The 57671-nt window shown below is 68.3% G+C and carries 43 protein-coding genes and 2 pseudogenes (1 of these 45 running past the window's edge); 22 read left to right on the top strand and 23 right to left on the bottom strand.

The annotated features are described in order from the left end of the window. The 9 genes in view from AC069H_RS41670 to AC069H_RS41630 are tightly spaced (each overlapping or abutting the next) and all read right to left on the bottom strand, a layout consistent with a single transcriptional unit that may run on beyond the window. On the bottom strand, positions 1–1717 hold the 5' portion of the coding sequence (locus AC069H_RS41670) for a condensation domain-containing protein (RefSeq protein ID WP_478236008.1). It extends 251 nt beyond the left edge of the window; the window shows 1717 of its 1968 coding nt (coding positions 1–1717); the start codon lies at positions 1715–1717; its stop codon lies beyond the left edge, outside the window. After that, positions 1714–2838 (bottom strand): class I SAM-dependent methyltransferase, encoded by a 1125-nt coding sequence (locus AC069H_RS41665; protein WP_478236007.1) that lies wholly within the window; start codon positions 2836–2838, stop codon positions 1714–1716. Before AC069H_RS41665 ends, AC069H_RS41670 begins: the two co-directional genes overlap by 4 nt. Further along, entirely contained in the window at positions 2835–4202 is a 1368-nt protein-coding gene (locus tag AC069H_RS41660) for a class I SAM-dependent methyltransferase (protein WP_478236006.1), read from the bottom strand. Before AC069H_RS41660 ends, AC069H_RS41665 begins: the two co-directional genes overlap by 4 nt. Continuing rightward, a complete protein-coding gene (locus AC069H_RS41655) occupies positions 4187–5584 on the bottom strand; it encodes an ABC transporter ATP-binding protein (RefSeq protein ID WP_478236005.1) in 1398 nt (465 codons plus the stop codon). The genes AC069H_RS41660 and AC069H_RS41655 overlap by 16 nt, the downstream gene beginning before the upstream one ends. Then, positions 5581–6357: an ABC transporter permease subunit gene (locus tag AC069H_RS41650; protein WP_478236004.1), complete on the bottom strand. Its 777-nt coding sequence runs from the start codon at positions 6355–6357 to the stop codon at positions 5581–5583. Before AC069H_RS41650 ends, AC069H_RS41655 begins: the two co-directional genes overlap by 4 nt. Next, positions 6354–7313, bottom strand: coding sequence for an ABC transporter permease subunit (locus tag AC069H_RS41645; RefSeq protein ID WP_478236003.1), 960 nt, complete (start codon positions 7311–7313; stop codon positions 6354–6356). Before AC069H_RS41645 ends, AC069H_RS41650 begins: the two co-directional genes overlap by 4 nt. Continuing rightward, on the bottom strand, positions 7310–8812 hold the full coding sequence (locus tag AC069H_RS41640; protein ID WP_478236002.1) for an ABC transporter substrate-binding protein: 1503 nt from the start codon (positions 8810–8812) through the stop codon (positions 7310–7312). The genes AC069H_RS41645 and AC069H_RS41640 overlap by 4 nt, the downstream gene beginning before the upstream one ends. Next, on the bottom strand, positions 8809–15150 hold the full coding sequence (locus AC069H_RS41635) for an SDR family NAD(P)-dependent oxidoreductase (protein ID WP_478236001.1): 6342 nt from the start codon (positions 15148–15150) through the stop codon (positions 8809–8811). The genes AC069H_RS41640 and AC069H_RS41635 overlap by 4 nt, the downstream gene beginning before the upstream one ends. Beyond that, positions 15147–18950, bottom strand: a complete 3804-nt coding sequence (locus tag AC069H_RS41630; RefSeq protein WP_478236000.1) for a non-ribosomal peptide synthetase — start codon at positions 18948–18950, stop codon at positions 15147–15149. Before AC069H_RS41630 ends, AC069H_RS41635 begins: the two co-directional genes overlap by 4 nt. 147 nt (positions 18951–19097) lie before the next feature. Here AC069H_RS41630 and AC069H_RS41625 point away from each other — a divergent pair, with 147 nt between their 5' ends. From AC069H_RS41625 to AC069H_RS41615, 3 genes are all read left to right on the top strand, one after another. After that, entirely contained in the window at positions 19098–19850 is a 753-nt protein-coding gene (locus tag AC069H_RS41625) for a thioesterase II family protein (protein ID WP_478235999.1), read from the top strand. Further along, positions 19847–20575 carry a class I SAM-dependent methyltransferase gene (locus tag AC069H_RS41620; protein ID WP_478235998.1) on the top strand — a complete coding sequence of 243 codons (729 nt, stop codon included), beginning with the start codon at positions 19847–19849 and terminating at the stop codon, positions 20573–20575. Before AC069H_RS41625 ends, AC069H_RS41620 begins: the two co-directional genes overlap by 4 nt. A 64-nt stretch (positions 20576–20639) precedes the next feature. Beyond that, positions 20640–21056 carry a Fur family transcriptional regulator gene (locus AC069H_RS41615; RefSeq protein WP_478236015.1) on the top strand — a complete coding sequence of 139 codons (417 nt, stop codon included), beginning with the start codon at positions 20640–20642 and terminating at the stop codon, positions 21054–21056. 19 nt (positions 21057–21075) lie between these two features. Here the strand turns inward: AC069H_RS41615 and AC069H_RS41610 are convergent, their stop codons facing one another. From AC069H_RS41610 to AC069H_RS41600, 3 genes are all read right to left on the bottom strand, one after another. Further along, positions 21076–21900 (bottom strand): class I SAM-dependent methyltransferase, encoded by an 825-nt coding sequence (locus AC069H_RS41610; RefSeq protein WP_478235997.1) that lies wholly within the window; start codon positions 21898–21900, stop codon positions 21076–21078. Between the two features lie 109 nt (positions 21901–22009). After that, a complete protein-coding gene (locus AC069H_RS41605) occupies positions 22010–22567 on the bottom strand; it encodes a hypothetical protein (RefSeq protein ID WP_478235996.1) in 558 nt (185 codons plus the stop codon). Between the two features lie 59 nt (positions 22568–22626). After that, positions 22627–23265 carry a class I SAM-dependent methyltransferase gene (locus AC069H_RS41600; RefSeq protein WP_478235995.1) on the bottom strand — a complete coding sequence of 213 codons (639 nt, stop codon included), beginning with the start codon at positions 23263–23265 and terminating at the stop codon, positions 22627–22629. Between the two features lie 92 nt (positions 23266–23357). On the opposite strand from AC069H_RS41600, the gene AC069H_RS41595 reads away from it, so the two are divergent. From AC069H_RS41595 to AC069H_RS41575, 5 genes are all read left to right on the top strand, one after another. Further along, positions 23358–23972, top strand: coding sequence for a TetR/AcrR family transcriptional regulator (locus AC069H_RS41595; RefSeq protein WP_478235994.1), 615 nt, complete (start codon positions 23358–23360; stop codon positions 23970–23972). Between the two features lie 63 nt (positions 23973–24035). After that, positions 24036–24572, top strand: a complete 537-nt coding sequence (locus AC069H_RS41590) for a hypothetical protein (RefSeq protein ID WP_478235993.1) — start codon at positions 24036–24038, stop codon at positions 24570–24572. Between the two features lie 70 nt (positions 24573–24642). Continuing rightward, positions 24643–25395 carry a YcnI family copper-binding membrane protein gene (locus tag AC069H_RS41585; RefSeq protein ID WP_478235992.1) on the top strand — a complete coding sequence of 251 codons (753 nt, stop codon included), beginning with the start codon at positions 24643–24645 and terminating at the stop codon, positions 25393–25395. Beyond that, the gene (locus AC069H_RS41580; protein WP_478235991.1) at positions 25392–25943 is read left to right on the top strand and encodes a copper resistance CopC family protein; all 552 of its coding nucleotides are present in this window, start codon (positions 25392–25394) and stop codon (positions 25941–25943) included. The genes AC069H_RS41585 and AC069H_RS41580 overlap by 4 nt, the downstream gene beginning before the upstream one ends. Then, complete coding sequence (locus AC069H_RS41575; protein WP_478235990.1) at positions 25940–27133, top strand: tyrosine-type recombinase/integrase; 1194 nt, start codon at positions 25940–25942, stop codon at positions 27131–27133. Before AC069H_RS41580 ends, AC069H_RS41575 begins: the two co-directional genes overlap by 4 nt. A 536-nt stretch (positions 27134–27669) precedes the next feature. Here the strand turns inward: AC069H_RS41575 and AC069H_RS41570 are convergent. Continuing rightward, positions 27670–28728 (bottom strand): LLM class flavin-dependent oxidoreductase, encoded by a 1059-nt coding sequence (locus AC069H_RS41570; protein ID WP_478235989.1) that lies wholly within the window; start codon positions 28726–28728, stop codon positions 27670–27672. Between the two features lie 37 nt (positions 28729–28765). Beyond that, entirely contained in the window at positions 28766–30097 is a 1332-nt protein-coding gene (locus AC069H_RS41565) for a condensation domain-containing protein (protein WP_478235988.1), read from the bottom strand. Between the two features lie 573 nt (positions 30098–30670). On the opposite strand from AC069H_RS41565, the gene AC069H_RS41560 reads away from it, so the two are divergent. From AC069H_RS41560 to AC069H_RS41530, 7 genes are read left to right on the top strand one after another with little or no spacing between them, the layout of a single operon-like run. After that, positions 30671–31903: a hypothetical protein gene (locus AC069H_RS41560; protein ID WP_478235987.1), complete on the top strand. Its 1233-nt coding sequence runs from the start codon at positions 30671–30673 to the stop codon at positions 31901–31903. Positions 31904–31927: 24 nt separating this feature from the next. Then, positions 31928–33679 (top strand): thiamine pyrophosphate-binding protein, encoded by a 1752-nt coding sequence (locus AC069H_RS41555; RefSeq protein WP_478235986.1) that lies wholly within the window; start codon positions 31928–31930, stop codon positions 33677–33679. After that, positions 33676–34536: a phytanoyl-CoA dioxygenase family protein gene (locus tag AC069H_RS41550; RefSeq protein WP_478235985.1), complete on the top strand. Its 861-nt coding sequence runs from the start codon at positions 33676–33678 to the stop codon at positions 34534–34536. Before AC069H_RS41555 ends, AC069H_RS41550 begins: the two co-directional genes overlap by 4 nt. Positions 34537–34549: 13 nt before the next feature. After that, on the top strand, positions 34550–37882 hold the full coding sequence (locus AC069H_RS41545; RefSeq protein WP_478235984.1) for a non-ribosomal peptide synthetase: 3333 nt from the start codon (positions 34550–34552) through the stop codon (positions 37880–37882). A gap of 53 nt (positions 37883–37935) precedes the next feature. After that, entirely contained in the window at positions 37936–39375 is a 1440-nt protein-coding gene (locus AC069H_RS41540) for a condensation domain-containing protein (protein ID WP_478235983.1), read from the top strand. After that, a complete protein-coding gene (locus AC069H_RS41535; protein WP_478235982.1) occupies positions 39372–40241 on the top strand; it encodes a phytanoyl-CoA dioxygenase family protein in 870 nt (289 codons plus the stop codon). Before AC069H_RS41540 ends, AC069H_RS41535 begins: the two co-directional genes overlap by 4 nt. Then, positions 40238–40492 carry a phosphopantetheine-binding protein gene (locus tag AC069H_RS41530; RefSeq protein ID WP_478235981.1) on the top strand — a complete coding sequence of 85 codons (255 nt, stop codon included), beginning with the start codon at positions 40238–40240 and terminating at the stop codon, positions 40490–40492. The genes AC069H_RS41535 and AC069H_RS41530 overlap by 4 nt, the downstream gene beginning before the upstream one ends. A 66-nt stretch (positions 40493–40558) precedes the next feature. On the opposite strand, the gene AC069H_RS41525 is transcribed toward AC069H_RS41530, so the two are convergent. Together AC069H_RS41525 and AC069H_RS41520 are read right to left on the bottom strand one after the other, a co-directional pair. Then, positions 40559–41860, bottom strand: coding sequence for an FAD-dependent oxidoreductase (locus AC069H_RS41525; protein WP_478235980.1), 1302 nt, complete (start codon positions 41858–41860; stop codon positions 40559–40561). Continuing rightward, the gene (locus AC069H_RS41520) at positions 41857–42609 is read right to left on the bottom strand and encodes a nucleotidyltransferase domain-containing protein (protein WP_478235979.1); all 753 of its coding nucleotides are present in this window, start codon (positions 42607–42609) and stop codon (positions 41857–41859) included. Before AC069H_RS41520 ends, AC069H_RS41525 begins: the two co-directional genes overlap by 4 nt. A gap of 206 nt (positions 42610–42815) precedes the next feature. Between AC069H_RS41520 and AC069H_RS41515 the strand changes: the two genes are divergently transcribed. Both AC069H_RS41515 and AC069H_RS41510 read left to right on the top strand, forming a co-directional pair. Continuing rightward, on the top strand, positions 42816–44006 hold the full coding sequence (locus tag AC069H_RS41515) for an MFS transporter (protein ID WP_478235978.1): 1191 nt from the start codon (positions 42816–42818) through the stop codon (positions 44004–44006). A gap of 20 nt (positions 44007–44026) precedes the next feature. Continuing rightward, entirely contained in the window at positions 44027–44470 is a 444-nt protein-coding gene (locus tag AC069H_RS41510) for a 2'-5' RNA ligase family protein (RefSeq protein ID WP_478235977.1), read from the top strand. Between the two features lie 629 nt (positions 44471–45099). Here AC069H_RS41510 and AC069H_RS41505 read toward each other — a convergent pair. The 4 genes and pseudogenes from AC069H_RS41505 to AC069H_RS41490 form a co-directional block, all read right to left on the bottom strand. Beyond that, positions 45100–45507, bottom strand: a pseudogene (locus AC069H_RS41505) (IS30 family transposase); the annotation flags it as partial. A 39-nt stretch (positions 45508–45546) separates the two neighbouring features. Further along, positions 45547–45738, bottom strand: coding sequence for an integrase core domain-containing protein (locus AC069H_RS41500; protein WP_478236014.1), 192 nt, complete (start codon positions 45736–45738; stop codon positions 45547–45549). 64 nt (positions 45739–45802) lie between these two features. Further along, positions 45803–46045 (bottom strand): annotated as a pseudogene (locus AC069H_RS41495) (IS3 family transposase); the annotation flags it as partial. Positions 46046–46122: 77 nt separating this feature from the next. Continuing rightward, on the bottom strand, positions 46123–46446 hold the full coding sequence (locus AC069H_RS41490) for a transposase (RefSeq protein WP_478235976.1): 324 nt from the start codon (positions 46444–46446) through the stop codon (positions 46123–46125). A gap of 1120 nt (positions 46447–47566) precedes the next feature. On the opposite strand from AC069H_RS41490, the gene AC069H_RS41485 reads away from it, so the two are divergent. Both AC069H_RS41485 and AC069H_RS41480 read left to right on the top strand, forming a co-directional pair. Further along, positions 47567–49018, top strand: a complete 1452-nt coding sequence (locus AC069H_RS41485) for a hypothetical protein (protein WP_478235975.1) — start codon at positions 47567–47569, stop codon at positions 49016–49018. Between the two features lie 103 nt (positions 49019–49121). Further along, positions 49122–49736, top strand: coding sequence for an SMI1/KNR4 family protein (locus AC069H_RS41480; RefSeq protein ID WP_478235974.1), 615 nt, complete (start codon positions 49122–49124; stop codon positions 49734–49736). A gap of 337 nt (positions 49737–50073) precedes the next feature. Here the strand turns inward: AC069H_RS41480 and AC069H_RS41475 are convergent, their stop codons facing one another. The 3 genes from AC069H_RS41475 to AC069H_RS41465 all read right to left on the bottom strand — a co-directional run bounded on the left by AC069H_RS41475 (position 50074) and on the right by AC069H_RS41465 (position 53973). Beyond that, positions 50074–50331 carry a hypothetical protein gene (locus AC069H_RS41475; protein ID WP_478235973.1) on the bottom strand — a complete coding sequence of 86 codons (258 nt, stop codon included), beginning with the start codon at positions 50329–50331 and terminating at the stop codon, positions 50074–50076. An 80-nt stretch (positions 50332–50411) separates the two neighbouring features. Then, on the bottom strand, positions 50412–52274 hold the full coding sequence (locus tag AC069H_RS41470; protein WP_478235972.1) for a DNA/RNA helicase domain-containing protein: 1863 nt from the start codon (positions 52272–52274) through the stop codon (positions 50412–50414). Beyond that, on the bottom strand, positions 52216–53973 hold the full coding sequence (locus AC069H_RS41465) for an EVE domain-containing protein (RefSeq protein WP_478235971.1): 1758 nt from the start codon (positions 53971–53973) through the stop codon (positions 52216–52218). The genes AC069H_RS41470 and AC069H_RS41465 overlap by 59 nt, the downstream gene beginning before the upstream one ends. Here AC069H_RS41465 and AC069H_RS41460 point away from each other — a divergent pair. The 3 genes from AC069H_RS41460 (at position 53917) to AC069H_RS41450 (ending at position 57598) form a co-directional block, all read left to right on the top strand. Beyond that, complete coding sequence (locus AC069H_RS41460) at positions 53917–55761, top strand: DNA/RNA helicase domain-containing protein (protein ID WP_478235970.1); 1845 nt, start codon at positions 53917–53919, stop codon at positions 55759–55761. The two genes, AC069H_RS41465 and AC069H_RS41460, sit on opposite strands and share 57 nt — an antisense overlap. A 68-nt stretch (positions 55762–55829) precedes the next feature. Next, complete coding sequence (locus tag AC069H_RS41455) at positions 55830–57065, top strand: hypothetical protein (RefSeq protein ID WP_478235969.1); 1236 nt, start codon at positions 55830–55832, stop codon at positions 57063–57065. Positions 57066–57259: 194 nt separating this feature from the next. Beyond that, complete coding sequence (locus tag AC069H_RS41450; protein WP_478235968.1) at positions 57260–57598, top strand: hypothetical protein; 339 nt, start codon at positions 57260–57262, stop codon at positions 57596–57598. Positions 57599–57671 lie beyond the last annotated feature (73 nt).

Raw genomic sequence — 57671 nt, 5'->3', positions numbered from 1 at the left:
CCTCGGCCTCCGCCGCGTCGGACCGCGCATACCGGCCCAGTACCAGGGTGTCCGGAGCGGGATCGGGATGTTCCCGGCCGGGCAGCGGCACGGGCGAGTCCCAGGTACGCGGCTCGGCGAGCGTCCGGACGTGGTCGAGCAGCTCGGCGAACATGCCGGTGATGAGGCCGGGTTCGAAGATCTCCTCGACGTAGGAGAACACCGCGGTCATGGTGTCGTCGAGTTCGAACAGCCGGACTTCGAGCGCGACCTGCGGGGTGCGCAGCTGCTGGTGGTGGTCGTGCATGTCGATCACCCCGAGCGGCCCGGCGTCCCCGGGCAGCCGCTGGCCCATCGCCGCGTCCATGCCGAGGGTGCTTTGGAAGACCACGGGCGCCACCGGCCGGTGTGTGCCGCGGTGCCTGCCCAGCTCACGGGACACCTCGACACCGCTGACGAGGTTGTGCGCGGCGGCGTCGCCGAACTGACGCTGACAGGCCAGCGCGAGATCGGCGAAGGAAGCCGAAGCGTCCAGCTCGACGGGGATCAGCATGGTCGACGCGAACGCGCCGATGATGCGGTGCACGTCCTGATGCAGGGGCAACCGGTTGAGCTGCAAGGAGTTCAGCAGCATGACGCGATGCCCGGCGGCACGGGCGAGAACGCACGCGTAGGCGGTGAACACGGCCGCGGAGGGGGTGACGCCGTGCGCGGCGCACTGTGCTCGCACGGCGGCCCAGGTCGGCGCGTCCAGCGTCTGCTGCGTCGTGGCCATGAGATCGGGACGCGCCTCGGCGGGGTCGAGACGCAGCGGCAGCGCGGGTGGCTGCCCGAAACCGGGGAGCCGGTCGAACCACCAGTCGCGGTCGGCCTCCCACGCCGCGGTGCCGGGCAGCCGCCGAACCGACGTCACGTAGTCGCCGTAGTCGACCTCCAGCGGTGCGAGGGTGGCGTTCCAGTCGGCGACCAGTGCGAACAGGTCGCGATAGAACACATTGGACGACCAGCCGTCGATGATGAGCAGGCTCACCGCGCAGTGCAGCCGCGCGTTGCCGTCGTCGAGCAGTGTCAGCCGGATGTCGATCCCCGGGCCTTCGCCGGGATTGGGACCGTTCGTGCTCATCTCGTGCCGCAGGGAGGCCAGTGAGCGTGCGACGTCATCGGCCGGGACGCCGCGAAGGTCGGTGACGACGAGGCCGGGCACAGTGGCCGGATCGTCGGCGGGAAGGATCCGCTGCCGTCCGTCGGGCAGCACGCGGGCCCGCAGCGTCGGCTGGTGCACGACCAGGCGACGCAGCGCGTCCTGCAGCGCTTCCGGTGCGTCGTCGGGATCCACTTCGGACAGTCCGATGTCGACATAGTGGTGCGCCGACGGGTAGGACAGTTCCCAGCCGTCCTGCTGGCCGACGAAGTACCCCTGCTGCAGGGGAAGCAGGGGGAACGGCTCGTCCGGGTCGGCGCGCTTGGCGACCTCCACGGGCAGGGCCCGGCCGCCGCCGGTGGCGCGTCGGGCGATCAGCTCGGCGAGCTCGGTGAGGGTGATCTCGACGCGGATGTCGGACAGCGCGAGCACGACGCCGAGCTGCTTGCGGACCTGCGCGGACATGCGCACGGCGAGCACGGAATCGCCGCCGAGGGTGAGGAAACCCGCGTCGTGCGGGACCTCGGCGGGGTCGAGCCCGAGCAGCTTGCCCCAGATCTCGGCCAGGGGCTCCCGGTGGTCAAGGGTGGTGGTCATGAGAGTGCTCCAGGTTCCGATGGGGTGGCGACCAGCAGCGACTGGCCGAGTGTGCTGAGCGGGTGGTCGTGACGGGGCAGGTCCAGCAGTGGCCGCAGGCCCGCGTGGCGGAATTCGCCGAGCCATTCGTCGCGGGTGAGGAAGATCCGGTCGCTCCCGGCGCGCAGATCCGCCGAGCCCGCGGCGGGACGACCGGGTGCCGGGGACATCAGGAACTGCATGGAGACCGCGGCCTGGAGGAGGTCGCCACAGGATTCGACGACGAGCAGCAGCCCGCCGGGCCGCAGCCAGGACCGCACCGTGGTGAGAACGGCACGGACGTCGACGGCGTTGTGCAGGACGTTCGCCGCGATCACGGCGTCACAGGATTCCGGCTCGACCAAGTGCGTGCAGGGGTCGTTGATGTCGAGTTCGCCGAACCGCACCCGCTCGTCGTGCGCCAGGATCTTTTCGGCGCTGTCGAGGAAATAACGGGACACGTCGGTGAACAGGTAGTCGAGGTCGCCGGTCAGTCCACTCAGGACGGGGATCGCGGTGGCCCCGACACCCGCGCCGAGTTCCAGGATGCGCGGCGTCGCGGGCGATTCCGTACGGAGGACCTCCACGAGGGCCGCGTTGAGGTAGCTGTTGATCACGTTCTCGCGGTAGACACCGTCCGCGGTCGCCATGCTGTCGGTCCCGAAGAGCACGGACTGCAGGGTGACTTCGTCGCGTAGCAGCTCGGGTAGCCGCGCCGCGGCGGCGTCGAAGAACCCGCTCACCTCGGCTGGATAGCCCAGCCGTGCGCACAATTCGGCCAGCGGCGCGGGATGCGCGGGTGCGGGGGCGAGGTCACGCAGCACGGTGCCGTCTTCCGACGCGCGCAGCTTCCCGTGGCCGATCAGGGCACGCAGCCAGCCGCGGACGATCCAGCGGTGCCGTTCGGCGACCCGCAGCCGCTGGAGGATCTGCTCGGGGCGGTGGCTGACGCCAGGCCGGAACAGCCCCGCCCGGCGGAGCGTGGCCGCCATGGTGTCCGTCGCCGCGTCGTCCAGCCCGCGCATCGCCTCGGGCAGGGCCGCGAGGTCGACGCCGTCGATGGCGGCCAGACCGGTCCGGTGGCAGGGTTCCGCGGCGATCACGACGTGCTCGCCGGATGCGGAGCGGGGTCGACCTCCACGGTGACACCGTGGGCGTCGGGCAGGTCGCGCAAACAGGCGCGGGCCGTGGCACGCATCCGCTGCAGGGTGAAGCGCCGCAAGGGTTCGTGGGTGTTCCCGCCGGGCAGGGCGGCGACTTCGGCGGCCGGGCGCCAGGCAGCCGAGGCGGGGGACACCACCTCGAGCAGCCGGGGATCGTGGGCGGCCAGCGTCACGCGGGCGTCGTTCCGTGCCACCAGCGTGGCCAACCGGGCGGCGGTGATCGACGATCCCGGCGCGTCGGGGAGCGCGCCGTTGGGAATGTCCGGGATCCGGACGCCGGAGCCGTCGAGCACGGTGTCCAGCCGGTCCGCGACGTCCGACCAGCGCAATGGGCGGGGATCGGTCGACGGAAAGGCCGGATCGACCGCGAGAACGCAGTCGAAGCGGTAGCGGGTCAACTCCGAATCCGCGTCGAGGAGCTTGGGAAATGTCGCGATCCGGATCTCGCGCCCGGCGTCGGCACCGGCCTTGGTGGCGATCCGCGCCAGCGCGACGGGGTCGAACAGCAGTTCCTCGTCCCTCGCGGCCCTGGCCGCGGCACGGTCGCCGAGTTCGGGACCGGCGCCGCGCCGCTGTTCGACCCACGTGCTGAACTCGGTGTGCAGCCCCGCGTGCCGGTTGTCGCCGATCACCACATACCCGCCCGGGGCCACCGTGCGCACGGCCGCGCGCACTACCGCGTCCAGATAGCCGGTGTCGGGGAAGCACTGGGTGACGGAGTTGAGCACCACGCAGTCGGGCCCGGCGGCGGGGAAGCCGGCGGTGGTCATCGCGGAGGACACCACGGGAGCGTCCGTTTCGTGGGCGGCCGCGCGCACGGTCCTGACGGTGCCGGGTACGGAGGGGAGCGGGCGGACGGAGTCGGCGACGACGTCGGTGCCGACATAGCCCTGGACGAGGGGAGCGAGCCGGTGCAGGAGCATGCCGGTGCCGCAACCCAGCTCCAGTATCCACTTCGGCCGCAGGCCCGCGATGAGGTCGACGGTGCGCTCCACCCACTGTCGCATATGGACGGTGGGCAGCGGTTCGCCGGTGTCGGAAGCCCGCCAGCCACTGAGGTCGAGGTCCCCGGGGACATCGCGGGGAGCGGCGCCATAGGTCAGCTGGTAGACCTCGCTCCAGTGCTCGAGGTACTCGGTGACGAGCGCGCCCGGCGCCGGCGTCGTCGCGAGCAAATGCGCGGCGGGATGGATCCGTACGCCCGAGTCCGTGGGCTCGGCATGGCCGATCCACGGGTGGGCGCGCAGCTTCGCCGCCGCCGTGGCGAAGAGTGTGGTGTCGGGCCTGGTCAGCGGTTCGGGCACAGGGTGATTCCTCCTTCGTCGCGCGGGTTCACCGCGGTTTCGGCGAGCAGGCTGTCGTGCAGCCGCAGGACTCGGTCCGCGTGGCGGACGACGCGGGGGTCGTGGGTGGCGGCCAGGACGGCCATACCGTCGGCTCGGTGACGGGCCAGCAGCCCGAGCACGGTCTCGGCGGTCTCGTCGTCGAGTGCCGACGTCGGTTCGTCGGCGAGCAGCAGCCGCGGCCGGGTGGCGAGCGCGCGGGCGAGGACGACACGTTGCCGCTGGCCGCCGGACAGCGCGCCGGGACGTCGTCGTCCGGTCGCGGGGTCGAGCCCGACGGCGGTCAGGAGCTCCTCCGCCGCCGAACGGGCCTGGTGACGGGAGAATCCGCGCAGGACCCGGGCGGGGCGGGCGATCGCGGCGACCGCCCGGTGTGCGGGGTTGAGGGCGTCGAGCGGATCTTGAGCCAGGTACTGGATCGCGCGCAGCTGGTCCCTGTCTCGGGTCCGAAGCGACGGCAGCGGACGGCCGTCCAGGATGATCTGTCCGGTGTGGACATCGTGAAGTCCCGCCAGTGCCCGCAACAACGTCGTCTTCCCGCTACCCGACGCGCCGACGAGCGCGACCAGTTCGCCACCGTGCACAGTGAACGTCGCGTCACGGACCAGAGATACGGGTCGCTCGATGCCCACTGCGGACACCGTGAGGACTGCTTCGGTGGTCGGCGGTCGTGCGGGCGACGAAGGCAGGACGAGCGGCGGCGAGCCGAGATCGACCACGCGATCGGCCAGCGCGGCCACGAACTCACGGTCGTGCGAGATCATCAGGGTGGCGCCGATACCTTCGTCGCGACGTCGGCGGACCACGCCGGCCACGCGGCGGACGGCGTCCGCGTCCAGCGCGCTGGTCGGTTCGTCGAGCAGCAGAAGCGGGGGACGACCGGCGATCGCGCGGGCGAGGGCGACTCGCTGAGCCTGCCCGCCGGAGAGCTGATGCGGCCGTTTCGTCCGGACCGTGGCGGGGTCCAGTCCGGCGGTGAGCAGCGCCTCGTCGACTTGGCTCCCACCCGATTCGGACACCAGGCGCTCAACCGTCCACAGAGGATTCATGGTGCCCGCCGGGTCCTGGCCGAGAAGGCCGGTGGCCCGGCGTCGCCAAGCGGCCGACGAGCGGCCTGGCGGCACCGATGAGCTGTCCCACGTGATTTCGCCGTCCACCCTGCGCAGCCCGGGCGGCAGGACGTCGAGGATCGTCCGCAGCAGCGTCGTCTTCCCGCTGCCGGACGGGCCGGTCACGGCCACCACGGTGTTCGCGGGCACGTCCAGGCTGACGTCGTCGAGCACGGCATGGCCGAGTCCGTTGTGGACGGTCAAGCCGCGCACGGTCAGCTCCGCCGGGGTCATGCCGTCACCGGTTCCCGGCGGCGTGCCCGCAGCGCCCACGTGACCAGACAGGCCAGCGCCGCGAGCAGGAGCGCCGGCGTGGCCACGGCGGCGGGGTTGTCCGCGGCCCCTGGCAGGTTTTCGCGCAACATCAGCGCCCAGTCCGGCTCGGGCGGCTGGGCACCGAACCCGAGCAGCGTCATCGTGCAGGCCAGTTGCAGCCCGAGCACGAACCGCAACCCCGCCTCGGCCACGATCAGCCCGGCCATGGCCGGGGCCATCTCCCGCACCAGCAGCACCGTGGTGTTCTCGCCCCGGCCGCGAGCGGCGTCGGCCCAGCCCGCTGCACGGGTCCGGCGGGTGGTGTCGCGGACGATCTGCGTCGTCAGGGGTGCTCCGCCGCACACCGTGGCCACGACGACCGCGACCGGACCGGGCACGGCCACCGCGAGCACGAGCGCGACCAGCAGCAGTGGCAGCGCCACGAGGACATCGGCGAGTCCGGTGATCAGCCTCCCCGGCAGGCCGTCATTCCAGCCCGCGACCAGTCCACCGGCGACACCCGCCACGCAGGCGAGCGCCCCCGCCACGGCCGCGAGCAGCACCAGGCCCGCCCCGCCCGCCAGCGACCGCGACAGCACGTCCCGGCCCAGCACGTCGGTGCCCAGCAGGTGGCCGAGCCCAGGTGGCGTGAACGGCGCACCCGAGACGGCCGCCGGATCCCGTGGTGCCAGCAGGCCTCCGGCGAGCGTGACGACCGCGAGCGCCGCCGCGGTGAACCAGCCGGTCTTCATCGCCGTTCCCGCCGGACATCGGCGGCCGTGGCCGCGAGGTCCGCCAGTGCGGTGCCCGCGACGACGATCAGCGCGCCGATCAACCCGACCGCCGCGACGACCGGTGTGTCCCGGCCGGCGACCGCGGTGACGAGTAATTCGCCCAGCCCCTGGTAACCGAGCATGGTTTCGACGACGGCCGCCGCGGTGACGGTGCCGGCGGTCAGCGTCGCGGCCGCGCGGATCGCGGGGGACAGCACGAACGGCAGCACGTGCCGGACGTGCAGTCGCAGGCCGGTGACCCCCCGCGCCACGGCGTCACGGACGTGGGGTGCCGCGCAGGCGTCCGCGACGGCGCCACCGAGCAGTCCGCCGCCCCACGCCGCGGCGGGCAGGGCGAGCGCGAGCGACGGCAGCACCAGCAGGTCCGGCCGGTCCAGCGGCGACCCGCCGGGCAGCAGCAGTGACACCGGTGGCAGCCACCCGAGCAGTGCGCTGAGGACGAGGACGAGACCGGCGACCACGACGACCTGCGGGATCGACGAGACGGTCGTGCTCAGCGCGGCCCACCTCCGTGCCCAGCCGGGCCTGCTGCCGCCGATGGCCCAGCCGAGCGCGAACATGAGCGGCAGCGCGAGCAGCACCGCCGCCGCCGTGAGCACGGCCGTGGCTTCGAGCCGGGGCAGCAGCAAATCGGCCACCGGCCGGTCGGTGACGAGCGAACGTCCCCAATCACCGCGCAGGATCGCCGCGGCCCACTGTCCCCAGCGCTGCCACAGCGGTGCGTCCAGTCCGAGGGTTTCCCGCAGCTGCCGCAGGGTTTCCGCGTCCGCGCGGTTCCCGGTCCGGGTCTCGGCCGCGTCCGAAGGCAGGGCATTGACCGCGGCGAACACCACGGCCGAGACCACGACGGCGGTCGCGGCGGCCCGCACCAGCACGAGGCTCCCCGTACGGGCCAACGACGAACGAGCGCTCACGCGGTGATCCGGACCTGGTCGATGAACAGCCGCGCGAACCCAGGCCCGGTCGGCAAGCCGCCGACGCCGGGACGGGACAGGTCGAGCCCGTCCCCGACTCCCCAGACGAGGTAGCCGCCCTCGTCCCGAAGTTTCCCTTGCAGGACACCGAAAGACTGGGTGCGACGCTTGGTGTCGGGGTCGGCGAGCGCGGCGTCGAGGTCGCGTTCCCAGTCAGGGCGGTTCCACGCGGTCTCGTTGGTGGGCGAGGCCGCGCGCAGCGCGATGCGGGACACGTCGAGGAAGCCGATCCCGCCGAGGTAGCTGACGTAGAAGTCGGCCTGCGCGTAGGTCTTCGTCCAGAAACTCTCCGGCGGATCGACCTTCACGGTGACCTTGAGGCCGATCGGCGCGAGCTGCTGGGCGAGCAGCGTCGCGGTGGAGTCCATCCCGGGGTAGGCGGTCGTGGTGTGCAGCGTGACGTCCGCGCCGCCCGGGAACCCGGCTTCGGCCATCAGCGCGCGGGCCCGGTCGAGATCGCGAACCCGTTGGGGGAGCTGAGGACTGCTCGGATCGGCCGGGGTGAGCAGGTCGTTGCCGACCTTGCCGTAGGTGCCGAACACGGTGTCGGTGAGTTGCTGCCGGTCGGTGGCGAGCTTGACGGCTTCGCGCACCTGGGGCTTGTCGAACGGCGCCCGGTCGAGCCGCATCACCACGGGGTAAGTGATGACCGCGGGACGGCGGACCACCTGTGTCCCGGCGCGTTCGGCCTGCGTGGCCGCGGCCGGGCTGACACTGCCCGCGACGTCGGCCTGCCCCGAACGGACCGCGTCCGCGCGTGCCTGCGGGTCGGCCAGCGCGCGGATCTCGATCCGCTTCGTCGGCGGTTTCGTTCCCCACCAGCCGTCGTTGCGTTCGAGGACGGCGTTGGCGGGGTCACCACCGGTCATCCGGTACGGCCCGGACCCCGGCGCGGGCGTGCTGAAGTCCGTCGTGCCTTCGGGCACCACGAAGGTCGCCGACTGCAGTGCTTCCGGCACCGCCGCGAACGCCGTCCGCGTGCGCAGTTCCAGCGTCGACGCGTCGATCGCGCGGGAGGCGTCCAGATCGAACATCGCCATCCGGCCGTAGTTCTCGGCCGCCTTGGCCTGCATCCGGCGCAGCGAGTACAACGCGTCGGCGGCGTGCACCTTCCTGCCGTCGCTGAACGTGGCGTCCGCGCGCAGGGTGATCTTCCATCGTGTCTGCGAGGCGTCCGGTTCCCACGCAGTGGCCAACCGGGGCGCCGTGGTGCCGTCGGGGCCCGCGACGGTGAGCACGTCGTAGAGCAGGGCGAACCGCAGCGCGTCGGATTCGTTGCCGAGTCCGCCGTGCGGGTCGTTGCTCGCGGTGGCCGCCGAGCCGACCGCCGCGTAGCGCAGGAGATCCCCCGAAGCCGGGGTGGCGTTGCCCGAGGTGCAGGCGGTGGCTGTCAGGGTGGCCGCGGCCAGGAGGGCGAGGCGGCGGGAAACGCGGGTCAAGGGGTCGGCCTTTCGAGGTGGGTGAGTTCGTCGTTGATCAGCGCCGCGATCGCGACGACCGTTTCGCCGCGCAGCAGGGCGTAGTGGTGTGCGTCCACTGTGGACGTAGTGGGCGGCCGGGTGAGGAGGGGTGTCCAGCCGAGGTCGGCGGGATCGCCGGGGACGTCGTCGACGCCCATGCCGATACCGGAGTTGACCGGAGATCGCCGCCCCGCCTTGACGATCAGGGTACGGGTTCCCGGATCGCCGAGCCGCGGTGGCCGGTAGGCGGCCAGCCCTCGCAGGTGCCGCGCGAACACCTCGACGCGTGCGGCGGCGCTGGTGCCCGCGCGAAGCAATCCGTGCGCCCCCAACACAGTGTCCACTTCGGACTGAGTGGGCTCCTGGGCGGCGACGAGTTCCGTGTCGAGATAGCCCGCCAGCGACGCGAGGTAACGGCGGCGGATCTCGGCGGCGCCGCCCTGGACATCGGTGATGTGACTCGGCTCGTTGGAATCCAGCAGTACCAGCAGTTCGGTGCGCTCGCCGGTCTCGTGCAGCAGGCAGGCCACGCGCTGGGCCAGATCGCCGCCCATCGACCAGCCGCCCAGCAGATACGGGCCGTCGGGCTGGTGGCGGCGGATGACACCGAGGTATAGCGCGGCCAGTGCGTCCACGCTGTCCGGCGCGTCGCCACCGGACAGGCCGGGATCGGTCAGGGCGACGACGGTGGTCTCTCCGTCGATCAGCCGGGACAGCTCCGTGTAGCACAGCACGTCCCCGCCGGAGGGGTGCAGCAGGAACAGCGTCCGGCCGTCCGGAACGCCCTCTCGAAGCAGTAACGCGATGTCGGCGTCCTCCACCGGCGTCCCCGATCCGCCGGTCCACGACGCCGGATCGTCGGCGAGCCGCCTGACCCGTTCGACGTGGTCGGCGATCGCGGTGGCGACCTGCCCGGGCGGAACCACGGGGTCGAGGACATCCCACTGAAGCAGCAGTTCACCGCCCTCTTCGAGCACCTGGTGGTCGAGCAGGGTCTGCGGGGTCTGGCTCAGCGCGGCGACCTTCCGGCCGATCCAGCGCGGGTCGTGGTCGGCGCCGATGACCTCGGTCAGCCCGAGCGCGCTGGTGAACACGACGGGCACGGCGGCGACCTCGCCCTGGGTGCTGGACTTCTCCGCGAGCACGTCCAGCGCCGAGAACTCGCGGTGGTCGAGGTCGTCGAACAGCCGCCGCTGGGTGCGGCGGGCCCGTTCGGCGAAGGTGCCGAAGCCCGCCTCCTCGGTCGCGTGCAGGACAAGGGAGGTGAAGTCGCCGACGACGTTCGGGACGTCCGGGTGGATGTCCGGCCGGTCGAACAGCGTGAGCATCACACTGAACGTGTCCCGGCCCGACCAGGCCGCGAGCACGTCGGTGTACACGGTGAGCAGGACGGCGGTGGGGGTGACGCGGTGCTCGGCGGCGAGCCGCCGCAACCGGTCCCAGCTCGCGGCGTCGAGTGTCGCGGCGTGCCGGACGAAGCGGGCCGCGGTGGTGTCCTCGTCGACGGGGATGGGCGGTGCCTCGGGGATCGCCGTCAGCCGGGCACGCCAGTACTCGGCGGCGCGGGCACCGTCCGCTCCGTCGCGTCGCGCTTCGAGCGCCTGGACGCAGTCGGCGGGGTGGATCCCGACCGGCTCGAGCACGCGGGTGGGGTCGGTGTAGCAGGCGTGCAGGTCACGATCGACGATCCACCAGCTCGCGGCGTCGCAGATGAGCACGTCCACGCCGAGGAACAAGCGGGTCCGGCCGTCGGGCAGCAGGGCCGCTTGGACCGTGAACAGCGGCCAGCGGTCGGCGGGGCCGGGCTTGAGACTGACGCGATCGCGGATGGCCGAAAGGCGACGGTCGCGGTCCACTTCGGACAGTGAACGCAGATCATGGGTGCGGATCCGGTACCGCGGCAGGTCGCGCAGCACCCGCGCCTGGCCCTGCGAGTCCACGATGGAACGCAGCATCGGGTGCCGGGCGATCACCTTGTTCCACGCGTCCTCGTAGCGCGCCAGGTCCAGCTCGGCACAGTCGTACTCGAGGAAGAAGTGACACGGCACGTCGCCCCAGCGGTAGCCGCCGTCGCGGCCGATCCAGTACGCGTGCTGGACCCGGGTCAGCGGAAAGGATTCGGGCTCGGCCGCGGTCACGGGAACCGGAGTCCGGGGCGATGGGGGAGTGACCTCGCGTGCTCGCAGCAGGTTCGCCAGCCCGGCCACGGTCGGGGCGGCGAGCAGATCGGCCAGCCGTAGCCGGACGCCGTGGTCCTGGGTGAGGGCGGCGAGCATGCCGGTCGCCAGCAGGGAATGGCCGCCCAGGGCGAAGAAGTCCGCGTCCGACGAGGTGACCGCGACGCCGAAGAGGTCGCTCCACAGCCGTGCGATCCGCTCCTGCAGTGGGTCGGCGAACCTGCCGACGTCACCCTGCTCGCCCGGTGCGGTGTACGCCGCGGCGGCCATGCGTTCGGTGAGCTCCGTGCGGGACACCGCGACGACCGGCGGCACGGATCCGGCGAGATGCCGGTCGAGCACCAGGTCGAAGGCCCGGCCGCCGGTCGCGGCGTCGAGCGCGTCGCGCAGGGCCACTTCCCGGTCCGCGCCGCCGGGCCCGACACTCCAGCCGTCCCAGACGACGCTCGTCCAGCCGATGTTGGCGGTCGCGAGCGCGTCGAGCGCGGCGTTGGCCGCCGCGTACGGGCCGGTGCCGATCCCGCCGACCAGCGTGGCGGCCGAGGACATCAGTACCACCAGGCCGGGCCTGGACGCCTCGGGCAGCGCGTCGATGGCCGCCTGGAGTGCCCGTGCACCACCGACCTTGCCCCGCAGCTGCGCGGTGACCTGGTCCGGCGTGATGTCGCGAAGCGGAACGGCGCGGGTGGTGGCGGCCGCTCCGGCGGCGTGCACGATCACGTCGGGCTCGTGTTCGGCGAGCAGGCCGCGCCAACCGTCCACATCGGACGCGTCGAGCGTCCTGGTCCGGATGTCGAGGCCGTCGGCTTTCAGCGCGTCGAGGGTCCGGGCCGCGTCGGGCACGTCGGCGACCGGGCGCCGCGAGGTGATCACGACCGCGGCGCCACGCCGGGCGAGGCGTTCAGCGACGACGAGTCCGACGTCACCGAGACCACCGGACACGACGGCTCGCCGCGGTCCCTGGACGATCGTGGACGGCGGGGTGAGCGGCCAGGGCTCGATGTCCCGTTGCCAGCGGACGCCGGATCGCCAGGCGATCTGCCCGCCGCGTTCGTCCGGCGACCGGACGAGATCCGCGAGTTCGTCCAGTATCGCTTTCGCCGCGAGGTCCGGGTCAGTGGCAGGGGGAAGATCCACCGTGCGCCACCGGATCCCGCGATGTTCCTGGGCCAGGACGCGGCTGAGCGCACGGGCCGCGGCGGCGCCGCTCGTCACCGCGTCGAGGCTTTCGACCCGGTCCGCGCCGAACGTGACCGCCAGCAGCTTCGGCACGGTCATCCCGCTGAGCTTCCTCGCGAGCTCGGCGTGTGCCAGGACGACCTCGCTCACGTCCTGCCCGGGGGCGGTCAGCACGACGACACCGTCGATGGGTGTTCCGGGTTCGTGATCCTCCACTGTGGACATACCGGGTGTTTCGGCCACCGGTGACGGGGAATCGGCGGCCAGCAGGAAGCGGCCCGCCGGCGTCGTACCGGAGAGCGGGGGAAGCTGACGCCACCGGGGTAGCCGGAGGAGCCCGGGAGCACGGGCGGGCGTCACCGGCCCGGCAGGTGGGTCGATCCAGAGCCGGCGGGGCTGGAAGGCGTACCCGGGCGCCGCGACCCGCGCACGCTGACCGCGGCGTTGCGCACCGAGTCTGATCTCCCCGCCGTGTGCCCACAACCGGGCGACGGCGGTGCGAACGGATTCGCCTTCGAGGTCGGCACGGTCGTGGTCGAGCGTGATGGCCGAATCGAGTAGCGCCGGGTCGCCGTGTGCACGGGCCAGCGTCACCAGGCTGCTGCCGGGACCGACCTGGACCAGTACGGCCGGCGCCGGATCGAGCGCGGCCCGCAGGGCTGGGGAGAACACGACGGGGTCCCGCAGCTGCCGCGCCCAGTGTTCGGCCGTCCCGAGTTCATCGGTGATCGTGGTACCGGTGAGCGTGCTGACCATGGGGATTTCCGGGGCGGTGGCGGCGAGCTTCGCCGCCGCGGCACGGACGGCGGGGATCGCGGGGTCGACGAGCCGGGAATGCAGCGCCGTGTCCACGTGCAGCCGTCGGCACCGGATTCCCGCGGCGATCGCTTCGGCTTCCAGCGCCGTGATGGCGTCGGCCGGACCGGACACCACGGATCCGGCGGGCCCGTTCAGCGCGGCGAGGTCGACATCCGGATGTGCCGCCAGCAGACCGGAGACGTCGGCGAGGTCCAGCGACAGCATCGCCCCGCCGCCGGCGGCACGCGACACCTCGGTGCAGCGCACCGCCACCAGCCGGGCGGCGTCCGGCAGGGCGAGCCCTCCCGACACCACGGCGGCGGTGTACTCGCCGAGGCTGTGCCCCAGCACGACGTCCGGCCGGACCTCCCACGACTCCAGCAACCGCGCGGTGGCCAGCGACACCGCGAACAACGCGGGCAGCCCGACCGCCGCGTCCCGGACCTGGTGCTCACGGCCGTCGAGCACGTGTCGGATGTCGTGACCGGTCAAGGGAAGCAGCAGCTCGGCGCAGGTGTCGACCGTCCGGGCGAACACCGGTTCGCTCGCGTAGAGCGCCGATCCCATGCCCGGGTACTGGCTTCCCGCTCCCGGGAACGCGAAGATCACCCGGGGGCGGGAAGCCTGTACAGGCCGCGCTTCACGCAGGGCGGCCGCGGCGGCGTCGATCCGGGCGGGCGCGCAGACGACGGCGATGCGCCTGCTGTGCTGGGTCCGGCCCTCGTCCAGCGTGTGTGCCAGGTCCGCGAGGTCGGCGGAGTCCTTGAGGCCGGGGAGGTGCTCACTCAGATCGCGGGCCGCTTGGCGGGTGGCGGCGTCGGTCTGCCCGGACACGACGAGGATCTGCGGCCGTTCGTCCGGTGTGGACAGTGGCCGCGCCGGTGCGGGGCCGAGCACGACGTGGCAGTTGGTGCCGCCGATACCGAAGGAGCTGACGCCCGCGAACTCCGCGTCCGCGGGCCACGGCCGGGCATCACCGGAGAGCGCGAAGGCGGAACCCTCCAGTCCGAGCCGCGGGTTGACCGGCTCCGAATGCGGCGCCGGGGGAAGCACGCCGTGGGACCGCGCGAGCACGGTCTTGATCAGCGACGCGATCCCGGCGGCGGTGTTGGCGTGACCGATGTTCGCCTTGACCGAGCCGAGCCCGCACCACGGCTGGTCGCTCGGCCCGAACACGGTGCGCAGGGCCGAGACCTCGATGGGGTCGCCGAGCGCCGTCGCGGTGCCGTGGCCCTCGACGTAGCCGACCTGGCGTGGCGCGACGCCCGCGACCGTCTGCGCTTCCGCGATGACCCGGGCCTGGCCACGCGGAGACGGCGCGGTGAATCCCGCCTTGACCGCCCCGTCGTTGTTGACCGCCGAGCCGTGCAGGACCGCGAGCACGGGGTCGCCGTCGGCCAGCGCGTCGGACAGTCGCCGCAGCACGACCGCGCCGACGCCCTGGGTGTAGACGATTCCGGTGCCGTCCGCGCTGTAGGGCCGGACGACGCCGTCTTCGGCGTAGATCCCGTCCGGCACGTGGAGATAGCCGTGCCCTTGCGGCACGATGAGCGAGGCCCCGCCCGCGAGCGCGGTGTCGCATTCCTCGGCCAGCAGTGCCTGGGTCGCCATGTGCACCGCGACCAGCGAGCTCGAACAGGTGCTGGTGATCGACATCGCGGGCCCGGTCAGGTTCAGCCGGTACGCGACCTGCAGGGGCAGGTAGTCGCCGTGCGTGGCCATCGCCGTGCGCAGACTTCCGACCGGATCGGCTCCGCCGCCGGTCGGATCCCAGCGCCTGCCGAGATTGCTGGCCAGGTAGGCGCTTTGCGACGCGCCCGCGTAGACGCCGACGGTGCCCGCGCCGATGCCGCCGCCATGGCCCGCCTGCTCCAGGGCCTGCCAGGACATTTGAAGGAACAGTCGTTGCTGCGGGTCCATCAGCGCGGCTTCGGCGTCGGTGAGCCCGAACGGTTCGGGATCGAACATGTCCTGGCCGTCGATGAGCCCACCGACCGGGACGTACCCGGGCGCGGTGGCCAGGTCCTCGGCCACCCCGGCCGCGCGCAGTTCGTCCGGGCCGAACCGGGTGAGGCCGCTGCGGCCTGCCAGCAGCAGGTCCCAGAACGCGGCGGCGTCCACCGCGCCGGGGAAACGGCAGGCGAGTCCGGTGATCGCGATCATCGGGCGACCTGCTCGGCCTGCTGCCGGGCGGCGCGGCGTCCACGCGGTGCCGGAGGTGCCGACGCTTCGACGGGCGACGGGCTCTGGCGCGGTGCCAGGAACGCCGCGAGCGCGCGGACGGAGGGGTGACCGAACAGGTCGACCACGGTCAGCGTGTCGAATCCGTGCGCGACGAGCTGCCGGTGCGCCAGCACCAGTGTCAGGGAAGTGGCACCGAGCTCGAAGAACGCGGTCGTGGCGTCGACACCGGAGCCGAGCAGGGACCGGAACACCCCCAACACGGTTTCCTCCAGCTCGGGGCTGGCGGCCACCGGTGCTGCTTCTCGTCGCTCGGGTTCGGGTGGTGCCACCGCGGCGTTCGGGGTAGGCGCGGCGTCCTTTGTGGACGAGGGAAGGGCGAGGTTCAAGAGGCCGTCCGCGCTGAGCCGTTCCTCGAGGTCGATGCCGTGGGCCGCGGACGCCGCCCTGGTACGGCGGCTCCATTCCGCGGCCGAGGCCAGTGCGTCGGCCGGGGTGAGTGTGCCGGGGGAGACGGTCAGGGACACCTCGAGCCCCAGGCCTGCTGCGCGCGTCAGGGCCTCGGTAAGCCAGGTCCGCGGGGTGCCGGGTTCCTCTTGGTCCACTGTGGACGGTTTGGTGGCGGTGGTGGGTTCGGTGCGACGGTAGGGGGTGGGCAGGGCGGCGTAATCGATCTTGCCGTTCGCCGTCACCGGGAACCGGTCGAGCACGGTGAACCGCGATGGCACCATGTACTCGGGGACCCTGGTCCGCAGGTGTGCCGCGAGTTCCGCGGTGTCCGGGGTTCGCCCGGTGTCCGCCGGGACGAGGAAGGCGACCAGCCGCGGCCGGTCGTCGGGACCGGGAACGGACATCGCCACGGATTTGCGGACGCCGTCCGCGCGGTCGAGCACGGACTCGATCTCGCCGAGTTCGATGCGGTGCCCGCGGATCTTGACCTGCCGGTCGACGCGGCCGAGGAATTCGATCGTGCCGTCGTGACGCCACCGCCCGAGATCCCCGGTCCGGTAGAGCCTGCGGTCCAGTACCGGATGCCGCACGAACCGTTGCGCGGTCTGCTCCGGGTCGCCGATGTAGCCACGGGCCAGGCCGTCGCCGCCGATGTGCAGTTCGCCCGGCACACCGACCGGCACCGGAAGGCCCGCCGGGTCGAGGATGTCGAAGCTCTGCCCGCGTAGCGCGCGGCCGTAGGGAATGCTGCGCCAGGCCGGATCGACGTCGCCGATCGGGTAGCAGATCGACCAGATCGACGCCTCGGTCGCGCCGCCGAGGCTGACGATCTCGACGTGCGGTGCGAGGGCGCGCAACCGATCGGGCAGCGTCACGGGAATCCAGTCGGCGGAAAGGAAGACCAGCCGCAGCGACCGCAGCGCGCGGTCGGCGAGGCCGGGATCGATCTCGGCGTATTCGACGAGCATTTCCAGCAGCGCGGGTGCGGTGTTCCACAACGTCACGCGGTGCTGGGCCATGAGCTCGAGCCAGTGCCCGGGGTCGCGCTGGCGGTCGGCGCTTGGCAGGACGAGTGCCCCGCCGGCGCCGAGCACGCCGAACACGTCGTGCACGGACAGGTCGAAGCTGAACGCCGAGAGAGCGAGCATCCGGTCGTCGCGGGTGAGGGGGAACCGGTCGACGAGGTCGTCGATCGTGGTGCGGGCCGCGCGGTGCTCGATCGCCACACCCTTCGGCTTGCCCGTGGAACCGGAAGTGAAGATCACGTACGCGAGGTCGTCCGGCGCGGGACGGTTCGCCTGACCGGCGGTGCCGGCCGCGGCGTCCAGGACGACGGGGTGGACCTCGACGGTGCCGGGCCAGCTCAGCTCGACGTCGTCGGTGACGAGCGCGTGGCCGATCCCGGCCTGCGCGCACACCGAGGCGACGCGCTCGGCAGGCCAGGCCGGTTCGACCGGGACGTAGCCCGCACCGCTCGCGGACACCCCGAGCATCGCCACGATCTGGGCAGGGCCCTTGGGCGCCGATACCGCGACGAGGTCTCCCGGGCCGACGCCTGCCGCGGTGAGCCCGTGCCCGATCGCCTCGGCCGCGCGGAGGAGTTCGCCGTGGCTGAACGCGGATTCGGCGGCCAAGAGCGCCGGCGCGTCCGGATCCTCCCGTGCGGCGGCGCGCAGCGGGTCGTCCAGCAGCGGGCCCGCCTCGCCGAACGGCGCGGCGTCCAACGTGGCGTGCGGCGTGAAAGTGGGGATCCAGCCCAGTGTCGGGTCCGACCAGCGGTCCGGGTGATCGGCCAGCGTGGTCAGCAGCCGTAGATGCGCGTCGGCCATGCCGTCGACGAGACCCGCGGGATAGGCGCCGTCTACGCTGTCCCAGCACACGCGAAGGCGGCCGCCCTCCTCGTAGACGATGTGGTCGAGCAGGACCTGAGGCGTCTGCGAGATGCCGAACACCTCGGTGCCGAGCCACCCCGCTGGGTCGTCGCCGCCGGGTGAAAGGCCGAGGCCGCTGGTGAACACCACGGGATGCGCCGGCGCGCCGAGCGAGGCAGGATTCCGCCGGGCGGCCTGCATCCCGTCCACCTCGCGATTGTCCATATCGGACCAGAACTGCTCGTTGACAGCGCGTACGTAGGCACCGAAGCCGGTTTTCGGTTCCCACACAGGCATCTGCACAAGCACCGTGGAGGTGAAGTCGCCGACCACATGCGCCAGCTCGGGATCATCCGGCCGGTCGAACAGGGTGGTGTTGAGACAGAAAGCCGCGGTGGCACCCCAGCGGGTGAGGGTGAGTCCGTACGCGGCGAGCAGCAACGCCGTCGGGCTGACCCCATGCGAGGAGGCCGTCTTCTTGACCGCCGCCCACCGGGCGGCGTCCAACTCGGTGGCGCGCCTGCTGAACCGGTGCGCGCTGATCGTGGCGACATCCGTGACCGTGGGCAGGGCCGGGCCCGGCGGCAGGGTGCGGTCGGCCCAGTAACGGCCGGCGCGTTCGGTTTCCGGGCCAGGCCGGCGCGCGGCCCGACGGCGCGCCAGCTCGGCGAACGTGGTGCCGGGTTCGGGCAGCGCGGAGGCGGCGTCGGCCACCAGGGCACCCCATTCCGTCATGATCTGCATCCAGCCCGCGAGGTCGAGCGCCAGCACGTCCACACCGACACACACCCGCGTGCGCTTTCCGGGCAGTAGCACGACATGCAGGTCGAACAACGGCCAGCAGCCGGTGGGCCGGGTCTGGTGCGACCACTCGGCGCGCAGCTCGGCCGAGACCCGCGCGGCGTCGTGATCGGGTAGTGTCCTCAGGTCCGTCACCGGGATCCGGTAGGGCGGCACCTTGGCCAGTACCCGGCCGTTGGCATCCGCGTCGACGACCATGCGCAGTGCGGAATGGCGCTCCACCAGCGTGTTCCACGCGGCACCCAGCAGAGCGGCCTCGTCCTCGCCGGGCGGTGTGTCGCGCTCGAACTCCCGGTAGTAGAAGGTGGCCACGCCGCCGAGCGGAAACGCCGGATCGCGTCCCACCCAGTACGCGGTCTGGATGGGCGTGAGCGGGAAGGTCTCGTCGCGCGGTTCCGGATCGTCCTGCCGTGCCCGGTCATCGAGGGCGGTGGCGACGGACCGGGCCGTGGCCTGGTCGAGGAAGTCGGTCAGCGCGAGGGTGACCCCGGTGGTGTCCAGCAGCAGCCGCCGCAACCGCACCGCGGTGAACGACTCCAAGCCCAACGCCATCAGCGGGATGTCCGCGCCGACCGTCGCGGGCGCGATGTCGAGTGTTTCGGCCACCGCCTCGATCACGTCGTCGAGGGGGATTGCTGCCTCTGCCGGGACCGCGCTCACCCAGATCTCCTTCACGGTCGAGGGAACGAAACGGCGGAAACCGTCACGCGCTGTCCTTCATACACGAAAACGGCTATCATTTTCATCTGATGGAGCAGTATTGCTCCGTGTGGACGAACACCCTGCGTGTCGAATGAAGGGAGATGCATGAATCGCGCCGAGCCGGTGATCCGGGCGTGGCGATGTCCCGCGCCGAACCCCGGTGCCCGGGTTCGGCTGTTGTGCTTCGCCCACGCGGGCGCCGCGGCGAGCGCGTTCCGGCCGTGGACGGAACTGCTGCCGCCGTGGATCGAGCTGCACGCCGCCCAGCTCCCCGGCCGCGAGGACCGGTGGGGTGAACCGGCGCAGACGACGATGCCCGGTGTCGTCGCGGATCTCCTGCCCGGGTTGACCGCGTTGGCCGATCGGCCGACTGTCCTCTTCGGGCACAGCCTCGGCGCGACCATCGCCTACGAAGCCGCGTGCGCGCTGGGGAACGCGGGGCATCTGGTCGTATCGGGCAAGGAGACGCCGCACCAGCATCGGCGCGACAGCTTCCACACCGCGCCGGACGCCGAACTGGCCGCCGAGATCGCGCGACTGCGAGGCGAGCGGCCGACGTCGATGGCCGCGCTCGGCGGCGACTACCTGCTGCCCATCCTGCGCGCCGATTACGCCGTCAACGAGACCTACCGGCCGGTCATGGGCAGGGAACGGCTGGCGTGTCCCATCACCGCACTGACCGGCGTCGACGACGGCGAACTGACGCCCGCGCACGTGCACGCCTGGGCGGGATACACCCGCGCCGAGTTCCGGGCGGTGTTCGTGCCCGGTGACCACTTCCACGTCTTCGACCACCCCGCGGCCACGATCGCCGCGGTCGTCACGGTCGTCGGCCCGCTCGCGGAAGGAACCGCATGACCGAGGATTTCTACCACCGGACCGCGGAGTACGTCGCCGTGCTGCTCCGGCAGGCATGGACCGGCCTGGGCCCGGTGCTCACCGACGCACTGTCCGGTGTGGACACCAGCGGTGGGCCGGTAGTCGACGTCGGCGCCGGGACCGGGCTCGGCACCGCTGTCCTCGCGGCCGCGCTGCCCGGTGCCGACATCATCGCCATCGAGCCGAATCCGGCCCTGCGGACGGCGCTGCTCACCCGGTGCGTCGAGGATGACGACCTCGCCCGCCGCGTCACCGTCCTCGGCACCGACGCGCTCGTCGCGCCACTGCCGGACCGGCTCTCCGTTGTCATTGCGATGAACGTGCTCGGCCACTTCGATCCCGGGGAACGCCAAGCCTTGTGGGGCATGCTCGCCAACCGTCTCACTCCCGGCGGACGGGCGATCCTCAACTTGCAGCCACCTACGACAGCTGTCGCCATCCCCGCGACCCCCATGGCGCAGGTGCGCATCGGTGGCCGGGAGTACCTCGGCGTCGCCGCCGCCGAACCCGCCGGTCCGGACGCCGTCACCTGGACCATGACCTACCGGGTCGAGCGGCGAGGAAACGTCGTCACCGAGCTGACCGCATCCGATCTTTGGCATGTGATCACCGCGTCGGCGCTGGCGGACGAAGTCGCCAAGTACGGCCTCCGGCTCACGGTCACCAACCCGGACCACGAGCTGTACACGATCACTCGAATCTGACGTCTTGCCCGTCGCCACGGTGGTGCGTGAGTGTGGTCCGGAACGAGGTGGATTGCAGTTGTCGGTGGTGAAGGAGCGTTCGACGCGGCAGAAGGCTGTGGTGGCGTCATTGCTGAAGTCCGAGAGCCGTTTTCGATCCGCACAGGCCCTCTACGCGCAGCTGCGTACGCGCGGGGAGACGATCGGGCTGTCGACGGTCTACCGAAATTTGCAGTCCATGGTCGAAGCAGGCAAGGCCGACGTGCTCAGGATCGGTGGTGAGACCCTGTATCGGTACTGCTCGGACGAACCGCACTACCACGTGGTGTGCCGTTCGTGCGGGTACACCGTCGAAGTCGCGGAGAACTCCATCTCGACGTGGGCCGGTGATGTGGCTGCGGAGCACGGATATCGCTATGTCAGTCACATGGTCGACGTCGTCGGTGTCTGCGGTGCCTGCGGAGAAGAGAGCGTCGGCGGTTCCCGTGGTCCGGCGCGGTGACGCCGGACCACGGACGCGCTCAGACGACGGTGGGCTCCTTGGCCAGGAAGAAGTACGCGTAGCGTTCGTCGAGGTCGTTGCGTGGTACCAGCCGGACCGTCTGGGGAGTGAAGCCGCAGCGTTCGGAGAGTTCCCAGAACTCGTTGATCGGGTAGGTCGTCATGTTCGCCAGTCCGCGGCGGTAGGCGCGGCGTCGTGGTTTGGTGAGCCAGCTGCCGGTGTCGTACTTGATCTGGATCAGGGCCAGGCCACCGGGCGCGAGAAGGCCGTGGGCGATGCGCAGGAGCCGCTCGCCGTACTCCGGCGACGGGATCAGCTCGAAGACGTAGAAGGACAGAAACACGTCGCAGAGGCCGTCGATCTGTCCGAGCGCGGCTTCCGGGTCAGCGACCTCGATGGCCACCGGATGGAAGGGGGTCTCGCAGACTTTCGCGACCTGCTTACCGCATTCGGCAAGGGAATCGCGAGAGATGTCGACTCCGATGAACTCCTTGGCACCCGGGGCGAAGTGGACCGCGTTGGCCCCGCCGCCGCAGCCCCATTCGACGATCCGGTTCCAGGGCCGGGTGAACTCGGCCATGCGGGCGCCGGCTTCGAACAGGGCGAGGTGATCCGCGCCGATCCGGTGCCACAGGTCGTTGTCCCGGAAGACCGGGGCGTCGCGCCAGTGGGAGTCGGCCGCCCAGCGGGAGCCCGCCGGTCGTCGCCAGTAGTCCTGCGCGTCGGCGGCGATCGCCGAATCGGGTTGCCGGAGGCCCGCGGTCACCAGAGCGCGCTGCAGGAGGTCCTCCGCGGTGCTGGCGAGCCGCTTGCCGCGGGCGAGGGCGTTCGGTCTTTCTGCCATGGGTGAAGCCTTTCGCTGAAGGTCACGGATGCCCGCGCCGAAACGGTTCGGGGACATCCGTGCGGTGAGGCCGTCGCACGTCTCAGGAGCAACGGGTGGGTAAGAAACCTCAGCGAAAGACAGGGGGCCCACGCCGCGGACGAGCGCGTCGCAGCAGGACTGCCGTCATGATGTTCGGTTCCGCCGCACGGAGAACCGGTGCTCGCAACGGGGGATGAGAGGTGGCGACCGGCGCCGGAATCCTGCCGAGCGCCCGCCACACCAGGCCACGCAGCGCGATCGCCGCGGTATCGGCGCGGGTGAGCAGGAGGCCGAGCAGCACGACGGCGAGCGCGTGCGCGCCGAAAAGCTGGACCGGATCGATCTCAGTCAGGACCGGGGCGATGTGGCGGTGGGTCAGGTGCGAGGGGAGCAGGAGAACGGCGTGCAGGACGCCCTGCGTGGCCGCCAGCGCCCCGATCGCGGCGACCGGTCCTCGGCTGCGGTCGGCGATGGCGGTGCCCGCCCACCCGATCACGCCACCGATGGCCAGCGCCATCCCGATGTTGGGAACGACGCCCCCTCCGAGCACATGGGCGGCGAGCCCGAGCGCCGCCGCCGCGCCGGCCAGCACGATGCTGCGGGCAGCGTTCACCGCCACCGGAAGGCCTGCGCTGTCCCGTGCCACATTCGCAGCTTACGTGCCGCGCGGACCGGCCGGTTCCGCCAAGTGCCGCCCGCTGACGGTCAGCGGACCGCCGTGACATAGGACAGCCAGCCGAGTTCTCCTTGCGTCTCAACGGTAAACCCGGCTTCCCGGACGAGTCCGGGGAGACGCCCGTCAGGGTCGTCCAGCATCCGCGGCCCGGATGCCAGACCGACCAGGTGTCTGCCGAGCGGCGACCGGGGCGGCCGGAAATCGGCGAGGGCGAGCCGTCCTCCGGCGCGCAGCACCCGCCGCATCTCCCGCAGCGCCGCGGCCTGATCGCCGTCCGGCAGGTGATGCAGCATCAGGCTGGAGAGCACGACGTCGAACTCGCCGTCGCTCCCGGGCAATTCCTGTGCGGTGCCCACCTCGAACCGGCACTCCGGCGCGGCCTTGGCGCGGGCGAACCCGATCATCTCCGCCGACGCGTCGACCCCGAGCACTTGCCCGTCCGGTGCGACCGCGCGTGCCGCGATTCCGGCGAGATGTCCTGTCCCGCATCCGACGTCGAGGACCCGATCGCCGCTTTGTGCTGCCGACAATCGCACCAGCTCCCGGTACAGGCGGGTGCGCCCGCGGAACCCGATCCGGCTCAGCGCTTCGTACCAGCCCGGATGCGTGATCAGTGTGCCGTGTTCCCGGTGGCCGCCATGTCCGACCAGCATTCGCCCGATTCCCATCTCGCACCTCACTACTTAGTTGCGACTAAGTTCTGACTCCAGTCTAACTTAGCGGCTACTAAGTTCGAGGGATAGAGGGTTACGATGACCGGGTGACCCGGACTTCTGGCCGCACCCGGCTGACCGCCGAGCAGCGCCGCGACACGATCCTGACCGCGGCGACCACCGTGTTCAGCGAGTACGGGTACTCCCGGGCCAAGGTTTCCGACATCGCCGCGCGGATCGGGGTCAGCGAACCCGTGGTGTTCCAGAACTTCGGCTCCAAGGCACGCTTGTTCGCGGCCGTGCTCGACCGCGCGGCCGATACGGCGATCGGATTCCTGGACTCCCTGCGGACATCCGAACTGTCCGTGCCGGACGTGCTGCGCGCCTTGCTGGAGCCCGAACACATCGACGCCATGCACGCGCCGGGATCGCTGGGGGTGCTGTTCGCCGAGGGCGGCGCCGCCGACGTGGATCCCGCTGTCGCGGACGCCGGTCGGACCGCGATCGGGAGGGTGGTCCGCGGTTTCGCCGCGCTGCTCGAACGAGGCAGTCAGGCCGGGCAGCTTCGTGCCGATTTGGACGCCGACGCGGCGGCGTGGTGGCTGATCTCGTTCGTGTCCGCTCGACCGCTTCGCCGCGCCGTCGATGGTGAACTCGAGGTCGACCGGCGGATGATCGACATGGCGCTGGAGATGTTCCGGGTGGCATCGCCCGGCAGGTGACGGATCGCTTCCAGCGTGCGGTGTCGCTGGTCGCCGGAGGGGGTTCGGTTTAGGCTGCCGCCCATGGACTCCGTCGCGCCGATCACGCGTGGCGTCCTGCGCGCCGTGCGCGGGTGCGTGTTCGCGGTGACGTCCACGGCGCTCAGCTACGCGGGCCACGTCGCCGCGGCAGGCGAACTTCCGGACACGGGCAGCGCCCTGCTGCTCACCGCGCTCATCGCCACTGGTGGCACTTCACTGGCGGACCGGCAGCGCGGCGTGCCGGTCGTCGTCGCCACACTCGGCGGGACCCAGGCGGCACTGCACCTGATGCTGTCCTGGCTGTCCGGACTCGGCCATCACCACGGCCTCGCGTGGCCGAGCTGGTCGATGATCGCGGGCCACGTCTGCGCCGCCGTGCTCATCGGGCTCATGCTCGCGCGCGCCGACGCCGTGCTCTTCGCGGTGGCGCGGCTTTGCGCGTCGTTGCTCCCGCGACGCTCGCCGGTGTTGCCCGCATTGCGGCCGCTCTGGGTGGCCGTCGTTCCGACGCTGGTCCCCGCGCATGAGGTGGTGCTCCGGCGGGAGCACAGCAGGCGCGGGCCCCCTTTCCAGCTCTGACGGAATTCCTTGTGCTCGCCGCCCGATCGGACGGCGGGTTCTTCACACTTTCCCAGGAGCTGTGACAACCATGTCTTCTTTCGACCTGTCCGGGCCGCCCGGACGCACGCGAGCCGGAACAGCGGCGTCGCGATCGGCCACCATCACCGCGGCCTGCGGAGCCGCTCTGCTCGTCCTCACCGGCACAGCCGCCGCGCATGTCAGCGTCACACCCGGTGAGATCAGCAAGGCAGGATCCAACGAGATCACCTTCCGCGTACCCAACGAATCCGCTTCGGCGGGCACCGTCAAGCTGGCGCTGACCCTGCCTGCCGAGTTCCCGATCAGCTCGGTCCGCGCTGAACCGAAGCAAGGCTGGACGGTGCAGATCACCCGCGCCAAGCTCGACCAGCCGGTGAAGGTCGGCGCCAGGGAGGTCACCGAGGCCGTCCGCACGGTCACCTGGACGGCGGAGCCGGGCGTGCGCATCGGCCCCGACCAGTACGGGAACTTCGCCCTCTACGTCTCCGGGCTCCCCGAGAACACCGACAAACTCGTCATCCCGGCCGCCCAGACCTACGACGACGGCAAGGTCGCCAACTGGGCCAACCCTCCCGCTCCGGACGGGACGGAGCCGGAGGATCCGGCGCCTGTGCTGAAACTCGCCGCGAACGGCACCGGACAGGCAGCGAACGGGAACTCGGCACAGACCGCCGTCGCGCCCGAGCGGGACGACTCGTCACTCTGGCTCTCGGGCATCGCGCTGGCCGTCGCCGCGCTCGCGCTCGGCTTCGGAGTCGGTGCGACAATGCGCGGCCGCCGGGCGGCCAAGGAGAAGTCGTGATCAGCCGTCTGATTGCCGTGGTGGCCACCGCGTTGGCGCTCGCGCTGCTCGGGACCGCCCCGGCGAACGCGACCGCGAGACTGGAGAGCAGCGATCCGGCCGAGGGATCGTCGTTGACCGTGGCACCGGCCGCGGCCACGCTCACCTTCAGCGAACCAGTGGATCTCTCGTCGGCGGCGATCTCCCTGACCGGGCCGGACTCGCAGCCGCTGACACTGCTCGCTCCCACGACGGCTGAGCGAGTGGTGACACAGCCATTGCCCGCGCTGTCCAACGGTTCCTTCGTGTTGAACTACAAGTTGCAGTCGATCGACGGGCATCGGGTGAACGGAGCCGTGAAGTTCGCCGTCGCCGCTCCGGCGCCGACCACGACCACCACACCGGCATCGTCAACCCCGCCACCGGTCACCGCCACCTCCTCGGTGACCGCGGCCGAACAAGCCCCGGAGTCCGAGGGTTCGTCGGCACTCGGCTGGGTCCTCGGCGGCGGCGCGGCGCTGCTCGTGGCCGTCGGCGTGGCGATCTGGCTCGTCCGGCGGCGGGCGTGAACGCACCGGCGGGGTGGCTCCTCCTGATCGGGGGAGCGCTGATCAAGATCACGTTCGACGGCACCTACCTTCGCTACGTGAAGCCGGGCATGGCGCCTTGGCTGGTCGGAGCCGGCTTCACCGCCGTGGCGCTCGCCGTCGTCGCGATCGTGAGAGACATCCGCGGAGCCAAGGCGTCGGCGGGCGCCGGACACGAGCACGAACACCGCACCCGCAGTACCTGGCTGATGCTTCTGCCGGTCCTCGCGATCTTCCTGATCGTTCCGCCGGCGCTGGGTTCGGATTCGGTCAACCGAGCCGGTTCCCGAACCGTGACCGCACCCGGAACTCGTCGCGTCTACAGCACGTACTGGCGGCGGGTTGTGGAGGTGTGGGGAGATCGACCCATTGACGAGCCCACTCCGCTTGAGATCAAGCAACTGGCCGAAGACGTCAGGCACCGGGTCGTGGTCCGCAAGAACTCGCGAGGCGGGCGCACCGCAGCTGAGCACCTGATCGCCTCCCTACGCTGCCTGTACCAGCACGCCATTGCCGACGAACTGCTGAGCGAGAACGACAACCCCGCCAAGCGGGTCGCCAAGCCGAGAAGGCTGGCCAGCACCCGGCGAGCTATCCCCGACGCTCGACTGGCCGAGATCAACCACGCCGCGGGAACTACAGGCAACGATCCCGAACTCGACCTGCTCCTGCTACGCCTGCACACCGAAACCGCGTGCCGCCGTGGCGGCGCCCTCGCTCTCCGGCGGCAAGACCTCGATCCGGATCAATGCCTCGTCCAGCTGCGGGAGAAGGGCGAGACAGTTCGTTGGCAACCGGTCTCGCCCACACTGATGCGCCACCTGATCAACCATCAGGAACAGCGAGGAGACGGAGACCGGTCAGCGCAACTCATGCGCTACCGCAACGGCCGACCGATCACCGCGAGGCGCTACGACCACCTGTGGCAACGCGTCGGGACCCAGCTCCCGTGGGTTGCCACCCAGCAAGTCAGTACTCACTGGCTCCGGCACACCACGCTCACTTGGGTCGAACGCAACTTCGGCTACGCCGTCGCCCGCGCCTACGCCGGACACGACGGTAAGAGCGACGCCGGGACGACGTCGACGTACGTCCGAGCAGACCTAGATGAAGTCGCCGGCGCGCTCGCCGCGCTAACCGGAGAACCGCACCCGCTCGCGCCGCCCAAATAACCGACCACGGGCGTGCGCCCAACTCAGGGTAGCTCGGTGCATTTCCACATGGTCTCAGGAAAGGCGTCGTGCTCGACGGCGTTGGCAGTGCGGCTAGTGTAAGCACGTGGCTCGATTGGAGCCAGGAAGCCTGAGCCTACCGCGCGGCGTACGTCGCCGACATCGCCCGAATGTCCACCGCCTACCCCTCGGCCCGGCGACGGCGGTGTCCGGCTTACCTGGGGCCAGTGCGCGCGTGGAATCGGCGCTGAAGTCGGACACGACGTACCTATGCTGGGCAAACAGTGCAGAAATCCGTTCTGTGGCCGGTGTCATCTCGCCTGGCGCATGTGCCACGACGCCGACCTCGTCGTACCACTGGGCCTTCCGTTGACAGGCTTGGCCGATACGGTGCGGCAGTCCAGCCGGTGCCGTACGAGACCCCCGGTCGCCAGGAGCCTCTGGAGCGTCGACGACGTTCGCCGAAGCTCCTGACCGAGGAGGCATTTGATTCCGCTGCGGGACGTCGTGGTGGGGCCGACATAGTCGCAGGGGTGTCAAAAGGTGGATTTCGCCGGCCAACTCTTGAGCTCGGGCAGGCAGTATTCGGCGAAGGTGTGCAGGCTGTCGTGACCGTCTTGTTCCGGAATGCCGTGGAAGATCGTCAGAAGGCCCTGAAGGTCGAACGTGCGGTGCAAGGTCTCCAGCTGTTCCAGCACCTGATCCGGTGTGCCGTGCACAACGGTGCTGGGAGTCAGGTCGAGGTCGGTGCGTGCCACGGGCCGCATGCTTTGGTAGAACTCGTATCCTTCCGTCCTGCCGAAGTCCTTGTCCGCCATCCCATAGTGCGCCACCGCGACGTCATGACTCCGGTCATTGTGCTTCTTGGCGATCTGCAAGGCCCGGTCGGAGCTTTTGTCGACCACCACGACGACGGACAGCAGCGGGCCGGGTGGTTCGCTGGCCATGCCGTGCAGGTCCGACCAGGTGCCGCGGTAACGCTGGACATCCTGTTCCATGAGGTGAAGAGGTTTGAAGATGATGAGCATCATGCCCAATCCCATCTTGGCGACCAGCGGACTGGATTCCGGCGACACCGACGCGCTGAACACCCTTCCCTGGAACGACTTGAGCGGCCTTGGCCGCAGTTCGCGTCGAGGCTGGCGAGTTGTCTCGCCACCTTCGATAAAGCCGGTTTCAAGCGCAGGCAGCACCAACTCGGCGCATTCGGCGAAACGGGCACGGGACTCGTCGAGCGGCACGCGAAAGCCTTCGAACTCGTCCTTGGCCAACCCCCGGCCCAGGCCGAGAACGAGCCGCCCGCCGGACAAGTGATCGGCAAGGATGATTTGTTCGGCGAGCCGGACCGGATCGTGCCATGGAAGCACGAGAACCGCAGTGCCGAGGCGAACACGATTCGTGCGCGCGGCCAGATAGGACAAGGCTTGAAGCGGGTCAGCGATTAAGCCGTAGTTGCTGAAGTGGTGCTCGGTCAGCCAGATGGAGTCGAAGCCGAGTGTCTCGGCTTGGACGCAGTAGTGCAGTTCCTTGCGCATGAAGTCCGCATCGGGATAGCTGCCTCTGTGCTGAAAGGCCGCCTCGAAGCCGACGTGCATGTCACGTTCCTCTCGTGATTGTGGTCCTCCGGCGTTGTCACCATTCGCGCAGTTGTGTGGCGGGGTGTTCGACCAACTGTCGTAGCAGGCGCTCGTAGTCGGTCATCCAACGTGAGACGGTCCGCGGCGCGATGTAGTCCGCTGCTTCGGCCCACAGCCGGAGGCCGTTCACGTCGGGCATCGCCAGGACACCGAGATCGGAACGCACGCCGGGGATGGCGATCTCCTCGGCGGTGGCCCGTAGGCCTGGTATGGCCAGCCGTCGCCCCGGATCGGGGTGGAGGGAGAACCACACCTGCGGGAAGTGGTCCGCCCCCGGCCTCGTGAGGACGTCTGCCTTGTCGAGCACGACCGAGAACGGCACGGCGACGTGGTCTGCCACCGTCCATAGGTGGCGTGCTACGCCCAGAACGGTTTCGCGGATGGTGTGGTCCGGGCGGCCAGGCAGGCGCAGTGCCAACGAGTTGGTGAGCGGGCCGGCGAGGTCCTCGAACCGCTGTCGGGTGCGATTCGGGAACGCGCCGACCACCACCACCTCGGTCTGGTCCACAAGTCCGCGTAACAGCTGGCCGAAAGCTGTCAGCAGCACCGCGTAGAGCGTTACGTGGTGCGCTTCGGCCCAGTGGGTGAGGTCGCGCGCGAGGTTCGTGTCGACGTCGAAGGGTTGCAAAGTCCCATGCCCGCTCAGCGCGGCTGGGCGAGGCCGGTCGCCCGGCAATGGCATCGACAGTTCCGCGCCATCGAGTTCCGTGCGCCAGAACTCGATGGACCTCCGCCCCTCCTCGCCGGCCAAATGCTCCTGCTCCCACCTGACGAACTCCGCCAGCTGCACAGGTTGTCCACGGTTGTCGGCGACGCCTGAAACCGCGGCTCGGTAGCCTTCGGCCAGGTCCGCCATGAGGATGCTCAGTGACATCGCGTCTGTGACTATGTGGTGCTGCACGAACATCAGTACCCACCGATCCGCGCCCGCACGGGCCAGCGCGAATCGCGCGACTTTCCCATGGTGCAGGTCGAACGGTTCCATGGCCTGTCTTTCGCACCACGCGGACACCGCGCCGTCGTCCGCCGGGAGATCGGTGACCGGCAGTTCCACCGGCACGGCGGGCATAACCTGCTGGCTGAACCCGGTGCCGTCGCGGCGGAATCGTGTCCTGAGCACGTGTCTGCGCTCGACGAGAACCGATACCGCGGTAGCCAGCGCGGCCGGGTCGAGCGGACCCGCGATGCTGATGCGCAGCGCGACGTTCAGAACCGAGCGGTTGCCAAGCTGGGCGTCGCCCTCGGCAAAGCGCAGTTGTCCTTGGCTCGCTGGGTATACCCGCTCGTCCGCGGCGCTGGGCCGGGCGGTCTTCGATACGTCGGCCATCGTGGATCGCGACGCCTCCCTTCGTGACCGTCCTGAGCGCGGTGTGTTTTGCGAAGATGTACTCGCGAAGCCCCCGATTCACTGAATCAGGCAATGTCGGGTCCGTCAATGAGCCGTCCGGGTCTCGCTGAGCGGCTTTATGACGTTGAGTGATCATGATACGAATTACGGATTCTCGATCAGCCCGTGGATCCAGAATCGACTCATGCCCGTGTTTGTCTACAGTAGATCTCGTAGTTCTCGAATGTCCACTTGTAGTGATCGTATGTCGTGTGTACGGTCGAATATTGACTCAAGTTTGCACTGGGGCAACTAATCTTTTGCGCATCCTCCCTGAATTCGTGGCGGACACGTCTGTCCGTCGCATAGTCCACAATGGAGGAAGGGGGTGAAAGTCATGGAGAGCATCGAGACGGTAGCCGAGGAGTTCGAGTTCGAGACCCTCGGTGAGTGGCAGCACCGCTGATGTGCACGGGGGCGTCATCCGCGCAGGTGGCGCCCCCGGTCAAGGCGATGCATCGGATGAACGGGCCGCGCTGCGGAACCAAACGGTTGTGGAACCTGGGAGTTCTCGTGATCACTGGACCACCGGCATATCTGCCTCCAGCGGGCTCCAAACCGCTGGCCGCGCGCCTGCGCGCGTTGACCACCGCTGGAGTCCCGGTGGCTTGCGGGGTATATCGAGGATTGGCCGACCCCGGCCCTGCCTCGGCGAAGCACGCCGAGTCCACCCACGCCCGCGCGCGGTACGTCGCCGGGAGATCGGTGGAGTTGCCGCATTTCAACACCAATCCACCACCGATCTTGCGGGTGCTCGCGGTCGCTTCGCACAACCGAGTCGACGCGCTGGGCGACACGATGGCCGGCTTCCCCGTCGACCTGGCCGGTGATCTGTGGCGCCGGGTGGCCGAACTGGTCGCCGACCCCGCCGAGCTCGAGCCGCCGGAGCGCGCGAACGCGAGCGACTTGATGCTGAGACTGGGCTATCCCAAGGAAGCGGCGCGGGTGCTCGGAATGGACGCGGCCGATCCGGCGGCACACGAGTTCACTCGAGAGTGCGCGATCGCGGAGCTGACCGTTTTCGTGCGCCGTCGTCACGATCCGGCGGTGCTGGAGCGCCGGGCACTGGAGCTCGCCCGTGACCGGTCGCGTGGCGCCAGAGTGAGGATGATCGCGGCCAACTACGTGGTCGTGCGCAATGGACGGCGTGGCGCCGATACGCCTGCCCTCCACGAGGCCGCCGAGTTGGCGCTCGCGGCCTCCGGCGAGTGGGAGGCCGATCCGTTCGCCGAGAACCTCGCCGCGCAGACGGTCCACCGTGCAACTGCGTACGTCCCGTTCGTGCGCGGCGACGTCAACGGCGCGCTCCGGGAACTGGAACTGGCCGAGGCACACCAAAAGACGGCCGAGGCGGAACTGACCGACCCGCTGCGTGAGCTGGCCTGGATCGACCACGCTTTTCCGCTCTACGAAACGATCGCCAAGACGCATCTGCGCTCGGGTGACGCCGAGCAGGCCGTCGAAGCGACCGCACGGCTGGTGGAACTGAGCCCCAACGATCAACGGACCTGGGTCGCGCGCGGCCAGGCGCTCCTCGCAGCCCGCCGGCTCGAGGAGGCGGCGGAGGCGTTCGCGCGGGCGATCCCGCTCGGCGGTCTACCGGTCGCCCGCGCCGCCTATTACCTGGCGTGGATCCACGACGAACTGGGGGACCACGGGCGGGCGGCCCACTACTGCTCACTGTCGTGCCGGGTCGATCCAACGGTCCCCGCCTCGGCGGAGCTCGCACAGCGGCTGTCCGGCTAGAGAAGACCTGAGGAGACCGTGCCTATGATCGACGCCCCACCCACAAAGACCGGGACGACAGCCCGGACGGTCAGCGACTACGTCGTCAGCTGGCTCCGCGCCAACGAGATCTCCCAGATCTTCACCCTGCCCGGTGGAATGATCGCCGCCCTGCTCGACGCCATCCATCGCGACGGACGGGTGCGGATCGTCACCATGCACCACGAACAGGCTGTCGCCTTCGCCGCGGACGGCGTCGGTCGGTACACCGGAGCGCCCGCAGTGGCGATCGCGACCGCGGGGCCGGGGGCGACCAACATGCTGACGGCAATCGGCAGCGCCTATCTCGACTCCGTCCCCGCGGTGTTCCTTGTCGGCCAGGTCCAGAGCTACCTGCTCAAGGGCGACAGGCCCGTGCGCCAGTTCGGTTTTCAGGAGTGCGACGTCCTGTCGATGGCCGAGCCGGTGACCAAGGCGGCCTGGCGGGCGCGGTCCGGCGCACAGCTGCCGGAGTTGCTGGACCGCGCGATGACGCTGGCCGTGAGCGGGCGCCCGGGGCCGGTGATGGTGGAGCTCCCGGCGGACGTGCAGACCATGCCCGTCCTCGCCGACGCCGAGCCGAACCCGTCCGTGCCGCGGCCACCGGAGTTCACGGAGGCAGAGGCCATCGACGAAATGCTGGACGCCGTCGCCTCCGCGCAACGGCCCCTCGTGCTGATCGGCGGCGGGGTCCACGCCGCGCGGGCGGCTGGTCGGACCAGGACCTTCCTCGAGGAGCTCGCCGTGCCGGTCGCCGCGTCGGTGATGGCGCTCGACGTGCTCCCCGCGGCCCACCCGCTGCGGCTGGGCATGATCGGTATGTACGGCAACCGCTGGGTCAACCACGCCGTCGCGGAGGCGGACCTGGTCCTCGCGCTGGGCACCAGGCTCGACTTCGGCACGATCGGGGCGGACGTCGCCGCTTGGGGCCGCGGCCGCACCACGTTCCAGGTCGACTGCGACCCCGGGGAGATGCGGCGGGTCCGCGGCGCCCGAACGATCACGGCCGACCTGGGCGCGTTCCTCGACGCGGCGGTGCCCGTGGCCCGTGAACGGCGGTTCCCTGACCGGACGGCGTGGGCGGAGCACCTGGCCAGGCTCGGCGCCGTTTGGCCGGATACCGCCGAGCTGCCCGATTCTCCGGGCATCAATCCGAATTCACTCGTGCGCCGGCTCTCCGCCGCGTCGGCATGCGCCGCGGCGATCGTCGTCGACGACGGGCAGCACCTGTGGTGGGCCTGCCAGTCGATCCAGCCGGCGGAGGGGCAGCGGTTCATGCCCGCGCTCGGGATGGGACCGTGCGGCTGGGCGTTCCCCGCCGCGATCGGCGTCGCCGAGGCCACGAACCGCCCGGTCGTTCTGTTCGTCGGCGACGGCGCGTTCCAGTTCAACATCCAGGAACTGCAGACAGTGATACGCAACCACCTGCCGGTGAAGATCGTGGTCGTCGACAACGGCTGCCATGGATCGGTCCGTCAACTGCAAGAGGCGGTTTTCGACGGCCGGTACCCCTCGACCGTGCACGGCTACGATGCGCCCGATTTCGTCAAGGTGGCCGAGGCCTACGGGATGTCCGCCGCGTCGGTGTCCGAGCCGGACGCGGTGGACGACGCTCTGCGCTGGTTGTGGCGGGCCGACAGGGAACCCGCCCTGCTGCACGTGCGGGTACCGACCGAACTGAATGTCTATCCCAACGTCCCGTTCGGCGCGCCGATCACCGCCATGGAGTTCCGCGCGCCGATTGAGGAGGCCCAATGACACGGACGACGGCGATCGGCGACCTGCTGCCGACTGCGGAGGATGTCGCCTTTTATGCCGAGCATGGCTGGTGGACCAGCGACGTGGTCATCCCCGACGAAGTGCTGGAGACCGCGCAGCTGGGAGCTGAGCGGCACTACGCGGGCGAGCGGGACCATGAACTGCTGATCACCGGCGGATATCTGGATTGGCAGCCGCAGCACGGCGACGTCATCCGTCTCAACGACTACGTGTCGCTGCAGAACGACGATCTCCGTCAGCTGGTCGACCTGCCGGTGATCGCCGGGATCGCGGCGCGGCTGGCCGGGACCGACCAGATCCGGCTTTTCCACGACCAACTGATCTGCAAGCCGGCCGGGATGGCTCCGAGCGAATCGACCGTGGGCTGGCACGTGGACGCGGCGTACTGGCAGACCTGCTCCTCGCGGGACATGCTCACCGCCTGGATTCCCTTCCAGGATTGCGACGACGACATCGGGGCCATCTCCTTTGTGGACGGTAGTCACCGTCGCGACGACACAGAGTGGATGCGCACCTTCACCGAGCACGACATGACGGAGCTGGAGCGGTCCTTCGCGGGCGCGACCCCGGTGCACAAGGTGCCGCTGCGGATCAAGCGGGGACAGGTCAGCTTCCACCATTGCCGCACGATCCACGGCAGCGACGCCAACCGCAGCTCTCGAGACCGGGTGGCGCTGGCGCTGCACTTCCAGGACCGGGCCAACCGCTACGTGCCGCACACCGACTCGTCCGGGAAGCGGACCGTGCACATCAACGATCTGTTGTGCCGCAAGGACGACACGGGGTTGCCCGACTACGCCGACCCAGACATCTGCCCGGTTCTCTGGCCCGTTTGAAAGGAATTGCGCCTTGACCGAGACGACGAGCACGCTACTGCGCGGCGACAACGCCTGGTGGGCCGAGCGGCTGGGCCGCAGGGGAGCGGAGGCCGGTCCTCCGCTGTTTCGCAAGCGGAGCAGCGTGTACCGCCGCAAGAGCATGACCGTACGACTGCCTTCGAACCTGGTTGTCCCCACCGCCGAGACGCACGCGGTGTTCCTTGCCGCGACGGCCGCCGTGCTGCATCGGTACCGGGGCAGCGACGAGATGGAAGGGATCGTCGTCGGGTCGCCGCCTTCCAGAACTGGCGAGGTCGACACCGCACTGCCGATACTGCTCGAGGTCGACCCGGCGACGCCGTTCGGCCAAATGGTCGACGGCGCGACCGAGGTGATCGCCGAGAGTGAGTCAAGGACGGATTTCGCGAGCGACGAGCTGTGGGCGGCGCTCGGCGTCGAGGAGATCACCGACCGGCATCCGCTGTTCTCCGTCGTCCTGCGTGTCGAGGGCCGGCACAGCACGATCTCCGATCTGCGCAACGACGTCACGGTGACGGTCGCCGCCGATGCGCTGGAACTGGAGTACAACGCCAACGTGCACACCGAGGCGACGATCGCCCGGTTCGGCGGACATGTCCTCGCTTTCGCCGAACGAGGCCGTTCCGCGCCGGGAACGCCGGTCCGTGCGGTGGACTACCTGCTCGACGAAGATCGTGCGGCGTTGTCCGCCTGGGGACAGGGCGAACACAGGGAGTCCGACGGAGTGACCCTGCACCGGCTTTTCGAGGTCGAGGCGCGGACCCGACCCGATCGAGAAGCACTCGTCTACGGCGACCAGGTGATCAGCTACGGCGAGCTGAACGCGCGTGCCAACCGGCTGGCCAACCATCTGCGATCGCTGGGCGCCGGGCCTGGCACGCGCGTCGGGCTGTGCGTTCCGGCGACGCCCGAGCTGACCATCAGCACGCTCGGCGTGCTCAAGTCCGGCGCCGCGGTGGTGCCGATCGTGCCGACGTTTCCCGACTCGCGGAACCGGATGACGGTCGAGGACTCCGGGATGGCGCTGGTGGTCACCGATTCGTCGCTGTCGGACCGGTTCGTCGCACCGGGCCCGATGGTGGTCAGTATCGACCGCGATGCCGAGCGGATCGCCGCCGCCGACGAGTCCGACCCCGATTCGGGCGTCACCGCCGCCGATCCGCTGTACGTGCTGTTCACGTCCGGGTCTACCGGCCGTCCGAAGGGGACGGTCGTGGAGCATCGGCGGCTCGTCGACCTGGTGCGCTGGCAACGCGAGCGGGGAGAGGACCCAGCCGGTAGGCGAACGCTACAGCGCACGTCGATCGGCTTCGACGTCAGCTTCCAAGAGATCTTCTCGACACTCGGCTTCGGCGGCAGCCTCGTCGTCGCGTCGGACGAGGTCCGGGACGACGTCTCGCTGCTGCCCGAGCACGTCGAGCGCTACGGCATCGCCAGGCTGTTCCTGCCCCCGGTGGCGCTGAACCAGATGGCGGTGACGGCGACCCTGGAACAGCGAGCGATGAGCTCGCTGCGCGAGATCGTCGTGGCAGGCGAGCAGTTGCACGTCTCGATGCCGATCCGTCGCCTGTTCCACCAGCTCGATTGCTCGTTGGACAACCAGTACGGTCCGACCGAGACCCACGTCGTGACCGCGTTCGAGCTCACCGGGCCGAGCATGCGGTGGCCTGCCGCGCCACCGATCGGCAGGCCGGTGCGCAACGTGCGCGTGCACGTCCTGGACCCGTGGTCGCGACCGGTGCCGCCCGGTGTACCCGGCGAGATCCACGTCGCGGGCATCGGCCCGGCCGAGGGCTACCTGGACGAGGAGGCCCGCGCCGGGCGGTTCATCCCCGACCCGTTCGGCACCGAGGGCGACCGGCTCTATCGCACGGGGGACCGCGGACGGTTCACCGAGGACGGCGAAATCGAGTTCCTCGGCCGCCATGACGACCAGGTCAAGATCCGCGGCTATCGGATCGAGCTCGGCGAGGTCGAGGCGGTACTGGCCAGGCAGCCGGGCGTGCACATGGCTGCGGCCGTGGTGCACGAGACCGAAGCGCTGGGCAAGCAGCTGGCCGCGTTCGTCGTCGCCGACCACGAGCTGGACCCCGCCGATTTGCGCCGACGCATGCTGGATGACCTGCCCGGACACATGGTACCGGCGAGATCTGGGTTCGTATTCACCGACGCCCTGCCGCTCACCGCGACTGGAAAGGTGAACCGGCGCGAGCTGCCACCCCTGCCGCGCGCCGCCGCCGGCGCCGGCGCGACGGCCGTCGCGGAAGGCAACACCGAGGAGACCGTCGCCAAGGTCTGGGCGACGGCACTCGGGCTCGACAGCGTTGGCCGGGACTCGGACTTCATCGAGCTGGGTGGGCACTCACTCGTCGGCATCCACGTCGTCGCGCAGCTCAATGAGCTGTTCTCGATCTCGCTCCCGCTTCGCACCCTGTTGCGTGGCACGACGGTCGCGGCCTTGGCCGTTGAGATCGACGCTGCCCGTGGGCGGGGCGAGACGGACGACCGGAATTCCGCCGAGGCTCCGTCCGGAAAAGCCACGGTTCAAGAGGTCGAGCTACCCGGTGGGCTGAAGGTGTACTCGCCACAACCCTCCGAAACCGAGTATCTGTACCAAGACGTCTTCGAGCACAGGACCTACGACCGGGGTGGCGTGCGGTACCCCGAAACCGGCGTGGTGATCGACGTCGGGGCGCACATCGGCCTGTTCACGTTGTACGCCAAGTCGAAGTCGCCCGGGCTGCGGGTGCTGGCGTTCGAGCCGTGCCCGCCGCTGTTCGAAGCGCTGCGGCGTACTACCAGAGAGCTAGCCGGGGTCGAGTTCCATGCGTTCGCGCTCGGGGCAAAGGCGGACTCCGCCCGGTTCACCTACTATCCCGATCTCACCGGTATGTCGTCGTTCCATCCGGACGACGCCCAGGAGCGAGCACTGTTGTCGGGGATCCTCGGCAACAGTGCTCATCTGAACGGCGGTGGCGAGGGCGCGCGGCTGGCCGGGTCACAGCAGTATCTGGACGAGCGGCTGGCGGCCGTGACGTACACCTGTGCGCGCAAAACGCTCAGCACAGCTCTCGCCGAATCCGGGATTGAGCATGTCGACCTGCTCAAGATCGACGTGCAAAAGGCTGAGCTGGAGGTACTCGAGGGCGTCGCGGACGAGGACTGGGGCAAGATCGACCAGGTCGTCGTAGAGGCGCATGATCTGGCGGGGCGGCTCGACCGGATCGTCACGTTGTTGAACGCCAAGGGCTTCCATGTCGAAGTGGAGCAGAATCCGCTGCACGCCGGTACCGTCGTGCACTTCGTCTACGCGGTGCGCCAGTGAACAGCACGACACGGTCGTCCGCGCCCGCCCCTGCCCGGGGAGGGCCGCTCACCGTGGCACAACACCAGATGTGGGAGCTGCACCAACGTGAACCGGCCCCCGGAGCGCTCAATCTGAGCTACGCGATCGCGGTGGACGGCCCGCTCGATGTCGCCGCGCTCGCCGAGGCGTTCCGGAGTCTGGTGCGCACGCACGAGCCACTGCGGACGGTCTACCGCAAGGTCGGGGACGACGTCGTCGCCCAGGTCGTCCCCGCCGAGGTCGCGCTGGCCGCCGTCGAGCTGACGCCGCGCTCCGCCGACGAGGCCGAGGCGGTGCGGCTCATCCGCGAGGATCGCGTCAGGCCGTTCGATCTCGTGGCCGGAGCACCGATCCGGGCTTCCCTGCTCCATCTCGGGCCGGACAGGCACATTCTGCTGCTATCGCTGCACCACATCGTGGGTGACGGCTGGTCGATCTTCGTGCTGCGAGAGCATCTCACTCGCTGTTACGCGGCGACTGTGCGTGGCGAACCCTTCAGGCCGAACCCGCCCCGGACCGAGTGCCTGGAACAGGCACGGCGTCAGCGGGGGTGGCTGGGCGGACCGGCCGTCGACGTGGAGCTGAAGTGGTGGACAGACCGGCTGCGCGGGGCGACGGAGCGGCCAGCTCTGCTCGGTATTCACCGAAAGGTGGGTGAAGTCCGCAGACAGGTCGAGGCACTGCCCGGCCAGTTGACCGCCGAGTTGACCGCACTGGCCAAACAGACGCGGGTATCGGTGTTCGTCGTGCTGCTGACCGCGTTCGAAGTGCTGATCGAGCGTTGGTCGAAATGCGCGAACGTCGTCGTCGGCACCTTGGCGGCGAGCCGCCCGACCGCCGACAGCGCGGAGGTACTCGGCGCCCATTACAACCCGCTGTTGCTCAACACCGACCTCGACGGGGCCTTGTCGCTGCTGGAATGCCTGATGCGCACGGCGGAACGCACGCTGTCCGCGCTCGACCGCCAGCAGCTGCCGTACGCGGTACTGGCGGACCAGGTCGAGCGCGAGTACGGCTGGGCCGCCGCGCCCGCGGTGATGTTTCAGATGGACCGATACCCAATGGAGGGCTTGGCGCTGGCCGGATGCGCCGTGACCGGCCTGTACATCGATGACGGCCGCGACGTGAGCACGATCCCCGCCGCCACATCGGCCGACCTGACGTTCTTCGTGCGCGAGACCGGCACGCACCTCACCCTCTCGGTGCTCTACTCCGCGACCTCGTTCGACGACGAGTCGATCCGCGCCGCGATCCGCGCCTATGTCGAGATACTCGTAGCGTTGTGTGACGCGCCCGAGTCAGTCGCACCCGAACTCGAGCTCCCCAACCCTGTTCCCCATCCGGCCCCGGCCCCGGCGGGCGGGTTCGGCACGTCGGGGAGATTGAGGGGAATGACCGAGATCGGCCCGGTCGACGCCATCAGTCCCGTCGGCGTGTGGTATCACCCACGGCGGGAAGGGGACGAACCGTGAACCTCACCGAGGAGCAGCTCGCGCTGCTGCCGTCGGAGCACGACATCCGATTCTACGAAGAGCACGGCTGGTGGATCTCGCCGCGCATCGTCGAAGACGAAGTCATCGACGATGCCAGGTTCGGTGTCGACCGCTATTACAGCGGCGAGCGTGATGCCGTCCTGCCGTTCGAGGCCGGCACCGACTGGAACAGCAGCCGTGGAAACGTGCTACGGCAGAACGACTACGTGTCGCTGCAGATCGAGCAACTGCGTATGGTGGTCGAGCATCCGCTGGTCGCGCTCAGCGCGGCGATCCTGGCGCGCACGGCGGAGGTCCGCCTATTCCACGATCAGCTCGTCTACAAGCCGCCGCAGGTTTCCGACTCGGTCGCGACCGTCGGCTGGCACACGGATATCGCCTACTGGAAGACCTGTTCGTCAAGGAACCTGATCACGGCATGGGTACCGTTCCAACCCGTCACTTCCGACATGGGCCCGATGACGGTCCTGGACCGCAGCCATCGGTGGGGAGGCAACGACCGCCTGGAGTTCTTCCACGAGCCGGACCTCGCAGGCGTGGCGGCGAAGATCCAGCGCGGAGCCGAGCCGCTCACCGAGGTTCCGCTGGTGATGGACGCCGGTCAGGTCAGTTTCCATCACTGCCGCACGATTCACGGCAGCAGGCCCAACAATTCGGACCGGCCCAGGGTGGCTCTCGCGGTCCACATGCAGGACGAGTCCAACCGCTACATCTCTGTCCTTGACGGGAACGGGAAGCGCTTGGTTCACCTCAACGACTTTCTCTGCCGCAAGGACGACAACGGCGACCCGGATTACGCCGACCCCGCGGTGTGCCCGGTTCTGTGGAAGGCGGACGAACGATGAGCGACAGTACGACAGCGGACGACACCCGGGACACCCTCGGCGGGTACGTACAAGAACTCATCGGCATTGAGGAAATCGGGCAGGACGACCTGCTCCTCGACATCGGTGGCAACTCGCTGATCGCGACGATGCTGGCCAACAGGGTCGAACTGGCATGGGATTTCCGCCCGACCATGATCGAACTCATGACCTGCAAATTCGGTGAGCTCGTCGATTTGTGCACCGAGCGCCGCGGGATCCATGGCAAGTGACGGCATCTTGGCCCGCCCGACCGGACCACTGGTTCGGGACGGGCGGCCACAAGATGCCTGATCTGTTCAGCCGAGGTGTTCGGCCGTCCGTACGGCGATGGCGGCCGCGGCCAGGGTCGGGTTGGTGGCGGTGGTCGTCGGGATGAGCCCAGTGCCTCCGAGGTAGAGGTTTTCCATTCCCCATACCAGGCCGTAGCCGTCGGCGACACTGTCGATTCCGTCGGTACCGATCCGGGTGGTACCCATGACGTGCATCGAGGTGCCCGCGGTGAGCCTCCGGGGTTTGCCGGTCGGGACGAAAGCGCCGATCTGCTCGCCGGCAGCCGTGACAGCGGCCAGAGTGTCCGCCCGCTTGGCCTCGTCGTGCGCAGTGAGGGTGTACTCGAACGTGGGCCGGGGCAGTCCGAAAAGGTCGGTCGGTGCTTCGGTGAATACGAGCCGGTTGTCCCGTCGTTGCTCGGTCGCGGTGTACCAGTACAGGGAAAGAACCCTGCGGTCGTCGATCCCCTCGAGCAGGGGCGAGCCATGGGAATCGGTGAGTAGCACGCCGTGAAACGGATGGTCGTCGCTCATCGGGACGATCGCGACCGGATTGGGGTCGCCGGTGGGGAAGTCGTCGAGCATGACCTGGGCGTACGACAGAGGATGGTCGGTGAGGTAATGGCCGACTGGCAGGCCCTTCCCGATTCCGGATGTCCACAGCAATGCGGGGGTGCGCAGTCCTCCTGCCGCTATGACGAAGTTGTCTGCGGTGACCTTGTGCGGCTTGCCGGTGGCGATGTCGATGGTCTCGGCTGCGATGACACGGCCGCCCTGGCGGATCAGCTTGCGGACCGCGCGATGGGGTACGACTTCTGCGTCGGGTGCGATTTCGGCCGGCCCAGTCCACTGCAGACCGTCGAAGGCGATCGGTGCGGGCCTGGCTCCTTCCAGGGCCGAGATCACTGAGCTTTGCCGTTGTCCGGCCGGGCTCGGGGCGACCCGCAGCAGGTCTTCGGCTCGGCGATACAGACGGTCCCATTCGCCGTTGGCGATGCCTGGCCAGCGTTCTCGGGTGACCAGGCGCGGGACTACGCAATTCCAGAGGACGCCCATGCCGCCCAGCAGGTTTGTCGTCCTCGCGGCCGCCAAGGCCGACGTCGGCGTGGAACCGACGGTGGCTCTTCGCAGATGAACGCTGACGAGGTCGTTGAGATAGCCTGGATCCGCCAGGGACATCGGAAGGTTGCGCAGATGCGAGCCTGCGCGGCTGGTCATCGGGGAGCCGGCGTCGAGAACGACCACGGCGGCTCCCCGATCGGCCAGACAGCGCGCGAGAACCGCGCCGATGATCCCGAAACCGACGACCGCGACGTCCGCGCCGGTCACGGGTTTGCGCTGGCGGCCAACTCGCGGAGTGAGGGCGCGAGCCGCTCGGCGTATTCCGGATCGACGTGCTCGGCCTCGGCCAGCAAAGCCTCGCACGCGGCGGTGAACGCCCGGCTCAGTTCGGTGGGGTCCAGCGAGCGCACCAGCGCTTCCATGATCGGGTCGGCCATCTCGGCGGGGAGATCGTCAATGCCCCGGCCTTGTGTGGCAGGTACATCGTGGCGCAGGCAAGCGAGATTGAAAACCTCATCGCGCATTCCGCTGATCATGTACTCCGCCTGTCGGACTCGCCGCCTGGCGATGCTCGACCTGGCATGCAGCGCGTAGAGCCAAGCCCAGCCGATGAGGTCCCTCGCGACCGGCGACTTCGTCTTCTCGACATCATTCGCTTCGCCGAAAAGGACTTCGAAGCGCGGCCCGGTCGCGCCGAAGTCTTCGTCGTGCCAGAACGCGATATCGACTTGGAGAGTGCCCGGCAGCAAGAACACCCTGAACAACGTGTTTCCCGCCCACACATCCAGGTGGGTGACCGCGTTGTACTCCCGATAGAGCAATTCCGTCCAGTGTGCGACGAATTCGTCGTAGTCGACGTCGGGAGTCAATCGCAGCGCCAGGTCGATGTCCGACCAGCGGTCTTCTTTGCCGTGTGCGCTTGATCCGGCGAATCCCGCCGCTGTAATCCTTGGTTCGGCCTTCGCCGCCGCCACCAGCTCGTCACGGACACGGTCTCGCTCGACTGTTGTGAACACGACACCGTACGTTACCAGTGCCACGCAAGCCCATGCGCTTGCCAGGGAATTTCACACGTTTGTGCCATGCTGTGACTTTCGGTAAGATTCCATGGGGTGAAGCAACACCATGGGGGGATTCTGGGGTGCTGAAAAGTGTCGCGGGCAAAGCAAGTCCGGACTCCACCCGGAGCCGCTGGGTTCGCCTTCAAGCCACCGTTCTCGCGATGGCGGCGAGCGAAGGCCTGCTCTTGGCAGCATTGCCGCTGCTCGCTGTATCACTGACGACCGACCCACGCGCGGTTTCCCTGGTGAACGCTGCGGCAAAGGCGCCATGGCTCCTGTTGTCGTTGTTCGCCGGCCTGCTGATCGACCGCGTCCGCCGCACGACGGTTCTGATACTGGCGTGCACGTTGCAAGCCGGCGCGGCATTGATCCTGGGCCTCGCCGCCGCGGGCTCCTGGTTGACGATCCCGTTGCTGCTGGTGGTGTCGTTCGTCGTCGCGTCTTCACAGGTGCTCGGCGAAGGGGCTACCGGTGCGCTGGTCCCCGAATTGCTGCCGCCGGAACGATTCATCGCCGCCAACACCCGCCTGCAGGTGATCGGCCAAGGCGCGGTCCAATTCATGGTCCCGCCGCTGACCGGCTTGCTGCTTGCTCTAGCCGCGGGCCTGCCCGCGTGGGCCGCGTGCGTCGGTGCATTCGCCGGGCTCGCGTTGGCCAAGACGATCCCGTCGGCCGCGATCGGTACGGCCGGCGGCCGTCCTTTGCGGGAGATCTCCGAAGGACTGCGCGCCCTCGTGTCCACGCCTGTGCTGCGTTCCATCACCGTCACAGTCGCTCTAGGCTCGTTCGCCGCCAGTGGGACGAGTGCCGTTCTCGTCCTTTACGCCACCGAAATACTCTCCTTGGGACCGGCGGGCTACGGTCTCTTGCTGGCCTGCCTGGCCGTCGGATGGCTCGCATCGTCGTTCGTCGTGAACCGGATAGTGACCCGCTTCGGCATCCCCAATGCCATGCGGGCCGCGCAAACCATCACGGCCGTCATTCCGCTCTGCATCGCCACAGCGCCACCGTGGCCCATACTGCTCGGCGTCCTGCTTGCCGCCTCGGCAGCCACCACTCTCGTCTGGAACGTCTGCTCTCAAGCCAGCAGGCAGCGTCTCACCCCGCCGAGGATTTTGGGCAGGGTCCTGACCAGTCACCGGGCCTTGGCGTGGGGCCTCACGCCTTTGGGCGCACTTACCGGCGGGCTCATCGCCGCGGCCTGGAACCTTCGCGCGGTATGGTTGTCCGCCGCCGTTCTGCAAGCTGTCGCCGCGATCATCGTGTGGCGAACCCTGTCCGTGAAAGCCTTTACCGCAGCGGAGGATCAGTCTTGGGACACGCCGCCCTCGTCATCCCGGTCCCAGCTCTAGAACCGCTGATTCGCCCTCGAATGCAGCGTGCCTTGCCCTCACTGATGTTTCCTGACCCGGATGCCACTCACGCTCACGTCAGCCTGAGCGACGCCATCCCGGAGGACTCCCTCACTCCCGCCCTGCTCGATGTCCTGACAACCCACTTCGCTCGGATATCGCCGATTTCCCTTACCTTCCGGCCAACTCCCCAGCTGACACCCGACGGCGGCACGTATCTCACTCCCGAACCGCTGGAACCGCTGGAACGCCTGATCGCATCGCTGCCCGGCCTTCCCTCGACCCCCTACCCGCCTCACCTGACCATCGAGTATTCCTGGGGCCGCGACCCTGCGGGGGGAACGCACGACATCCAGACACTCCTTCCGATCACCACCAGGATCGGACAGGCCGATCTCAACTGGTACGAGCGGCATGATTCGCGGAATCTCGCCTCTTTCGCCTTCGGTGGCGGTTGCGGATAGCCTGAGCCCGCGTCAGGTGGTCGACCGTATCCGTCGTGGGCGGATCGGGCGATCCTGTCGGCGTTGGTGCTATTGATGCCGCGTCACCTGCGCGGTCCCCACAGGTGACGCCAGGCACGTTGCGGCCTGGCACCGGCGATTGGTTCGGCGAAAGTGGCCCACGCACGGCGTGCGGGCAGACCCGTGATCGACGCCCAGTTGCGTGAATTAGTGGTGCGGGTGGCACGGGAGCCCCTGCGAAGGGGTCATCGGCGCATCCAAAGGAGCTGGGCCGACTTGGCTATCGTCTCGGCGCTGCGATCATTCGCCGGATTCTGGCGGCCGCTCGTCTAGACCCGGCGCACTCCGTGGATGGATGCTGGCTGGCGCGGCTTCCTGCGCTCCCACGCCATCCGGGCTGTTGGCGTGCGATGGACACGATCGGCCCGCGGCGGCTGTACGTGCCGTTCATGGTGGAAGTCGCGAACGGCTGGGTACATCCTCGGGGTCACCGCCCATCCGACCGGCGCGTGGACCACAAAGGTTGCGCGGAACCTGGTGATGGATCTGGCTGATCAGATCAGCGGATTCCGGTTCCTGATCCGAGACAGGGAGGCCTAGTACACGGCACCGTTCGACACGGGGCGGTTTCAACCAGTCGTTGCGAACGGGTTGGTTGTGTTGTCCAGGAATTCTCGCATGGCCTCGGCGGGTGTGCGATCGCTGAGGCAGAGTCGAGGGCGGCGGTTGAGTTCGCTGGCGACGCGGCGCAGGTCGCAGAAGAAGATCTCGAAGCCGGTCGCTGTGCTGATCTGTTCGTGCAGGACCAGTTCGCGGCCTTGGTCCCAGGTCAGGGTTTTCCGCATCACTGGTGGGATCACCGAGGCCTGAGTGACCAGCGCGTCGCGTAGCAGAGGTGCCTTGTAGCCACAGGGCAGATGGATCAGCACGGTGTAGCGGGTGACGCGTTCGACCAGGGTAGCGATGGCCGAGCCGAGGTTACGGCCGATGATGAGGTCACCTTCCCAATGACCTGGCACGACGCGCTCAGCGACCTCTGAGGTTCACCCCGAATGGTGGACAGGGGTTACGAGGGTTCAGGCAGCCGTTCGGAGTGACTGCTCGAAGTTGTCGGGGCTGAGCATCCCGATCGCGGAGTGCCGCCGCACACTGTTGTAGAAGATGATCCATTTGTCAATCGCGGCAACGAGTTCTGTCTTCGTGGCGTAGGCGTGCCGGTAGTAGTGCTCGTGTTTGAACGTCGACCAGAACGAGCCGGTCGACCAGATCCGGCGGGAACGACGCAGCCGGATCGACCACCGTCGTCTTCACCTTGAACGTGCGCGGGCTGATTCCCTCAAGCCCGATCGAGGCCATGATCTTGGCGACGGTCTTCGCTGTCACCACCTCGCCCTGGTCACGCAGCTCGGCGGTAATCCGCGGCGACCCGTAGATCCCGCTCGAGTCCTTGTGCGCCTGGGTGATCTTCACCTCGAGATCGGCCCGGCGTTGCTGCCGCGGAGTCAACACCGTCGCCGCCACACGTTTCACATGCGCGTAGTAGCCCGACGTCGACACACCCAGCAACCGTGCCATACGCCGCACAGAAAACCGCGTGCGCTCAGGCGAATGGGTCGTGCCGGCTAACTCGTCGGGGCCGGCGTACTTGGCCATCAGAGCGAACCGGGCCGGTTCTTCTGCATCGCGGCAAAGTACGCCGAGGCTTTTACCAGGAACGCGTTGTCCTTCTCCAGCTCGGCCACCTGCCCGCGCAAGCGCAACAGTTCGGCCCGCTCGGCCGCCTCCAGAGGTTTGTCCCCGTGGACCTCGGCCGCGGCGACCCGTCGACGTTCGTCTTTGACCCAGACACTCAACATGCCCGCGTCGATACCCAGCTCACGGGAAACCTCAGCGATCGTCCGGCCGGAATCGATCACACGGTGAGCAGCCTCGACCTTGTACTCGGCCGTGTACGAACGGCGCTTACGAGGAGGCATGAGGACATCCTTTCAGCAGGACGACTGGTCCTGCTAACTCGGTGTCCACTACACGGGGTGAACCTCAGTGGTGGCGGAGATGACTGGCGAAGGCTTGAATCAGAGTTCTCTCCACCCGGAGTACTGGCATTCCTCCAACGGGCTGCCTTACGGCTACTCGCTCAGCGCACCGGACAGTGAGACGGACCCGGCGGAACTCCGACTCCTTGAGCGGGTGGACGGCAGGGTGATGTGCTGCGACATCATGTTGCACATCTTCGTCAGAGACCTCGCTGGTCGGCCTGTGCTGGGCAAGCCGGCGCAGCGTGTTGCGGTACGAACCGAGGGCTGGGTGTTCGTCGAGTTCCAGGCTCCACCTTCAGCGAGCCTGCTCGGTCACTTGGAGAACGCGGGCCGTTGCAATCCGCGTCAACGACTACGTCTATCTCGACGCATCGGCGATGGCAGCGTGGAACGCCGACCCGGACTTTCACGTCCTCGAGTAGACACCCCGTCATCCCACCAGCTCGAAACCTCGGCGACGACACCCGCTCGCTCTCACCGCTGGCGATAGCTAAACCGCTCACTGGACCTTCGGGATGCTTGCGGTCAGATCTACGTACGCGTACGGGGACCAATGGGATGTCGTCGGGAAACGTTTCCGTTTCTCAATGGTCCCAGATCAAGGGAATCCGTAGTGCGTGCAGTTTTACTTTGCCGTCGGGCCTTCAACTGTTGACAGTAAGACTTTCTGGTTGGTAGACAGACTGTGTTGGTTCTCAACCTAGGGGGCTGGGCGAAACACTTCGTATTTCAGCTACTTCAAGTAAGAGCTGCGGTAAGCCGGTGGCCGCTTGGCAGGTCATTTTTGTGCAATTAATTTCTGTGCTCGGCGTACGAGTGGGCTGGTCACCTAGTGACTGTGCCGGCGCTGGGCGGCCAGGATTGAGTGTATTGCAAGCCCCTGTGAGTCGCGTCGTTGCTGTGACATCAGGGCTGATCGTTGCGGCGTGCGCAAAAGTTAGTTGATCGATGTGTTTTGTCATGATAACCGACTGGCAAATGCCGCCTTTTGTCGATTTGTGAACCTTTCGAAATTGAGGGTGGGAGTTGTATGAGACCACATGGTTGGCGACGGATTTTGTTCGTCGCAACGGCTGCGATGACGTTATTCGCTGGTGTGATTCCAGCGAGTGCCGGGGCAGCGGGGCATGAGGAAAGATCCAGGCTGCTGACGTACATGATCACCGATCCGGCGCTTGTGAACAACCCGGCTAAGGTGACGGAGGTGCTCAAGCGGGACGGCGACCTGGACGCTCTCGGGTTGAAACCGGATGCTGAGGATGTCGACAGGTCGAGCAGGCGGACCGCCGAGACCGAGGATCCCGGCTACATCGTGGACAGCGCCGAGTTCGATAACGGCGCCAAGCCTGAGAATCCCTTCCGGTACATCGAGTACCCGGACTGCCGGGCGAACGACGACGCTGCCCGGCCGATCGGCTGGATCAAGAACAGGTTCTCCTACTGTCAGAAGTTTCTGTTCCCGATCTCGTACTACGATGTCACCACCGGCTTGACCAGTACGGCGACCATCCAGAACACGATCATCGGGTACGGGAAGATCGGCCCCTATCCCGGGCACGCCACGCGACGCTTCGCTGACTTCCGTTTCACCGCGGAGGTACTCGAACCCAACGGGATCTTCCTCGACCCGCGCAGCGAGATGGAGATCGCCGTCAAGTGCGCCGGCGAGTACCGGGTCAACATCGGGCTCGGCAACTCCCAGGCCTGCTACCCCAACCCCGGCCTGGAGCGGCATGACAAGAGCTTCATCGGATGGGGCCTGGACCCGAAAGCCCACTACGAGCTCTTCTCCGAAGGGCAGCCTCCCGGTCCGCAGTACGGGGAACAGATCGCCCAGGGAGTCTTTCACTTCGAGTACGACTTCGACTTCCCCGGCGTGAACACCGACCCCAGCAAGAAGAGCTATGAGGGTGGGCTGCGTTTCGACAGCGCCGACTACCTGTGGGACAAGCAAGGCAGCATCTTCGACCGCGCCGTGCCCGGCCTCGGCTACTCGAAGAGCGATCCCAAAGTGTCCCGCCACGCCAAATTCGTCGATGACGCGCGCGCCAACCCCGGCGCCTCCTGGCCTCCGAAGGCAGGGAAGAGACTGCTCGGTGGCTCGCCGCTGCATGCCGACTCGCTGCACCGGGTGACCAGGTCCAAGGGGCATGACATCGTGCTCGATCGCAACAACGCGACGGCGCTCGCCGCCTGCCGCCGGCCGGGGATGCCCGCTCCGCTGCCCGAGGAGGGGCCCGAGTTCGACTGTGACGAGTACGCCTACGCCTCCACCTACGAGGGAGCCGCTGGGTGGCGCGACCCCGGAGGCATTTTCGATCCGAACAAGTACCGGGACGAGTTCGCCGTGCGCTGGGTGAACAGGCAACACAATTCGGAAGCCGGCAACCGCTTGCGCTCCTTCAATCAAACCCACCGGATCCTCGACGTGGACCGCCTGATTCCGCAGTGGAACAAGGTCCTGGACCCGAACGACCAGGAACGCTTCTGGGTTCCGATCACGCCCTAGAATCGGGCACGCTGGATTCATGACCAGGTGAGATGCGCCCGGCATACCGGGCGCATCTCACCTGCGCAGAGCCCCGGACGTAACGACGAGAAGGTGGGTATTCGTGACCGCACCGGTGAACCAGCTGTGGCAGCAGATCATGAACCTGCTGCGGGAACACGCCCCAGCCACCGCCCGCGAGATCCGGCCTCCCGGCCCCACCGGCGATATCCGGGAGCTTCAGCGCCTCGTCGGACTCGCTCTCCCCGATGACCTCGTCGGCTGGTGGACGCTCATGGACGGCATCGTCGATCGCTACGACCAACGAGCTGGGGACCTGGTGCCGCACGCTTTCGTCCCCCTCGCGGTACGACGAGTTCGCGAGGAATACCGGCGGATGTCGGAGTCCACCGCCACGGACCCGACATGCTGTGGCCCAGGCCAGGTACATCAGAACCACGCAGGCGATGACGGAGGCCCGTTCTGCACCGCGCTCGTGCCGATCTGTCGTGATATCACCGGCACCACACTGTGCGTGGACCTACGCCCCGGCGCCGACCACGGCATGGTCATGACGATGGCGCCTGGTGACGGTTTCAGCGCGACGCACTGGGGAAGCGTGACCGAGATGCTCGCCGAGATCGCTGAACGACTGGACGCCTACGCCCGTCAAGCCGAACTTCCCTACGGCGAAAAGCATCCCACGGTCAACGACGAGGGCATGCTCCAATGGCCGTAAGAGAACATGGCTGAATCGCGCAGGCAATAGCCTTGCGCCGAGACCAATCCAGCCCGCGCGAAAACGACCTCCAGGGACCGGTACGACGATGTGATTCACCCGGGACCAGCTCCGGACGCGTCGGGAGAACGCAGCTACCTGTCTCTTGGGCAGCTTCCTGCCGGGACCACCCCGCTCGGTACCCTCGTGTGGCATATAGCTAGGTCCTGTGGTCGTGATACGCCATCGGCCACGTTCAGGTGCTCGCCTAGCTGGGGCTGAGGTTCATTGGCGCAGTTGTCCTCTGCGGCAAGTCTTCCACTCGTCACAGGCGACTTGAGACAACACGCAGTTCGGCTCATGGAAGGATGCCGGCTTCGTGTAGGCGTAGCGCAGTGAGTGCAAGGCCAGTGGTGCCGGTTGCGGTGACCCACAGGAGTTTGAGGACCTTGAACGCGTCGGCACGACGCTGTTTGTCGTGACAGGAAATGGCGACGTGAGCTGAATACGCGATGAGGACCGCGATGAGCACCGCATAGCCGCCGACGAACCAAGCCCACATGGGCTTCCTTTCGTGGGTGGCGAACCGTGGTACGGACGTCGTCGTGTCGCTCACTGGCGCGCGGTCTGTGGCGCGTACCGGGCCGGTGGCGTTCGTGACTGCCCGCGCTGAGGTTCGCGAGGGTCATCGAGGCTTCAGGCGTCGGCGAGTGCGTGGAACAGCGCCTGTGTTTCGGGGTCGGTGGAGTACAGGACTGTTCCTTGCATGCCGCGGGTCAGCAGCACCTTGTAGGTGTGCTTGATGAGCCGCTCGAACTCGTCCGGTTTGGCGCGGGCGACGACAGTGTCCTTGCTGGCGGAGGGGTCGGCCACCCAGTGGTCGGTTCGCCAGACCAGGTCGGGGCCGAAGAGCACGCCGTTCCAGTCGTATTCGAAGCCTTGTGCGGTGTAGATGCAGCCGATCTGGCCGAAGCCGGCGGGATCGGTCGCCCACAGCTGGGAAGGGGGTGCGCCGTTGACCCCGCGGTCGCCCTTGACGTTCCAGGGACGCTTCCAGGAGCCGATGACGACGTCGTCGATCAGGCCGTCGCTGGGGTGGGCGTCGCTCCAGTGCCAGCAGAAACCGGCGGTCATCCGCGCGCCGAAGCCTTGGTCGAGTTTCGTGGCGAGGTGGGCCTCGAGGGCGGCCGGGTTGTCGGCGACGGCCAGTTCGAATCGGTCGTCGCCCGTCCACGGGGCGGGAGGGTTGCCGGAGAGGCCCAGCAGGTCCAGGACCCACTGTTCGTAGGTGCGGCTGCCGCCGCAGCGGAACTGGCCGTCGAGGTCGATCCGCCGGACCGTGAAGCCCTTCTCTGTTGCCTTGGCGTGGATTTCGTCGTAGGAGCCGAGTTCGCCGGGGCGGACGACCTGGTGCTGGTCGAGCAGGAAGACGGGGACGCGGGCGGCGTCGATGAGTTCTTCGACCTGGGGCTTGGTGCTGCGCTTCGCGGCCGGGGTGTAACGGTTGTTGGAGGTCTCGCGGATGCGGTGGGCTTCGTCGTTGATCAGGACCGTCAGGTTGTTGTGTCCCGCCTGGGAGAAGCTGTTGAAGTACTGGAACAGTTTCTGCACCCGGGTCGTGCCTTTGCCCGCCGTCTTGCGCAGGGTGGTGGTGAACGACTTCGACCCGGTCGCGTGGATCGCGCGGTAGCCGTTGCGGAAGAGCTCCCCGAGGAGTTCGAGCGCGATGACGCTCTTGCCGGAACCCGGGCCGCCGTTGATGATGATGACTTCTTTGCTGTCGGCCTCGGCCGCACGCCGGACCGCTCGCAGGACCATGAGGTAGGCGACCTGCTGCTCGTCGAGCAGCACGAAGCTGCGCTGGTGCTTGATTTCGTCGGCGGCGACCGCCATCAGCTGCCTGCTCGGCGCGATCCTGCTGTTCGCGAGGTCTTCCGCGGCCTGGATGCCGGGCTTGGGGGCCAAGCGGGTGTTCAGGAACGTCCGCAGCGCGGAGCGGTTCGACGCGGTGAACATCTGCCCGTACTGCCGGGGCGGCAGCTCGAGCAGCGACGCGACGCCCGTGTCGTCGGCGTTGTGCAGGTAGGCGACACCGACGACGTCGTCAGTGCTGTCGTGCAGCACGCGGGTGAAGTCGACGAGGTACTCGCAGTACTGCTCGACCTGTGCGATCGGGTGCAGCAACGCGCGCTTGGCTCCCGGCACGGTGCACAGCCGGGGTTCGTCCTCCTCGACGGTCGCGCTGCTCCACTGTTTGAGCTCCACGACGACGTAGGACGACCTGCCGGTCCCGGGGTGGACGCCGGCGAGCACGACATCGGCACGGAGGCTGGACAGCGGCAGTTGATACTCGATGAGCATCTCGACCTCGCCCAGTCCGCACTCCACGAGCTCCTGCGCGAGCGCCGGCAGGCTCAACCGCCAGGAGCGCCGCTCGGAGACGGACGGGCGGAAACCGTACTTGACGGCGAACTGGGTGGTGAGCTGATCGGCGAGGGTGTCACCCGCGGCGAGCTGCAGAACGCTCTGCGCGGACCTGGAAAGCAGGAACGACGACACGACGGAACTCCCATACATGTGTGGCATGTCCGCGGGCGAACCCGTGGAAGCCAGGCGGCTGTATGGCGATCAACGTACAGGAGTTCGTGGCCAGCCCGGAGATGACCCGCCGGTTTCGCGCGCGGTCGTCGCGAAACTCGTCTCCGTCCGGGTAGATCAAGGCCACGCTCTGCGCTCCGAGTACCTCGATGATGCTGGATGCGGGTTTGGCGGGGAGCAGCACCGCGAGTTCGGCGTCGGGTTTGAGGTGGTGCCGGTAGTCCAGGAGCTGGCCGAGCGCCATACGGACGTCCTGGCGCCGGTTGGATGCCTTGGCCTCGATGAGGGTGTTCGTCCCTGGATCGAAGAGGTCGCAGACGAGCCGCTCACCGGTGGGAAGAAGTGCGCTGAGGCACAACAGTTCTCGGCCGACGAAGTCGGCGTAACGCTCGACCAGCCTCGCTTCGGGAAAATCCACCACACGGCTGTCCGAACCGCCACTCGCGGTCGTCGTCTCCGGGACGCTGCCCGGCGGGCGCGAGGTCACGACGGTTTCTGCTGGCTCTGCAGGTCCCGTCCTGCCTCGGTCGTCCGCCGTCCGCTCGATCGGCGTCCACTGTTCTGGTGTCAGCGGGACCGGGCCGGCGCCGTCGGACATCATTGTCGTGAGGTCGGCGAACACAGGATCCGATTCCAACGCCTGCCTGGTCACTGGTCGGTCGAACAAGAAGCGATCGAAGTGCACGTCGACGACGTGACGCGTGGCTCCGTCTTCGGGGCTTTCGGCCTGATACGGCGTCGAAGCGAGCGTGCCGATGGCGTAAATGCCTGCGGCGCCATCGGAAACCCACAAGGCGAAGCGATCGCCGATCCGCAACTCGTCGACGTGGCGCGTGATGGTCAAGGTCGCGGTGGACGTCGATCGGCTCTGCCACCAGGACCACACGTCCCACTGGTCGGGGTCGCAGCCCAGGAGCCAGTGCGAGGGCGGGGGGTTCCCTCCGGCCGTGATCAGGTCTTTGACCGAAGTGTGCTTCTCCGCTGACACGAGCGTGAGACTGCGCAGCGGTGTAGAGAGGCCCAGTGGCCCGAGGATCCGGGCGGCGGGGATCGGGACCTCGAACTCACGCACGTCGCCGAGCGCCATGATGTGCTCCCACGTGTCGCCGTCCTCGTCGGTGCCCCACACCGACTTCGCGAGGTCCGGATTGTGGAGCAGGTGCAGGATGGTGGCCTCTGCGAAGAACGCCATGTCCGCGTAGAACAGCACCTGGTCTCCGACCTTGCGGCCGCGGAGCGCGACGGCCTTCGCGTTGCCCGACGAACGCGTCGGTGTCGAGCCCCAGAGCCTGGCCGGCTCATCCCGGTAAAGCGTCTCGAGAACTGCGAGATCGGCGCCGATCGTGGCGTCGTGGTCCGCGAGACGAACACCGCGGCGAACGGACAGGTCGAAGTTGGCCGGGCCGTTGTACCGGGTGCCGCCGCGCGGCTGCAGAACCAACTGCTCGTCGTTCATGATCGGCACGATAGCGATCGTCACCGACAACCGGGCTGTACCGACCACGGCTCGATTGTCGGTGGCTTCTGGTAGAGATGGATCATGCTTTACGGGGGACGGGTCGAGGCGATCCGCGCGGCGTTGACGGAGTCGTCGGCTGGTTTCGTGGCCAAACTGGCGGCGGAGTTCGAAGCGGCGTCCGGCGCACCGCCGAAGCCACAAGAACGGCGAAGCTGGGAGCGGAGCTGGCCGGCGTTGCTGAACGCTTTAGTCGGGGCCGGACTCGGCGAATTGTGGATGGCGCTGGAGTTCGGCCTGCCCCGCACCGGCGAGCGCGTCGACGCACTGCTGATCGGCCGGCGTCCGGACGGCAAGCTCGTCACGGTCGTGGTCGAGCTCAAGCAGTGGACGAAGGCCGATGTAGTGGTCGGCAGCGGGCTCTGGGTGCACGTCGGTCAGCGGGTCGTCACCCATCCTGGCCGGCAAGTGGCGGGCTACGAGCACTACCTCCGGAACTGGGTGGACCCCGGCGACGATGAGTTCGAAGTGCGCGGGATCGCCGTGCTGCACGATGCGGAGGCTCCCCTGATCGACAAGCTGAGGGGCGCGCTCTCCGACGCGTCGGAGAGCGCCGCGGTGCCGCTCCTCGGCATCGCTGATCTGCGTGGAACAGCCGAGGAGATCGCGTCCTGTCTCGGATGCGCGGACCTCACCGAGCCATCCGATGCCGACGTGGAATGGTTCCTGGGCCTTCCACACCGTCCTTCGGCGGCCCTGTTCGACGAGTTGGGACGTGTGCTGGACGGCGACTCACGGTTTCGGCTGATCGGGCGCCAACAGGACGCCTACGTGGCGCTGCTGGAGGCGGTGGGCGCGGCCGCACGGCTCGGCGAACGACGTGTCCTGGCCGTGAGGGGCGGCCCGGGTACCGGGAAATCGGTGATCGCGGCACGCCTGGTGGCGGGGCTGCCTCGCTATCTGCGTTCAGCGGACATCGAGTGCGCGACGCAATACCTGACGCCTACGAAGACATTGCGAAGGCAACTCGCCCGTGCGGCCACGGATGACGCAGGCAAGGGACTGTTTGGTTTCGTCGACCTCTGGAAACCGAGCGAGGACAAGGTCAACGTCGTTCTCATCGACGAAGCCCAGCGAGTCACCAAACCGCGTGCCAACCTGGTCGACATCATGGAAAAGGCCGCGGTCACCGTCGTGTTCTTCGATGAGCGACAGGTGATCCGGCCTGGGGAAGGATTCTCGCTGCAGGACCTGGACAAGTTCGCGTATACCGCCGGTGCCACGCGCCGGCCCGTTCTGGTGGACCTTGAAGCCCAGTTCCGATGCGGAGGATCGCAGCGATACCAGAACTGGCTGGGGTCGGTACTGAGCACCACGGGTACGCCCGGCACATGGCGGACCGACGGCGACTATGACTTCGCTGTCGCCGAGGACCCGGAGGTCCTGCAGTCCTGGCTCGACAAGCAGTCAGCAAGTGGACATCGGGCGCGGATGAGCGCCGGGTTCTGCTGGCCTTGGACCCGGACGGGGCCCAAGGAGACGTTGAAGAAAGACGTAGTTGTCCACTGGACCGGCTCTGACAAGGTCGAAAGGACCTGGCGCCGACCGTGGAACGCGGATGTGACGGTGTTGGACGACAAGGAGCGGGCCGTGGCCCCTGAGAGCGTCTTCTGGGCGACCGACTCCGGAGGTGAGGGACAGGTCGGCTGCGTCTACACCGCGCAGGCACTGGAATACGAGTTCGGCGGCGTCATCATGGGCAAGGACCTCGTGCGACGCGGCGGTCGCTGGGTGGCCGATCCGAACGAGAGTAAAGACCCGAAATTGAAAAAGGCCCGTTTGACGCCTGAAGAGTACCTGCCGCTGGCCTTGAACATCTATTGGGTTCTGCTGACTCGCGCCAGCCGCGGTTGCCGGGTCTACTCGGACGACGAGGACACACAGAAATTCCTCCATTCGCTGGTTCAGAGCAAGACACGTGCACGTGCCTAGCCGATGGCCGGGAAAGTGTCGGTGGTTCGTGCAAGGCTAGTCTCGTGCGACTTTGTGATGCTCATGGTGTGGAACTGAACGCGGACTTCAATGTTGAGGTCGACGAAGGCCGCTTGAGCCTCGTGCTGGAGAGTGCTGGCGGGAGGACGGCTGGAGCGGCTCGTCCACGCAACGACCAGTACGTTCCTGTGCTGAGGTTGCTGCTGCAGCGCCTGCGTGACCGGGAAGCAGTCCTGCTGTCAGCGCTGGTTGCCTCTGCGAGGGTTTCGAGGTTGTCTGAGGATGAGCGGACCTTGGTCAAAGGGCCGTTAAGGCTTTCTGATGTGACCGACGTTGAGCAGTTGAGGCTTGAGATCACCAGTGCGCAGGGACGTGTAGGCCTGCCAGCGGGGGCGCGGAAGGAAGGCAACAACCGTAAGCGCATCCGGCTTCGGCTCGAGGTGCCAGGGTATCGCCTCGAAGACGCGACAAAGCTCGCCGCAGACCTCTCCACTCCGTACAGTGAGCCGGTTGATCAGCTTGCTGCATCGAGGGAATTGCCTACGGCGACTGAGCTGCTCGATGCTCTAACCGGGATCGAGATTCAGACCGCCACCGGCCGTCCGAATACCGTGCTTGAGGTACACGGGAACGTCGTGCGTGTCCGGACTGAACGCTCTCCTGATGGTCGTCTGGTCGATATCAGTGAGGTTCAGAACGGCTTGGACAAGCTCGCCGAGCGCGGGTCCGTGCAGGTGACGGTTGACGAGCTGGGGCACCGGAGCGCGTTCGTGGGCGCAGTGCTGGCGACGCTTCCCGAGGCGCAGTTCGTTGGCTCACCCGCGGAAGTTGTCCTTCGCGAGCCGACCGGTGATGACGTGGCAGGCGATCTCCACTTCGGTGAGCTTGACGCGGTCACTAGCGTCAAAGTCCGTACAGAACAGAGGAAACTACGCAAGCTCCTAGCGGGAGGGGCGACAGTCGCTGAGTGCGCGCTCTGTGGTGACCGCTACCCGATTAACTTCCTCGTTGCCGCGCACATCAAGAAGCGTGCGGTCTGTACGGACCAAGAACGTCGCGACCTGACTAACATAGCGATGCTGGCTTGTACCTTCGGCTGCGACATGCTGTACGAAGCGGGCTGGGTAACTGTCGATCAGCAAGGCCTCGTGCAAGCACGGTCAGCGGCCGACCTGTCCAAAGGCCAACTTCGAACTCGCCTCCTGCACCTGCACAGCCGACACTGCAAAGCTCACAGCGCCAACTCGGAACCTTACTTCGCCTGGCACCGAGCGAACGTGTTCGCGCCGAACGAACGCCTGTAGGGGTTCCGCGGCCCAGACCCGCCACGTGCTAGGAACCTGTCTATCGATCACACAGTCGCCTGAGTAGACGTCCGCCTTACGAGATCCAACCGACTTGGCTGGTGAGATCACAGCCTCGAGCTTCGCCGGGTCTACTCGTCGCTGACGTGGATGCCTACCGACTACACAAGGTTGTTTCTCGTAGAATGAGATCTGTGGCTCTTGAGGGGTTGTGCCGGTTCGCGGTGCCGGTGGAGAAGGCTGTCCTGCTCGATGAGGACGGTTTCCTTCTGGCGCCGTCGGACCCCGAGTGGAGCTCCAGCAGCACGGTGCAGCCGGTATCAGTGACCGAGTTGCAGGTCGGCGAGGTGAGTTTCGCGCTGTTGGCTGCTGGCGGCGCGGGTAAGACCGTCACGTTCACCGAACTGGCCAAAGCAGAGTCGGATGGGCGCCGGATCGACGCCGCCGCACTCACAATCGACGCTCTCGAACGGGAGTTGGATGGTGCGTGCTTTGACGAATCTGCGGTTTACTTAGGGGTCCTAACAGAATGAGTGGGCTTTGAGTCGGCGCCAGCAGATAATGGCGCAGCCGATGGTGAGGAAGGCTTCGTGGAGGTCGTCGCGG

This window comes from Amycolatopsis sp. NPDC043887, assembly GCF_056435665.1.
This window is presented reverse-complemented; position numbering and strand designations above follow the sequence as displayed.

Coding starts and splice junctions, on each gene's coding strand:
- AC069H_RS41530 (WP_478235981.1), top strand. CDS start 40,238: ATGAGCGACAGTACGACAGCGGACGACACCCGGGACACCCTCGGCGGG.
- AC069H_RS41635 (WP_478236001.1), bottom strand. CDS start 15,150: ATGATCGCGATCACCGGACTCGCCTGCCGTTTCCCCGGCGCGGTGGAC.
- AC069H_RS41550 (WP_478235985.1), top strand. CDS start 33,676: ATGACACGGACGACGGCGATCGGCGACCTGCTGCCGACTGCGGAGGAT.
- AC069H_RS41620 (WP_478235998.1), top strand. CDS start 19,847: ATGACCGAGGATTTCTACCACCGGACCGCGGAGTACGTCGCCGTGCTG.
- AC069H_RS41515 (WP_478235978.1), top strand. CDS start 42,816: ATGGCGGCGAGCGAAGGCCTGCTCTTGGCAGCATTGCCGCTGCTCGCT.
- AC069H_RS41650 (WP_478236004.1), bottom strand. CDS start 6,357: ATGAAGACCGGCTGGTTCACCGCGGCGGCGCTCGCGGTCGTCACGCTC.
- AC069H_RS41610 (WP_478235997.1), bottom strand. CDS start 21,900: ATGGCAGAAAGACCGAACGCCCTCGCCCGCGGCAAGCGGCTCGCCAGC.
- AC069H_RS41655 (WP_478236005.1), bottom strand. CDS start 5,584: ATGACCCCGGCGGAGCTGACCGTGCGCGGCTTGACCGTCCACAACGGA.
- AC069H_RS41570 (WP_478235989.1), bottom strand. CDS start 28,728: ATGCACGTCGGCTTCGAGGCGGCCTTTCAGCACAGAGGCAGCTATCCC.
- AC069H_RS41555 (WP_478235986.1), top strand. CDS start 31,928: ATGATCGACGCCCCACCCACAAAGACCGGGACGACAGCCCGGACGGTC.
- AC069H_RS41590 (WP_478235993.1), top strand. CDS start 24,036: ATGGACTCCGTCGCGCCGATCACGCGTGGCGTCCTGCGCGCCGTGCGC.
- AC069H_RS41510 (WP_478235977.1), top strand. CDS start 44,027: ATGCAGCGTGCCTTGCCCTCACTGATGTTTCCTGACCCGGATGCCACT.
- AC069H_RS41585 (WP_478235992.1), top strand. CDS start 24,643: ATGTCTTCTTTCGACCTGTCCGGGCCGCCCGGACGCACGCGAGCCGGA.
- AC069H_RS41490 (WP_478235976.1), bottom strand. CDS start 46,446: ATGCCTCCTCGTAAGCGCCGTTCGTACACGGCCGAGTACAAGGTCGAG.
- AC069H_RS41625 (WP_478235999.1), top strand. CDS start 19,098: ATGAATCGCGCCGAGCCGGTGATCCGGGCGTGGCGATGTCCCGCGCCG.
- AC069H_RS41600 (WP_478235995.1), bottom strand. CDS start 23,265: ATGGGAATCGGGCGAATGCTGGTCGGACATGGCGGCCACCGGGAACAC.
- AC069H_RS41565 (WP_478235988.1), bottom strand. CDS start 30,097: ATGGCCGACGTATCGAAGACCGCCCGGCCCAGCGCCGCGGACGAGCGG.